Origin of the sequence: Anaerofustis stercorihominis (genome assembly GCF_024623185.1) — a bacterium.
GTDB lineage: Bacteria > Bacillota > Clostridia > Eubacteriales > Anaerofustaceae > Anaerofustis.
In genome coordinates, this window is record NZ_JANJZK010000008.1 from 57,672 (window position 1) to 105,053 (window position 47,382).

At 33.8% G+C, this 47,382-nt stretch carries 48 protein-coding genes (1 of these 48 cut by a window edge); 33 read left to right on the forward strand and 15 right to left on the reverse strand.

The genetic code is table 11. From position 1 onward, the window contains the following. From NSA01_RS06145 to NSA01_RS06160, 4 genes are all read left to right on the forward strand, one after another. Positions 1–779 carry the 3' portion of an Mrp/NBP35 family ATP-binding protein gene (locus NSA01_RS06145; protein WP_257480618.1) on the forward strand. The gene continues 49 nt to the left of window position 1, outside the view, so only the last 779 of its 828 coding nucleotides appear in the window; its start codon lies off the left edge, out of view; it ends in the stop codon at positions 777–779. Positions 780–789: 10 nt separating this feature from the next. Next, entirely contained in the window at positions 790–1,083 is a 294-nt protein-coding gene (locus NSA01_RS06150; RefSeq protein ID WP_257480619.1) for a Dabb family protein, read from the forward strand. A 95-nt stretch (positions 1,084–1,178) separates the two neighbouring features. Further along, positions 1,179–1,880, forward strand: a complete 702-nt coding sequence (locus NSA01_RS06155) for a CBS domain-containing protein (RefSeq protein ID WP_257480620.1) — start codon at positions 1,179–1,181, stop codon at positions 1,878–1,880. An 8-nt stretch (positions 1,881–1,888) separates the two neighbouring features. After that, positions 1,889–2,542 (forward strand): trimeric intracellular cation channel family protein, encoded by a 654-nt coding sequence (locus NSA01_RS06160; protein WP_257480621.1) that lies wholly within the window; start codon positions 1,889–1,891, stop codon positions 2,540–2,542. Between the two features lie 55 nt (positions 2,543–2,597). Here NSA01_RS06160 and NSA01_RS06165 read toward each other — a convergent pair whose 3' ends face one another. After that, a complete protein-coding gene (locus tag NSA01_RS06165; RefSeq protein WP_257480622.1) occupies positions 2,598–3,053 on the reverse strand; it encodes a DUF1307 domain-containing protein in 456 nt (151 codons plus the stop codon). An 859-nt stretch (positions 3,054–3,912) separates the two neighbouring features. Here NSA01_RS06165 and NSA01_RS06170 point away from each other — a divergent pair. The 9 genes from NSA01_RS06170 (at position 3,913) to NSA01_RS06210 (ending at position 10,072) form a co-directional block, all read left to right on the forward strand. Beyond that, the gene (locus NSA01_RS06170; protein ID WP_257480623.1) at positions 3,913–5,028 is read left to right on the forward strand and encodes a helix-turn-helix domain-containing protein; all 1,116 of its coding nucleotides are present in this window, start codon (positions 3,913–3,915) and stop codon (positions 5,026–5,028) included. A 1-nt stretch (position 5,029) separates the two neighbouring features. Continuing rightward, positions 5,030–5,239 (forward strand): PLD nuclease N-terminal domain-containing protein, encoded by a 210-nt coding sequence (locus NSA01_RS06175; RefSeq protein ID WP_257480624.1) that lies wholly within the window; start codon positions 5,030–5,032, stop codon positions 5,237–5,239. Continuing rightward, positions 5,240–6,157, forward strand: a complete 918-nt coding sequence (locus tag NSA01_RS06180; protein ID WP_257480625.1) for an ABC transporter ATP-binding protein — start codon at positions 5,240–5,242, stop codon at positions 6,155–6,157. It begins immediately after the preceding gene. Continuing rightward, positions 6,154–6,912, forward strand: coding sequence for an ABC transporter permease (locus NSA01_RS06185; RefSeq protein WP_257480626.1), 759 nt, complete (start codon positions 6,154–6,156; stop codon positions 6,910–6,912). Before NSA01_RS06180 ends, NSA01_RS06185 begins: the two co-directional genes overlap by 4 nt. A gap of 96 nt (positions 6,913–7,008) precedes the next feature. Further along, positions 7,009–7,380, forward strand: coding sequence for a GntR family transcriptional regulator (locus NSA01_RS06190; RefSeq protein ID WP_257480627.1), 372 nt, complete (start codon positions 7,009–7,011; stop codon positions 7,378–7,380). 2 nt (positions 7,381–7,382) lie between these two features. Next, a complete protein-coding gene (locus NSA01_RS06195) occupies positions 7,383–8,225 on the forward strand; it encodes an ABC transporter ATP-binding protein (RefSeq protein WP_257480628.1) in 843 nt (280 codons plus the stop codon). Continuing rightward, positions 8,226–8,864 carry an ABC-2 transporter permease gene (locus NSA01_RS06200; protein ID WP_257480629.1) on the forward strand — a complete coding sequence of 213 codons (639 nt, stop codon included), beginning with the start codon at positions 8,226–8,228 and terminating at the stop codon, positions 8,862–8,864. A 154-nt stretch (positions 8,865–9,018) separates the two neighbouring features. Further along, positions 9,019–9,387 (forward strand): DUF4180 domain-containing protein, encoded by a 369-nt coding sequence (locus tag NSA01_RS06205; RefSeq protein WP_257480630.1) that lies wholly within the window; start codon positions 9,019–9,021, stop codon positions 9,385–9,387. Positions 9,388–9,622: 235 nt separating this feature from the next. After that, positions 9,623–10,072, forward strand: coding sequence for an Hsp20/alpha crystallin family protein (locus tag NSA01_RS06210; protein WP_257480631.1), 450 nt, complete (start codon positions 9,623–9,625; stop codon positions 10,070–10,072). A 39-nt stretch (positions 10,073–10,111) separates the two neighbouring features. Here NSA01_RS06210 and NSA01_RS06215 read toward each other — a convergent pair whose 3' ends face one another. Continuing rightward, positions 10,112–10,513: a helix-turn-helix domain-containing protein gene (locus NSA01_RS06215; protein ID WP_257480632.1), complete on the reverse strand. Its 402-nt coding sequence runs from the start codon at positions 10,511–10,513 to the stop codon at positions 10,112–10,114. 146 nt (positions 10,514–10,659) lie between these two features. Beyond that, entirely contained in the window at positions 10,660–11,952 is a 1,293-nt protein-coding gene (locus NSA01_RS06220; RefSeq protein ID WP_257480633.1) for an NAD(P)H-dependent oxidoreductase, read from the reverse strand. Between the two features lie 262 nt (positions 11,953–12,214). Here NSA01_RS06220 and NSA01_RS06225 point away from each other — a divergent pair, with 262 nt between their 5' ends. Genes NSA01_RS06225 through NSA01_RS06235 form a run of 3 tightly spaced genes read left to right on the forward strand, consistent with a single transcriptional unit; the run spans position 12,215 to position 14,750 of the window. Continuing rightward, positions 12,215–13,432, forward strand: coding sequence for a S41 family peptidase (locus NSA01_RS06225; protein WP_257480634.1), 1,218 nt, complete (start codon positions 12,215–12,217; stop codon positions 13,430–13,432). A gap of 16 nt (positions 13,433–13,448) precedes the next feature. Continuing rightward, complete coding sequence (locus tag NSA01_RS06230) at positions 13,449–14,096, forward strand: HAD-IA family hydrolase (RefSeq protein ID WP_257480635.1); 648 nt, start codon at positions 13,449–13,451, stop codon at positions 14,094–14,096. A gap of 9 nt (positions 14,097–14,105) precedes the next feature. Continuing rightward, on the forward strand, positions 14,106–14,750 hold the full coding sequence (locus NSA01_RS06235; protein WP_257480636.1) for an HAD hydrolase-like protein: 645 nt from the start codon (positions 14,106–14,108) through the stop codon (positions 14,748–14,750). Between the two features lie 40 nt (positions 14,751–14,790). On the opposite strand, the gene NSA01_RS06240 is transcribed toward NSA01_RS06235, so the two are convergent. Next, positions 14,791–15,150, reverse strand: coding sequence for a Fur family transcriptional regulator (locus NSA01_RS06240; protein WP_257480637.1), 360 nt, complete (start codon positions 15,148–15,150; stop codon positions 14,791–14,793). Positions 15,151–15,367: 217 nt separating this feature from the next. Here NSA01_RS06240 and spoIIP point away from each other — a divergent pair, with 217 nt between their 5' ends. From spoIIP to rpoN, 10 genes are all read left to right on the forward strand, one after another. After that, positions 15,368–16,366 carry a stage II sporulation protein P gene (gene spoIIP, locus NSA01_RS06245; RefSeq protein WP_257480638.1) on the forward strand — a complete coding sequence of 333 codons (999 nt, stop codon included), beginning with the start codon at positions 15,368–15,370 and terminating at the stop codon, positions 16,364–16,366. After that, entirely contained in the window at positions 16,366–16,590 is a 225-nt protein-coding gene (locus NSA01_RS06250) for a hypothetical protein (protein WP_007049994.1), read from the forward strand. Before spoIIP ends, NSA01_RS06250 begins: the two co-directional genes overlap by 1 nt. A gap of 148 nt (positions 16,591–16,738) precedes the next feature. Further along, positions 16,739–17,386, forward strand: coding sequence for a redox-sensing transcriptional repressor Rex (locus NSA01_RS06255; protein ID WP_257480639.1), 648 nt, complete (start codon positions 16,739–16,741; stop codon positions 17,384–17,386). Between the two features lie 224 nt (positions 17,387–17,610). Then, positions 17,611–18,795, forward strand: a complete 1,185-nt coding sequence (locus NSA01_RS06260) for an acetyl-CoA C-acetyltransferase (RefSeq protein ID WP_257480640.1) — start codon at positions 17,611–17,613, stop codon at positions 18,793–18,795. Between the two features lie 37 nt (positions 18,796–18,832). Then, complete coding sequence (locus NSA01_RS06265) at positions 18,833–19,603, forward strand: enoyl-CoA hydratase-related protein (RefSeq protein ID WP_007049991.1); 771 nt, start codon at positions 18,833–18,835, stop codon at positions 19,601–19,603. Positions 19,604–19,673: 70 nt separating this feature from the next. Then, positions 19,674–20,510 carry a 3-hydroxyacyl-CoA dehydrogenase NAD-binding domain-containing protein gene (locus NSA01_RS06270; protein ID WP_257480641.1) on the forward strand — a complete coding sequence of 279 codons (837 nt, stop codon included), beginning with the start codon at positions 19,674–19,676 and terminating at the stop codon, positions 20,508–20,510. A 15-nt stretch (positions 20,511–20,525) separates the two neighbouring features. Continuing rightward, the gene (locus tag NSA01_RS06275; RefSeq protein WP_257480642.1) at positions 20,526–21,662 is read left to right on the forward strand and encodes an acyl-CoA dehydrogenase; all 1,137 of its coding nucleotides are present in this window, start codon (positions 20,526–20,528) and stop codon (positions 21,660–21,662) included. 24 nt (positions 21,663–21,686) lie between these two features. After that, a complete protein-coding gene (locus tag NSA01_RS06280; protein ID WP_007049988.1) occupies positions 21,687–22,469 on the forward strand; it encodes an electron transfer flavoprotein subunit beta/FixA family protein in 783 nt (260 codons plus the stop codon). 25 nt (positions 22,470–22,494) lie between these two features. Then, a complete protein-coding gene (locus NSA01_RS06285) occupies positions 22,495–23,529 on the forward strand; it encodes an electron transfer flavoprotein subunit alpha/FixB family protein (protein WP_257480643.1) in 1,035 nt (344 codons plus the stop codon). Positions 23,530–23,620: 91 nt separating this feature from the next. Beyond that, complete coding sequence (rpoN, locus tag NSA01_RS06290) at positions 23,621–24,937, forward strand: RNA polymerase factor sigma-54 (RefSeq protein WP_257480644.1); 1,317 nt, start codon at positions 23,621–23,623, stop codon at positions 24,935–24,937. A 39-nt stretch (positions 24,938–24,976) separates the two neighbouring features. Here rpoN and NSA01_RS06295 read toward each other — a convergent pair whose 3' ends face one another. From NSA01_RS06295 to NSA01_RS06305, 3 genes are all read right to left on the reverse strand, one after another. Beyond that, on the reverse strand, positions 24,977–25,336 hold the full coding sequence (locus NSA01_RS06295; RefSeq protein ID WP_257480645.1) for a hypothetical protein: 360 nt from the start codon (positions 25,334–25,336) through the stop codon (positions 24,977–24,979). 200 nt (positions 25,337–25,536) lie between these two features. Then, the gene (locus NSA01_RS06300) at positions 25,537–26,835 is read right to left on the reverse strand and encodes an acetyl-CoA hydrolase/transferase family protein (RefSeq protein ID WP_257480646.1); all 1,299 of its coding nucleotides are present in this window, start codon (positions 26,833–26,835) and stop codon (positions 25,537–25,539) included. A 93-nt stretch (positions 26,836–26,928) separates the two neighbouring features. After that, positions 26,929–28,377 (reverse strand): 4-hydroxyphenylacetate 3-hydroxylase family protein, encoded by a 1,449-nt coding sequence (locus tag NSA01_RS06305; protein ID WP_257480647.1) that lies wholly within the window; start codon positions 28,375–28,377, stop codon positions 26,929–26,931. A gap of 261 nt (positions 28,378–28,638) precedes the next feature. Here NSA01_RS06305 and NSA01_RS06310 point away from each other — a divergent pair, with 261 nt between their 5' ends. Next, positions 28,639–28,938 carry a hypothetical protein gene (locus tag NSA01_RS06310; RefSeq protein ID WP_257480664.1) on the forward strand — a complete coding sequence of 100 codons (300 nt, stop codon included), beginning with the start codon at positions 28,639–28,641 and terminating at the stop codon, positions 28,936–28,938. A gap of 113 nt (positions 28,939–29,051) precedes the next feature. Further along, a complete protein-coding gene (locus NSA01_RS06315) occupies positions 29,052–32,201 on the forward strand; it encodes a leucine-rich repeat protein (protein WP_257480648.1) in 3,150 nt (1,049 codons plus the stop codon). A gap of 139 nt (positions 32,202–32,340) precedes the next feature. Here the strand turns inward: NSA01_RS06315 and NSA01_RS06320 are convergent, their stop codons facing one another. Both NSA01_RS06320 and mtaB read right to left on the reverse strand, forming a co-directional pair. Continuing rightward, a complete protein-coding gene (locus tag NSA01_RS06320; protein ID WP_257480649.1) occupies positions 32,341–33,213 on the reverse strand; it encodes a PHP domain-containing protein in 873 nt (290 codons plus the stop codon). Further along, positions 33,210–34,493: a tRNA (N(6)-L-threonylcarbamoyladenosine(37)-C(2))-methylthiotransferase MtaB gene (gene mtaB, locus NSA01_RS06325; RefSeq protein WP_257480650.1), complete on the reverse strand. Its 1,284-nt coding sequence runs from the start codon at positions 34,491–34,493 to the stop codon at positions 33,210–33,212. The genes NSA01_RS06320 and mtaB overlap by 4 nt, the downstream gene beginning before the upstream one ends. A gap of 206 nt (positions 34,494–34,699) precedes the next feature. On the opposite strand from mtaB, the gene NSA01_RS06330 reads away from it, so the two are divergent. Continuing rightward, positions 34,700–35,734, forward strand: coding sequence for an alcohol dehydrogenase catalytic domain-containing protein (locus tag NSA01_RS06330; protein WP_257480665.1), 1,035 nt, complete (start codon positions 34,700–34,702; stop codon positions 35,732–35,734). Between the two features lie 51 nt (positions 35,735–35,785). Here NSA01_RS06330 and NSA01_RS06335 read toward each other — a convergent pair whose 3' ends face one another. Continuing rightward, the gene (locus NSA01_RS06335) at positions 35,786–36,211 is read right to left on the reverse strand and encodes a DUF1492 domain-containing protein (protein WP_257480651.1); all 426 of its coding nucleotides are present in this window, start codon (positions 36,209–36,211) and stop codon (positions 35,786–35,788) included. 485 nt (positions 36,212–36,696) lie between these two features. Between NSA01_RS06335 and NSA01_RS06340 the strand changes: the two genes are divergently transcribed. The 3 genes from NSA01_RS06340 to NSA01_RS06350 are packed head-to-tail and all read left to right on the forward strand — an operon-like array spanning position 36,697 to position 37,553. Then, positions 36,697–36,825 (forward strand): hypothetical protein, encoded by a 129-nt coding sequence (locus tag NSA01_RS06340; protein WP_257480652.1) that lies wholly within the window; start codon positions 36,697–36,699, stop codon positions 36,823–36,825. A gap of 2 nt (positions 36,826–36,827) precedes the next feature. Further along, positions 36,828–37,202: a hypothetical protein gene (locus NSA01_RS06345; RefSeq protein WP_257480653.1), complete on the forward strand. Its 375-nt coding sequence runs from the start codon at positions 36,828–36,830 to the stop codon at positions 37,200–37,202. Next, positions 37,203–37,553: a hypothetical protein gene (locus tag NSA01_RS06350; protein WP_257480654.1), complete on the forward strand. Its 351-nt coding sequence runs from the start codon at positions 37,203–37,205 to the stop codon at positions 37,551–37,553. Between the two features lie 291 nt (positions 37,554–37,844). On the opposite strand, the gene NSA01_RS06355 is transcribed toward NSA01_RS06350, so the two are convergent. The 4 genes from NSA01_RS06355 to NSA01_RS06370 all read right to left on the reverse strand — a co-directional run bounded on the left by NSA01_RS06355 (position 37,845) and on the right by NSA01_RS06370 (position 40,209). Beyond that, entirely contained in the window at positions 37,845–38,417 is a 573-nt protein-coding gene (locus tag NSA01_RS06355) for a manganese catalase family protein (protein ID WP_007049778.1), read from the reverse strand. Continuing rightward, entirely contained in the window at positions 38,417–38,758 is a 342-nt protein-coding gene (locus NSA01_RS06360) for a spore coat protein CotJB (protein ID WP_257480655.1), read from the reverse strand. The genes NSA01_RS06355 and NSA01_RS06360 overlap by 1 nt, the downstream gene beginning before the upstream one ends. Then, positions 38,749–38,943, reverse strand: a complete 195-nt coding sequence (locus tag NSA01_RS06365; RefSeq protein ID WP_039945047.1) for a spore coat associated protein CotJA — start codon at positions 38,941–38,943, stop codon at positions 38,749–38,751. Before NSA01_RS06365 ends, NSA01_RS06360 begins: the two co-directional genes overlap by 10 nt. A 705-nt stretch (positions 38,944–39,648) precedes the next feature. Then, positions 39,649–40,209: a YdeI/OmpD-associated family protein gene (locus NSA01_RS06370; protein ID WP_257480656.1), complete on the reverse strand. Its 561-nt coding sequence runs from the start codon at positions 40,207–40,209 to the stop codon at positions 39,649–39,651. A gap of 736 nt (positions 40,210–40,945) precedes the next feature. Between NSA01_RS06370 and NSA01_RS06375 the strand changes: the two genes are divergently transcribed. Beyond that, positions 40,946–46,570, forward strand: a complete 5,625-nt coding sequence (locus NSA01_RS06375; RefSeq protein WP_257480658.1) for an Ig-like domain-containing protein — start codon at positions 40,946–40,948, stop codon at positions 46,568–46,570. Positions 46,571–46,599: 29 nt separating this feature from the next. Here NSA01_RS06375 and NSA01_RS06380 read toward each other — a convergent pair whose 3' ends face one another. Further along, a complete protein-coding gene (locus NSA01_RS06380; protein ID WP_257480659.1) occupies positions 46,600–47,052 on the reverse strand; it encodes a hypothetical protein in 453 nt (150 codons plus the stop codon). Positions 47,053–47,382: the final 330 nt, after the last annotated feature.

Consider the following 47,382-nt stretch of genomic DNA (forward strand, 5'->3'; position numbering starts at 1 on the left):
CAAGAGAACAAACGAAAGAAGACTTTTTAGTAAAACCACATAAAAAAAGTAATATAAAAAAAGTAATAGGAGTCGTAAGCGGTAAAGGGGGAGTAGGTAAATCTCTCGTTACTTCGCTTTTGGCTTCCAAGATGAAAAAGGAAGGTTATAATGTCGGTATTTTAGATGCCGATATAACCGGACCTTCCATACCAAAGATATTTGGAGTGAGCGGAAATGTATATGCGACTGAAGAGGGCGCTTATCCAAAAAGCAGTAAAGGCGGAGTAGATATAATGTCTATAAACCTTCTCTTGGATGATGATACAAAGCCTGTCGTATGGCGTGGTCCCGTTATTGCAGGAGCTGTAGGTCAGTTTTGGACAGATATTATTTGGGAAGATATAGATTATATGTTTGTGGATATGCCTCCCGGAACAGGTGATGTTCCTCTTACCGTTTTTCAAACGCTTCCTGTTGACGGGATAGTAATAGTTGCATCTCCTCAGGAGCTTGTTTCCATGATAGTGGAAAAGGCTGTTCATATGGCAAATATGATGAATGTAAAAGTTTTGGGTTTGGTTGAGAATATGAGCTATATTGAATGTCCGGACTGCGGTAAAAAGATAAATGTTTTCGGTGAGAGTCATGTAGATGAAATAGCTGAAAAGTATAATTTAGATGTTCTTGCAAATATTCCTATAGACCCGGAAATAGCTGAAAAATGCGACAAGGGCGAAATCGAAGATTTGAATAAAAATTATGTAGATAAAGCTGTAGAAAAGTTAAAGGAACTGTAGGAGGATATATATGATAAAACATATCGTTTGTTTTAAATTAAAAGACAATAGCGAGAAATCATGTAAGATGGCTAAGGAAACGCTGATGTCTATGAAAGGTCATGTGGATATGATCAAGGATATCAATGTGGGCATAGATTTCCTTCATTCCGACAGGTCTTATGATATTATTTTGGAAGTTGTTTTGGATAATGAAGAAGCTCTTGATGCTTATCAAAATGACCCATATCATGTTGATGTAGTAAAGACTTATATGCATAAAGTAAGAGAAACCAGTGTTTCGGTGGATTATGTAATAGATTAATATTAAAGGGACCTATAAAGGTTCCTTTTTTTATAATATAAATTTATATATTATTTTATAGATAAGTATGTGTATAATATAGAAAGGAGGAGCTTATGAACAAAACAGAAGAATTCCTGCAGCTTTATAAACGATTGGAGCAGACTGCTGTGGTTGAATATAATTTTCCTAAAGACGGGAAGAGTATAAGCAGGCTTATCAATTTAAAATGTTATAAACATATCAGAAGGGAGCTTGAATACTGTAAGGAAATAAGAAATATACTTCAGCATAATCCCAAAGTAAATGATGAATATGCAATTGAGCCCAGTAATTCCATGATAGAGCTTTTAATGAATGTCTTAAAGCAAATAGAAACTCCAAAGAAAGCTATAGAGTTTGCTGTTGGTTATAATGATATTATAAAAGCTTATATAGGAGATAATGTACTTGATTTTATGAATAAAATGGATAGTAAAAAAATCAGCCATATCCCTATAATGAATGAGAATGGGATAGTTAGAGGAGTATTTGGGGAAAACACGGTTTTTCAGTGTGTACTTGATGAGGGTATAGATGAAATAAATGATAAAACCAGATTTTTTCATATAAAAAGATATTTATCACTTGATAATCCAATACTCGAAAAGTTTCTTTTTGTACATAAAAATACTTTAATGATAGAAATAGAAGATATGCTATATAATGCATATAAGAGAAATGACAAAATAGGGGTAATTTTTATTACGGAAAATGGTAAAGAAAATGAAAGATTAATTGGTCTTATTACTCCGTATGATGTAATAGGATATAAATAAGGAGAATTATGAATTTTATTTTTACAGAACAGTTTATAAATATATGTGAAATTATTGGAATAATAGCTTTTGCAATATCGGGAGCAATGGTTGCTATAGAAAAGGATCTGGACGTATTCGGTGTTGTCGTTTTAGGTGTTACGACCGCACTTGGCGGAGGGATAATAAGGGACATAATACTCGGTATGTTGCCTCCTAATATGTTTACAAATGGGACATATGCGGCTCTTGCTGCCGTCTCGGCATTAGTTGTATTTATATTTTCTTATTATAATTATAAATTTATTGAAGATCATATAAGTTTATTTAATAATGCTCTTAATGTGTTTGATGCCATCGGGCTTGGTGTATTTGTGATACTGGGTATGAACTCGGCTATATTTGCCGGATTTACCTATAATAATTTTCTTCTTGTTTTTGTAGGTGTAATTACGGGGATCGGGGGAGGAATGCTTAGGGATATAATGGTTTCGGATATACCCTTTGTTCTCAGAAAAAGGATTTATGCTCTTGCCTGCATAGTAGGCGGAGGACTTTATTTGGTAATGCTTAAAAATAATGTGAATTCTGATATATCTGTTCTTATAGGTATTTTCTCTATTATATTTATAAGGCTTCTTTCAAGAAAATATAAATGGTCTCTTCCAAAGGTAAAAAAATAATGTGTATTAATTTTCATAAAAAAATGCAGTTAATTTAACTGCATTTTTTAATATATTATTTTTCTAATGTCCAGCCTGCTTTTTGTAAACTTTCTTTGGTTTTATCCAATGATAATTTCTTTACATCACCGCTTGAACCTGTTACAGGCAGTAATCCCTTTGATATTACTGTTTTTAATGTTTCTTCATCTGTTGGTATAATAATCGTTTCTACAATCTTATCTCCGTTTTCTTCTGCCTTATATGTAATACCCTTAATATTTTTATAAGTCTCTTTTGATTCTTCGACTACTTTTTTTAACTGTTTGATTTGGCTGCTACTGAAATTTTTTGTATTTATTGTAGATGTTTGAGTTAATTTTGTGATTGTATCACCTTCTGCATCTGCAACCATTTTTACTTCTACACCATTTGAATTTAAATTAAATGTTGCTGATTGTGGTTCTGCACCGCATCCGGTCATCATAAATACAAGACCTAATGCCAGTACTACTTTTAGAAATTTTTTCATTTTTTCGTTCTCCCTATTTTATTATTTCTTATTAATTAAATCGTAATATATAGTATGAAATTTGTCAATTTATTTTTTAATATGTTATTTTAAATTTCTATATATCTTTATGTAAACTTTATTTTGTTTGATTAAATAATCATTTTGTTATATTAACACTTGTGCCGGTAATTGGCAGTAATTTCGTCGATATTGCTTGCCTTATATTTCTTGATTAGTTAGGCTAGTAATTTTTTAACGTATTTAATTTACTTTTTTCTAATTTTTATTTTACACTTTTAATATTTTTATAAGTTTTTTTGATTACTTTATTTAGTTGATTAAGCTGATATGTAATATATTGCTTAGTGTTTACCTTAAAAGTATGAACGATTTTTGTTATTTAATCCTCTTCTGTTTCGATAAACAATTTTACATCCGCACCGTTTGAATTTAAAGTAAATGTTATAGATTGTAATTCTCCACCGCATCGAGTCGTAATAAATACAAGACCTGATACTTACATAATAATTTTATAAGTTTTTTATGATTTATTTCCTTATTTAATAATTTAATTGTAAGAATAATATATCAAATATTTTATACTTATTTATTTTGCTGTTATAAAAGATAAAAATAGTGTCATAAAATGTAATACATATTGAAATATTTATGTAAATACTTCTTAAAATAAGATAGTGATTTAAGATATTTATTTTAAAATAAGGTATGGAATTTGTTGATTTATACGGAAATTTATTAATAAAATAAAAATAAATCATTAAAGTAAACTATTAGTTGATTTTATTAACTGAAATTAACTTTAAATCCATTGTTTATATTTTCTTTACAAATATAATAATATTAAGAGGTGAATAAAATGAAAGAAATAAATATTTCAAATATATTGATTAGAAAACGGAGAGAAAAGAAGCTAACGCAGGAAGATGTTGCAAATTATATGGGAGTTTCCAAGGCTTCGGTTTCTAAATGGGAAACCGGAGGAAGCTATCCGGATATAGAATTCCTTCCCAAACTTGCTACATTTTATAACATTTCTTTGGATGAATTACTTGGCTATAATCCTAATCTCACAAAAGAAGAGATAAGAAAGATTTACCATAGTTTAGCTGAGGACTTTGCAAAAAATGATTTTAATACTGTCTTTAATAAATGTGATGAAATAATAAAAGAATACTATTCATGTTTTCCTTTACTGCTTCAAATGGTACTTTTATTAATAAATCATTATACATTAGCCGGCAGTGAAGAAAAATCTCAAAAAGTAATCAATACTATTTTAGATTTATTGAAAAGAATAAAAAGTGAATGTGAAGATATTTCTATAGTAAAACAAAGTGTTATTTTGGAAGCGAATATATATTTAATGACCGGAAAACCCGAACAAGTTATAGAACTTTTAGGAGAAGATATTGTTCCCACAGCTAACAGTGATTCCCTTATATCAAGAGCTTATGAGCTTATGGGAAATTATGATAAGGCAAAAGAAATCACACAAATAACAGTATTTCAAAATTTGATGGACTTGGTTGGGAATATGCTGGTATACCTTTCTTTAAATAATGATAATAAAGAAGTTTTCGAAGAAACATTAGAAAGGCTTGAAAAATTAAACGAGGCATATCATATAAATCGCTTAAATCCAAATTCTATGATACAAGTTTACTATGCTGCTGCAAAATTATATATGGGTTTTGATGACCCTGACAAAGCAATTAAAATAATCAGAAAATATAAAGATGTAGCTGTAAAAGATTTCTTCCCTTGTACGTTACATGGAGATGATTATTTTAACATGATTGACGCTTGGTTTAAAGATTTCGATTTGGGGGAAAATGCTCCGAGAAGTGAAAAAGCTATTAAAGACGATTTAGTAAATGTAATTGACATGGATTCTGATTTTGAAAGGCTAAAAGAAAAAAAAGAATTTCAAAATATAGTTAATGAACTAAAAATAAATTTAGGAGATAATTAAAATGAATACAATCAGTAATATAGGCGAATATTTACCATTTTTGATCCCGATTATAATTATAGAATTGGTTCTTATGATAACGGCATTGGTGCATGTACTTAGACATGATAACTATAAAATTTTAAACAGACCTGTTTGGGTTATTATAGTATTATTTATTCAAATAATAGGTCCTGTGGTTTACTTTGTTTTTGGAAGAAGTGACGAATAGATGAATAGTTTAATAATAGAAAATTTATCAAAGAGTTTTGGTTCCAATAAAATAATAGACAATATATCTTTTTCTGTGCAGGAAGGATCAATCTTTGGCTTTTTGGGGGAAAATGGAGCCGGAAAGACAACTACAATGAAGATGATTTTGGGTTTACTTAAAAAAGATGACGGGATAATCAAAGTTTGCGGAGAAGAAGTTTATTACGGAGAAACCAAAACGAATAAATACATCGGTTATTTGCCCGATGTCCCCGCTTTTTACGGATATATGAGACCTACGGAATACCTTAAATTATGCGGCGAAATAACGGGGATGGATAGTAAAATATTAAAGAATAGAATTGAGGAAATATTAAATCTCGTAGGACTGGAAAATAATAATAAAAAAATAGGTGGTTTTTCGAGGGGAATGAAACAGCGCCTCGGTATAGCTCAGGCACTATTAAATGAACCAAAGCTATTGATTTGCGATGAACCTACATCTGCACTTGATCCCGTGGGAAGAAAAGAGATATTAGATATTCTCTTAAAGATAAAAGGAAAAAGCACCGTTATCTTTTCAACACATATTTTATCCGATGTTGAAAAGATATGTGACAGTATAGCAATCCTTCATAAAGGCAATATCGCTCTTAGCGGTGAAGTTGAGAAATTAAAGCAAGGTAAACGAAAAGATGTTTTGTCCATAGAATTTATAGAAGAAACTGATTTAGATAAATTTATGATGTTTGAAAAGATACTTAATTATAAAGAGCATATCAATGTGGAAGGAAAAAATGTTTTAATTTCATCAAATAATATAAATAAAGTACAAAGGTATGTGCTTTATGAACTGGGGAAAGAAAATATACTTCCAGCTAAAATCGAAATATTAGAGCCTACTTTAGAAAATCTATTTATGGAGGTGGTAAAATGAAAAGTTTTATGGCCTTTACTAAAAAAGAATTTTTGGAGCTTTTTAGGACATATAAAATACTTATAATTGCGGCAGTATTCTTGGTATTTTCCATGATGAACCCTGTAATTGCTAAACTGACTCCGCTGCTTGTTGAAAATTTTATGCCTGAAGGAATGAATATGACGATACCGGAGCCGGGTGCGATTGATTCATGGATGCAGTTTTATAAAAATCTGCCTTTGTGTCTTATAGTTTTTGTAATTGTATTTTCCGGGATTTTGACTGTCGAGATAAGTAACGGTACTCTCATAAATATGCTGACTAAAGGTTTAAGCAGAACAAATGTTATAATTTCTAAATTATTAACTATGATAATAATGTGGACTTTTTCATATATACTATATTTTGTGGTTACTTATATTTATACGATTTATCTTTTTCCTGAAAGTATAAATAATATTATATATGCTGCTTTGATGTACTATATATTTGGAATATTTATAATATCTGTTATGATATTTGCAAGCAGTATGTTTAATGGCAATTATGGTGTATTGTTGTTTACCGGGGGAGTAACTGTGGTATTATTCCTTATTAATATAATTCCTAAGATACAAAGATATAATCCCTTGAAACTAATCAATGATAATATGTCACTACTGCAAAACAAATTATCGGTTGGAGATTTTAAATTTGCTTTAATAACATTAACTGTTATGTGCATTGTATTTATTATTTCGGCAGTACCTATATTTAATAAAAAACAAATATAAAAATAAGCCTTAAAAAGGCTTATTTTTTAATATTTTACTTGACATATCTGTTATAACTGTATATACTGTATATATACAGAAAACGAGGTGAGGATATTGGATATAATTATAAGTAATGTCGACGATAAACCAATATATGAACAAATTTATACACAAATCAAGAATTTGATTGTCTCGGGTAAAGTAAAGGAAGGAGATCCTCTTCCTTCTATCAGAAGTCTTGCTAAAGATTTAAGGATAAGTGTAATAACCACAAAAAGGGCTTATGATGAACTTGAAAAAGACGGATATATTTATACTTTAAAGGCCAAGGGCTCTTTTGTTAATAAGAAGAACACTAAACTTATCAAAGAAGAAAACCTTAAGAAAATAGAAGAATATATAAAAGAGATAATCATACTTTCAAAGGTGTGTGATCTTGATACTGAAGAATTATTTGAAATGTTTAAGCTTATGGCGGAGGAATAGAAATGAATGCTATTGAAATAAATAAATTGACTAAAGAATATAAAGATTTTAAATTGGATGATATAAGTCTTGCTTTACCAAGCGGATATATAATGGGGCTTATTGGTGAGAATGGTGCAGGGAAGAGTACGACGATAAAACTATTATTAAATGCTATAAATGCTGATAAAGGACAAATCAACATTTTAGGAAAAAGCAATAAGGATAACTTTAAAGCTACCAAAGAAGATATCGGTGTCGTTTTGGATGAAGCTCATTTTCCGGAAGGCGTCAATGCGAAGCAAGTCAATGTGATAATGCGAAATACTTATAAAAACTGGGACGAAAAAGTATTCTTTGAATATATAAATAAATTTTCATTACCTCTTAAAAAAAGTTTTAAGGATTTTTCCAGAGGTATGAAAATGAAACTTATGATCGCTGTTGCACTTTCCCATGACGCAAAGTTACTAATTTTAGATGAAGCTACGAGCGGACTTGACCCTATAGTAAGAGATGAAATACTGGATTTGTTTTACGATTTTACAAGAGACGAAAGTCACTCGATCTTAATTTCATCACATATCGTTTCCGACCTTGAAAAGTTATGTGATTACATAGCATTTCTTCATAAAGGAAAATTATTATTTGTGGAAGAAAAGGATATTCTTCTTGAAAATTATAGGATACTGAAATGCAGTAATGCAGAATTCGACGATGTTGATAGAGATGCAATAAAAGGTTTGAGAAGAACAGATTACGGAGTAGAGGCTTTGGTTATAAAGGATATGGTAAACCCTGCTTTTAAACTCGAAAAGCCGAATATTGAAGATATTATTGTATTTATGGCTAAGGAGGTTAAATAAATGAAAGGTCTGATTATTAAAGATTTATATGAGCTTATAAAACAATGCAGGTTTGTACTTTTATTGTGTTTGATTTATATGATAATATCCATAATGGGTGAAAGCTCGACATTTTTCTTGGCTTTTGCAATAGTATTTATCTCAATGCTTCCTATTACCGTTATGGCTTATGATGAAAAAAGCAAGTGGGATAGTTATGCTATCACGATGCCTTATACGAGAAAAGAAATGGTTTTAAGCAAGTATATATTATCTCTAATTGGTATATTTTCTATGAGTATATTATATTTAATACTCAGGGGAGGAACATTTTTGATTATTGACGGCAACTTATCTATGTTACCGGAAATGGTTACTTCTATGCTTCCTATGATATTGGTCGCGATACTATTCAATTCCGTAAATTTTCCGATTATATTCAAATTCGGAGCTGAAAAAGGAAGACTTGCAATGATAATCCTTTGTGCTTTGGTAGGAGGGATATTCGGAGCTACGGCTGCCGGTGCAGAAGAGAGCGGAGATATCTTTGTTAGGATATTTTCCAGTATACCAAATATAGTATATCCTATTGCAGCAGTGGTTTTACTTATGGTTTCATTTTTAATATCAGTAAAAGTATATGAAAAAAGAGAATTATAAAACTTTAAAGACATCTTTATAAGGTGTCTTTTTTATGGGGCACTACGCCTCACTGCGTGAGATTTCGCGCCCCGTAGTTATACTTATAATAAACATATGGATTTTAAAATAAAGTCGTGTTAGAATTTAAATATTATAAAAAAGGAGATATGATATGAAAATATATAATATAAACAAAAACAATAAAGATATTTCTGTTATCGAAAGTGAAGATATATTGATAAATGATGTAAATTCAGGGTTGGATTTTGCTATGGAAGTTTCAAATATGACGGGAATAAATAATATAATAGTAAATAAAGAAGCTGTAGATGATGTCCTTTTTGATTTGAAGAATAAAATACTTGGGGAATTACTTCAAAAATATATCAATTATAATATAAAGTTTGCTGTAATAGGAGATTTTTCAAAGTTCAAAAGTAAGGCTTTGAATGATTTTATATATGAAATCAACAATGGCAGAGATTTCTTTTTCGTAGAAGATATTGATACTGCCGTTGAAAAAATGACTAGTAATCTTTAATAGAAAAATATAGGTTATAAGAGATATATTGGTATAATTGTAACATAATATTTAAAAATCAAATATAATATTACAAAATAGTAAAAATATTAAATAAAATTAGCACTCTCCTCTTGACAGTGCTAAAGAAAAGTGGTATATTATATTTGAACAAAGAGGAGGACCTTTCAACAGAGATTCAAATCCAAGTAGTTCAAGATTTGGGAAACATTTAATATGATAGGAGGAATGACTTATGATGTTACCTAGAATTTTGTCAGAAAGCTTATTCGATGATTTAATGGACTTTCCTTTAGAAAAAGATTTCTTTGACGGTAAAAATCTATTGTACGGAAAACATGAAAAAAAACTTATGAAGACCGATGTCAGAGAAAAAGACAATAACTATGAAGTAGATATTGATTTACCGGGTTTTAAAAAAGACCAAATTTTAGCTGAATTAAAAGACGGATATCTAACAATCAGTGCCAGTAAAGACCTTGACAAGGAAGAAAAAGACAAAGAAGGAAAGTACATCAGAAGAGAACGATACAGCGGTTCCTGTGCCAGAAGCTTTTATGTGGGAAGTGATGTCAAGGAAGATGAAATCAGTGCTAAATTTGAAGACGGAATATTAAAAATAGTTATCCCTAAGAAAGATGTAAAAGAAATAGAAGGAAAACGAATGATTTCGATCGAGGGATAATATGCAAATAGAAAGGACTGTCCTTTGACAGTCCTTTTATTATTCTTTATTTATAAGAGTGATACCAATACATATCAGAGATAAACTTAGAAGTTTAATACTGTCTCCGGTATTCATTTTACCCATTACATTTAGTACAAATGTACCTACGGAGAGTGCAAATCCGACACATTTAAAAATAAGCATTATAGTATCTTTTATATTTGATTTTTTTATTTCATTTTGAGTATCGTTTCCTGAGTTACTTCCAAGCAATTTATTGGGGTCGATATCCAATATTTCCGATAATTTCGGTATCAATGATATATCGGGATAAGAAAGCCCTCTTTCCCATTTTGATACTGCTTTATCCGTTATATTTAATTTATTCGCAAGTTCCTGTTGAGTCATGTTTTTTTCTTTTCTCAGACTGCTTATAAGCCTGCCCATTTCGTTGTCCATTTTAATGCTCCTTTATCTTTGTTTAATTATATTATAAATTATCATTAAAATAAAGGATATCCATACAAAGTAGAAATTGGTAAACCTATGGTTTAGTTCCTATTTATAAAAAAGAAATCCTTATTTGTAAGGATTTCTTAAGGTCATTATTCAAAAATCTTATCTTGTTCTTGTCTTAATTTTACGACAAGAGAATCTTCATCGAGTATAACATCATCGTATGTTACTACTTCGCCTTTTTTAACATCTTTTGCCATAACCGTATTTGAATTTATAAGTCCAATGGGAAGAGCATTTAATTCTTTTGCGGTTTCTCTTTTATCGATTGTACCATAAGTAGAAAATCCGCCGATACCGTCGATTTTTTCACCTTTCTTAAGGTCTTTTTTAGCAACAGTTATCGTTTCGCATACCAAGCCTTTCATAGGAACTATTGTATTAGCTTTGTCCAGCACTGCTCTTGCTATTGTAAGAGGTGTTTCCATTCCGCATAAATGATAAGGTCTGTATAATACATAGTTCGGACCGTCACCTATTCTTAGATATTGAAGTTCGTGATGAACGAATTCAAGGTCTGTTGAGATTATGCAGAATACTCCGGGAGCGATTCCGTTTACCCATTCCACAACTCCGTAATTATTTAAAATACCACCTTCTTCTTTTAAAGATAATATTTTAACCAATTCTTTTATATCGCTCTTTGGTCCGTGACCTCCTCTTACATCCGGAACGAGCCCTGTAGAGTTTGCCATACAGCAAAGTTCAACCATATTTTTTGTGCCGTCCGAGAATGAACACTGCATTTTTGGACTAACGCCTCTGCTTATTGCGTAATCTCTTATACTGTCAGGTGTACATGAGTGATCTACTTCATTGTTTTTACCCTTTCCAATGACTTTGATATCGAATGCCAAAGCTTCGCAGAAATCAAACATTTCCTTTACCGCCCCCGGTTCGTCTCCGGCACTTCCTGTATAGATAACACCTGCTTTATCCGCTTTTTGTTTTAGTATAGGTCCCACTACCACGTCTGATTCAACGTCAAGCATTACGATATGCTTTCCGTTATTTATCGTATCTATAGCTATTTCTGCCCCGATATCCGTAAAACCCGTAGCGTCAACTACTGCGTCTGTGCCTTCTACGAATGAAGCTATGCTTTTATCCTCGCTGACAACGATTTTACCTTTATTGATAGCGTCGTTTGCTTGTGATAATTTGTTTGTTATTATGTAGTCATCTTTTGTGATATTTGATTTTGTGAATGCGTATAAAACTTTATCTACATCTATATCACAAATAACGGAAGGTGTCATTCCCTTCATTTTATAAAGCTGACTTATCAATCCTCTTCCCATTTGTCCTGCACCTACAATACCTACTCTTATAGGTTTATTATTTTCTTGCAGTTCTTTTAATCTGTAATTCATACCTAGCATAAATTTGTTTCCTCTTTCCTCTTAAACTTTTTACAAATCCCCTCAAATTTGTACATATTTAAGCAGGATAATTATAACACCATATTTTATAATTATACAAATTTTAATTAAATTCTAATTAATATGATATATGATAATGCTTTTAAAATAAGCAAAATTTCACTATCTATAAAAAATAAACTTTTGTAATAAATATTGATATTAAAGGGACATTGACATATAATATAATAGTTAAAAAATAGCATTTAAAGGAAACTTATTTATGGAAAATAATAAAAAGAATAAAAGTAAGATTATCGTCATTTCGATTGTAGCTGCTATCGTGATTGTAACAAATCTGCTTACTTTTTTAATAACATCTTCATGTAATCTTGCAATAGGGAATAAAGTTTTAATAAATACGCCTAGCATTACTAGTGCTAAGAATATCACAAAGTTGGTTTCTCTTGAAAAATTACTAAAGGAAGATTACTATACAAATTTAGACGAACAAAAATTATGGGATTATGCGTTTAAGGGGTTATATGCAGGGACGGGAGATCCGTACTCCACTTATTATACCGAAGAAGAATTTACTTCTTATACCGAAGGATTTGACAGTGATTATTCCGGTGTCGGTATACAAATAATGAATAATGAAAACAGTCAAGTAGTAGTCGATTCTGTATTTCAAGGCTCCCCCGCGGAAAAATCGGGTATGAAAGCAGGGGATATAATAATAAAAGTGGATGATATGGATACCACAAAAGCTTCAACTTCGGATGTTTCTAAAAAATTAAGAGGTAAAACACATACAAAGGTAACGGTTACCGTTCTTAGAGATAAAAAAGAAATAACTATGGAAATCACCAGAGACAATATTGATATGAAGAGGGTCTCAGGTAAAATGATAGGTGATTTGGGTTATATAAAAATAACTGAATTTACCGATAAAGTCGGAAAACAATTTACCAATTATTATAATGATTATACCAATAAGAATATGAAAGGTCTTATTATCGACTTGAGAGATAATCCCGGCGGACTTGTAAACGAAGCTACCGAAATAGCTAATTTATTATTAAAAGAAAACAGTACTATTATTTCTACGACGAACAAATCCGGAAAGACTCAGACTGTAAAAGATACGACGAGTGAATATGCTGAAGTTCCAATTGTTGTATTAATAAATGAAAATTCTGCCTCATCTTCGGAAATTTTATCTTGTGCATTACAGGATAATAAAATGGCTACGATAATGGGCGTTAAATCATACGGAAAAGGAATAATCCAAGAAGTGAAATCTCTTCTTGACGGTTCGGGCGTTACCATAACTTCCGATGAGTACGTTAGTCCTTCCGGACATAAAATTCATAAAAAAGGTATTACGCCTGATGAAACAGTAAAACTTGATAGTAAGAAATCATTAAATCAATTATCTGAAAAAGAAGATAATCAACTACAAAGCGCTATTAAATATTTAAAACAAAATATAAAATAATAAAAGGAGAAAGAATATGGGATACAAATATGTAATATTCGATCTGGACGGAACAATCGTTGATTCACAGCTTGGAAGCTGCAAGGGATTTCAAGGGGCACTTAAAGCGTACGGCGTGGAAGAAAGCTTGGAAAACATTAAAAAGTTGCTGGGACCTCCTCTTTCAAAGACTATCATCACAAAATACGGTTTTAGTGAAGAAGACGGAAAGGCAGCTATGAAACTTCATTTTGATTATTTGAAAACCAAAGGTATATTCGACGCTGAGTATTACGACGGAATGTTTGAAATGCTGGATAAGTTAAAGGAAAATGGTATAAAGATTGCGATAGCAACCAATAAACCCGAAGAAATATCCATCAAGCAATTAGAACATTTAAAACTAAAAGACTATTTTGATTTTATTGTCGGAAATAATGAAGCACAAAATAGAGGAACAAAAGCAGAATTTATTAAAATGGCAATGGACGCTATAGGTGTAGAGGATAAAAAAGAAGCAGTAATGGTAGGGGACAGATATAATGACCTTGAAGGCGGAGTTGAAAATGGGCTTGATACCATAGGTGTTACTTACGGATATGGATCAGTAGAGGAAATCGAAGGATGTAACCCTACTCATATCGCTAAAACTCCTTTGGATATTGCCGATATTGTATTAGGATAGGTAGATATTATGGGATATAAATATATAGTATTTGATTTAGACGGAACAATATTAGACTCACATGAAGGAATATGTATATGCTTTCAGCAAGCACTTAAATCAGCCGGTATTGATGAAAGTATTGATAATATAAGAAAACTTTTAGGACCTCCCCTTTCAAGAACCATTATTACAAAATATGGTTTAAGTGAAGAAGAAGGGGCTGCTGCAATGAAAATACATATGAAGAGACTCAAAGAAAAGGGAATATATGAATGTAAGATTTACGAAGGTATTCCAAAGCTTTTAAAGACTCTTAAAGAGAATGGTATCAAAATGGCGATAGCTACTAATAAGCCCGAAGAACCTTCTATTTTACAGCTTGAACATTTTGATTTAGCTCAGTATTTTGAAATCATTATCGGTAATGATTATACTCAAACGAGAGGTACAAAAGGCGACTTTATAAGAATGACACTTGAACATATGGGTGTAGAAGATAAAAAAGAAGCAGTAATGGTAGGGGACAGATATAATGACCTTGAAGGCGGAGTAGAAAACGGACTCGATACTATAGGTGTTACTTACGGATACGGCTCCAAAGATGAAATTGATAAGTGTAACCCTACTCATATTACGGATACGCCGCTTGGTATACTCGATATAGTTTTGTAAAAAAATAAAAAGACCGATTATCGGTCTTTTTTTATGCTTGTTATTTGCTGCATTGAGGGCAGACATAATGAATGTTTAAGTCATATGATGTTATGTTATCTACCGAGTGCTCTTCTATTATTTTATCAAAATCTTTTATAACGATATCTTTTAATTTACCGCATTCATCACAAATAAGATGGTCGTGATTATTTATATTTTTATCAAATCTGTCCGGAGCGTTATGTATTTCAACTTTTCTTATTTCGCCGTCTCTGACCATTAAATTTAAATTTCTATATATCGTTCCAATAGCGATATTGGGCATTTCTCTTTTTGCCGATTCATATATTTCTTCTGCTGATAAATGTTCTTTGGAATTTGTAATGATACTATAAATAAGCCTTCTTTGTTTAGTCATATTTATATACCTCACTATTTTTGTTTATATTATTATAACATATACAAACCTCTTCATACAATATATTTCTTAGCATTATTATAGGGAATAGATATAAAAATTATTTTTTATGTATTAATTATATTAAAATTTTATTAAAAAAAATAACATGACACAGATAAACAAAGTTTTTTATGGAAAAGCTTTATTATTCTATAAAAGGAAATAAGGTGACGAAGTGTTAAGTGGAATTTTTAAAAATAAAGCGTTTATTTTAGCGTGTTTACTTATATTTAATTTTTCTATTCCAATAAGTATAAAAAACCATATAGATGAAAAAACTAAAAATGCAGCTATATATAAAGATATTTTAAAACAAAGTGTTGCGGTGATGAATGATAATGCGGCAAAAAAAGAAAAAAAAGGAAGTTCTTATGGCTTTACAAAAAACATACTTGTATCTGCACTCCCTTTTTTACATTTAAATGAGACAGGCTATGAAGAAGTTAAAATAAAAAAGGATACGACAAACGATACAAAGGATGATACATCTAAATTGGTAGCAGCCAAGAAGAAGATGAATGACAGCACAGCTACCGACAATAAAGCGACAAATAAGCCGCTTGTTTTGATATATCACACCCATGCCACTGAATCTTTTAAAGATAAAACGAATAAAGGGACGTATCGTTCAAGGAATAATAATGAAAATATGGTTGCGGTCGGTAAGGAAATGGTTGACGTACTTAAAAATGAATATGGTATAGAAAGTATTCACGATACATCTCAGCATGATTACCCGAGTTATAACGCAGCTTATGATAATTCTTTGAAGAGTGCGGAGAAAATATTAAAAGATAATCCGAGTATAAAATACGTCTTTGATATACATAGAGATGGTCTTCCATCTTCAAATAATAATATGAAATATAAAGCAAAAGTAGGAAGCACAAATGTTGCTAAGGTGATGATAGTGTTAGGTATGGATCATAAAAATTCCGGCAAGAATTTAAAATTTGCCGATAAAGTAAATAATCAGTTTGACAAAATGTACCCTTCGATTTGTCTTGGGGTTACCAAAAGAGAACCTTATAGGTACAACCAGTGGTTAAGCAGCAATAGTATACTTTTTGAAGTAGGCAGTAATCTTAATAATCTGCAGGATTCGAAAAATACTGCTAAACTTATGGGACGAGTTATCGGTGAAGTAATAAAAAAAGATATGAAAGGTAAATAATGCATAGAAGAAGAAATATATCTTTACCTATTATGATTTGTTTACTGATTATGATAATCACTTTTGCCGGATATTTGGTGTATGATTTAACCGATATGTACTATGATACTTATGAAAATACAAATTCCAATTTGCTTGTAGAAAATAATAATGAAACGGATAAAGTTTTAAATGTTTTCGGATATGAATTTAAAGTTCCCGATTTAGAGGTTTTCACTAAATAATAACCTGTGAAAGCCTCTATTTTATTTCATTTTTTTACCATTTTTATTTTTAAAATAAAGTTTATTTTTGTTGACATAGTTTGAATAAATCAGTATAATTATACTGATAAAAAAATACTGATATATAAGAAGGGAGCCTATACATAAAATGAAAAAATACTCTATATCAAAACAGGCATTACAGAGATTACCTTCTTATTTAAACTATCTGAACTGGGCAAAAAGAGAAAATGTTAAAAATATATCTTCTCCGACTATTGCAAGCGATTTAAAGCTCAATGAAGTTCAGGTAAGAAAAGATTTGGCTGCAATAAGTTCGACCGGCGGTAAACCAAGACTTGGATATAATGTCGATACGCTTATTTCAGATATCAAAGTATTTCTCGGTTATGATGAAACCGATAAGGCAGTGTTGATCGGTGCGGGACAGCTGGGAAGAGCGCTTCTATCTTATAACGGTTATGAAGATTATGGGCTTGAAATCGTCGCGGCATTCGATGTTGATGATGCAGTGGTCGGTAAAAAATTTAAAGGGAAGCCTATATATCATATCGATATGCTTGATAGAGTATGTAAGAAAAATAATATACATATAGGGATTATAACCGTTTCGGCAGAAAACGCACAGGAGGCTTGTGATAAGCTCGTAGAATGCGGGATACTGGCTATTTGGAATTTTGCACCTTGTCATTTGGTGGCTCCTGATAATATCCTCGTCCAGCATGAGAATACTGCGGCTTCACTTGCATTTTTATCGATGCATCTTAGAGAAAAGATGAAAAATGAAAAAGAATAATAATCAATATTATTTTTAAATTGATTAATTATTAAATATTCATTGTAATGTTTTAGGTATTATTATATAATTATTATATATAATACCAAATAAAATCCTTTATTTATAAAGGGTTTGGTAATTTATTGTTTATAAAAGTTTGGTAATACACCGGCTTATATATATAAGTTCATAGCCTTGCCTTTGCTATGATAAAAAAAGGTTTTATTTTAGGAGGAAAAAATATGGCAAAAAAAGTAGTTTTAGCAGGCGCTTGCCGTACTGCAATTGGTACAATGGGTGGGACTTTAAGTACGACTCCTGCCAGAAAATTAGGTTCAATCGTAATCAAAGAAGCTCTAAAAAGAGCGAATGTACCGGCTGACCAAGTTGATCAAGTATATATGGGTTGCGTAATCCAAGCTGGTTTAGGTCAAAACGTAGCAAGACAAGCGTCTATTGATGCAGGTTTACCTATCGAAGTACCTGCTGTTACAATCAATGTAGTTTGCGGTTCAGGTCTTAACTGTGTAAACATGGCTGCTCAAATGATTAATGCAGGTGATGCTGATATCGTAGTAGCAGGTGGTATGGAAAACATGTCAATGGCTCCATATGCTGATATGAACGGTCGTTACGGACATAGAATGAATAATGCAACATTAGTTGATACAATGGTTAATGATGCGTTATGGGATGCATTCAACGGATATCACATGATTCAAACAGCAGATAATATTTGTGTTGATGAAAGATGGAATCTTTCAAGAGAAGAATTAGATGAATTTGCAGCAGCTAGTCAACAAAAAGCCGTTGCAGCACAAGAAGCGGGAAAATTCGATGATGAAATCGTTCCTGTAGAAGTTAAAAAGAGAAAAGAAACAATCATATTTAATAAAGATGAAGGACCTCGTCCTGGAACAACTCCTGAAACATTAGCTAAACTTAGACCAATCAATAAAGACGGAAAAGTTACAGCAGGTAACGCTTCAGGTATCAATGACGGAGCAGCTGCAATAGTTGTTATGAGCGAAGAAAAAGCTAAAGAATTAGGTGTAAAACCTATGGCTACATGGACTGCAGGTGCACTTGCAGGTGTTGACCCAACAATCATGGGTATCGGACCTGTTGCTGCAACAAAGAAAGTTTTAGCTAAAACCGGCATGAAAGTTGAAGACTTCGATTTAATCGAAGCTAACGAAGCTTTTGCTGCTCAATCAGTTGCTGTTGGTAAAGATTTAGGATTTGATTTATCTAAATTAAATGTTAACGGCGGAGCTATAGCTCTCGGTCATCCTGTTGGTGCTTCAGGTTGTCGTATCCTTGTAACATTATTACATGAAATGCAAAAACAAGATGCTAAAAAAGGTTTAGCTACACTTTGTATCGGTGGTGGTATGGGTTGTGCTACTATCGTTGAAAGAGACTAATTTAAATTAGTAATTAATTTTAAGGAGATATTAAATAATGGGTTTTGTTAAGTATGAACAAGAAGGTTTTGTAGGTATCGTTACTATTGATCGTCCAAAAGCTTTAAATGCTTTAAATGAAGAAGTATTAAAAGATTTGGAAGCTGCATTTGACGCTATTGATTTAGATACTACAAGAGCAGTAGTTGTAACAGGTGCAGGTAAATCATTTGTTGCAGGCGCTGATATTGGAGCTATGAGCACAATGACAGCGGAAGAAGGCGAAGCTTTCGGTAAATTCGGTAATGATATTTTTAGAAAGATTGAAACATTCCCACTTCCGGTTATTGCAGCAATCAACGGTTTTGCACTTGGCGGCGGAAATGAATTGGCAATGAGCTGCGATATAAGAATTTGCTCTGATAAAGCTGTATTCGGTCAGCCTGAAGTAGGTCTTGGTATCACACCGGGATTTGGCGGAACACAAAGACTCGGCAGAATAATCGGTATCGGTATGGCTAAAGAATTAGTATATGCGGGATATAACATCAAAGCTGATAAAGCTTTAGAAGTAGGTTTAGTAAACGCTGTTTACTCACCTGAAGAATTGATGCCTGCAGCTATGAAATTAGCAGGAAAGATCGCAAAACAAGCTCCTATTGCAGTAAGAAACTGTAAAAAGGCTATGAACGACGGTCTGCAAGTAGATATGGATCAAGCTATAGTAGTTGAAGAAAAATTATTCGGCGATTGCTTCAACAGTGAAGATCAAAAAGCCGGTATGAAAGCATTCCTTGAAAAAGGTAAAGCAGAATTCCAAAACAAATAGTTTATAAATAAGTAAAAATAGTCTAGGATCATTCCTAGACTATAAATAATAATTAATACGGAGGATAAGAATGAAAGTAGGTATTATTGGTGCTGGCGCAATGGGTTCAGGTATTGCTCAAGCATTCGCACAAACAGAAGGTTATGAAGTTTGCTTATGTGATATTAACGAAGAATTTGCAGCAAACGGTAAAAAAAGAATCGAAACAGGTTTAAACAAAAGAGTAGCAAGAGGCAAGATGGAACAAGCCAAAGCTGACGAAATCTTAGGAAAAATCACAACAGGTGTTAAAGATATTTGCGGTGACTGCGATTTGATCGTAGAAGCTGTACTTGAAGTTATGTCTATCAAACAAGACACATTCAAAGAATTAGATAAAATTTGTAAAGAAGATTGTATCTTCGCTACAAACACTTCATCACTTTCTGTTACAGAAATTGGAGCAGGTGTAAACAGACCAATCATCGGTATGCACTTCTTCAATCCAGCTCCTGTAATGAAATTGGTAGAAGTTATCGCAGGTTTAAATACTCCGGCTGAAACAGTGGATAAAATTAAGAAAATTTCTGAAGAAATCGGTAAAACTCCGGTAGAAGTTGCTGAAGCTCCTGGCTTTGTAGTAAACAGAATCTTAATTCCTATGATTAATGAAGCTATCGGTATTTACGCTGAAGGCGTTGCCAGTGTAGAAGGTATTGACGCGGCTATGAAACTTGGTGCTAACCATCCAATGGGACCTTTAGCATTAGGTGATATGATTGGTCTTGATATTTGCTTAGCAATTATGAATGTACTTTTCACTGAAACTGGTGACCCTAAATATCGTCCACACACATTACTTAAGAAAATGGTACGTGGCGGTCAATTAGGTCAAAAATCTGGCAAAGGATTTTATGATTATAAATAGGAGGATTCAAAACAAATGGATTTTACATTAAGTAAAGAGCATGAAATGGCGAGAACTCTTTTCAGAGAATTCGCTGAAACAGAAGTAAAACCTCTAGCTCAAGAGGTAGATGAAACAGAAGTTTTCCCTAGTGAAACTGTTGCAAAAATGCAAAAATTAGGATTCCTTGGAATTCCTATGCCTAAAGAATACGGCGGACAAGGCTGTGACTCTCTAACATATGCTATATGTGTTGAAGAATTATCAAGAGTATGCGGTACTACAGGTGTTATCGTTTCAGCACATACATCATTAGGTGCTGGTCCGATTGAAAAATTTGGTACACCGGAACAAAAAGAAAAATATTTAAGACCACTTATCAGTGGCGAAAAACTTGGTGCATTCGGTTTAACTGAACCAAACGCAGGTACAGACGCATCAGGGCAACAAACAAAAGCCGTTTTAGACGGAGATGAATATGTACTTAACGGATCAAAAATCTTTATCACAAACGGTAAAGAAGCTGATACATATGTAATATTTGCAATGACTGATAAGTCTAAAGGTACAAAAGGTATCTCTGCATTTATCGTAGAAAAGGGAACACCTGGTTTCACTTTTGGTACAAAAGAAAAGAAAATGGGTATCAGAGGTTCTTCTACATATGAATTAATCTTTACAGATTGCAGAATTCCTAAAGAAAACCTTCTTGGTCAAGAAGGTAGAGGATTTGGTATTGCTATGCAAACTCTTGATGGCGGTAGAATCGGTATTGCATGTCAGGCTCTTGGTTTAGCTCAAGGTGCTTTAGATGCTACAATCGAATTCGTTAAAGAAAGAAAACAATTCGGAAGACCTATCGCTAAATTCCAAAATACACAATTCCAAATTGCTGATATGGCAACACAAGTAGAAGCTGCTAGAATGTTAGTATACAAAGCTGCTATTGCTAAGGATACTCAAAAGAGATTCTCTGTTGAAGCTGCTATGGCTAAATTATATGCTGCTGAAGTTGCTATGGATGTTACTACTAAAGCTGTTCAACTTCACGGTGGATATGGTTACACAAGAGAATATGACGTTGAACGTATGATGAGAGACGCTAAGATTACTGAAATCTATGAAGGTACTTCAGAAGTACAAAGAATGGTAATCTCAGGAAGCTTATTATAATAAGAGGAAAAGGAGAGAAGTATAGTGAAAATTGTAGTTTGCGCTAAGCAAGTTCCAGATACAAATGAAGTTAGAATTGATCAAAAAACAGGTACTCTAATCAGAGAAGGCGTTCCTGCTATCATGAACCCAGACGATAAAGCCGGTCTTGAAGCTGCACTTCAAATCAAAGATAAAACTGGCGCAGAAGTAACTGTTATTACAATGGGTCTTCCTGCTGCAGAAGAAATCTTAAGAGAAGCTTTTGCTATGGGAGCTGATAAAGGTGTATTAGTAACAGACAGACCATTCGGTGGCGCTGATACTCTTGCAACATCAAATACATTAGCTGCTGCTATCAAAACATTGGATTACGATTTAATCATTGCCGGTAGACAAGCTATCGACGGTGATACAGCTCAGGTTGGACCACAAATTGCAGAACATTTAGATATCCCTAATATTTCTTATGTTCAAAAAGTTGTTGAAGTAACAGATGACAGCATCACAGTCGAAAGACAATACGATGACGGTTATCATGTAGAAAAAGCTCAAATGCCTTGCCTAATCACAGCTCTTGGCGATTTAAACAAAGCAAGATATATGACACCGGGCGGAATTTTTGATGCATTCAAGAAAGACATCCAAATCATTACAAGAAAAGATGTTGATATTGAAGATGAAAAAATCGGTAAAGCCGGTTCTCCTACAAACGTTGCTAAATCATTCCCTAAAGCTGTTAAAGCTGCAGGTGAAAAGGTTGAATTAGATGCTGATGCAGCTTCTGAATACCTTGTAGGAAAATTAAAGGAAAAACATATTATCTAATTAATTAGGAAAGGAAATTGAAATAATGAGTTTTGAAGAATATAAAGGCGTATTTGTCTTCGCGCAACAAGTTGATGGTGTAATCAACAATGTTGCTTTAGAATTAACAAGTGAAGCTACAAAGCTTGCTGCTGCTTTAAAAACAGACGTTACAGCTGTTCTTTTAGGTAAAGACGTAAAAGGATTAGCTGACGAATTAGCTAAATATGGTGCAGATAAAGTATTAGTAGTAGATGATCCTGCTTTAGAAACATATACAACTGAACCATATGCACACGCTATGGATGAAATAATTAAAAATTACAAACCTGACATCGTACTTTACGGTGCTACAGCAATCGGTAGAGATTTAGCTCCTAGAGTATCTGCAAGAGTTGCTACAGGCTTAACAGCTGACTGTACAGTTCTTGAAATCGATGAATTTAAAAATGCACTAGGTAACGTAAACAAAGGTTACGAAGGTAAACTTTTCTTAAACGCTACAAGACCTGCATTCGGCGGTAACTTAATGGCAACAATCGTTTGTCCTGATAACAAACCACAAATGGCTACAGTAAGACCCGGCGTTATGCAAAAAATCGAACCAAAAGATGTAAAAGCTAACGTAGAAGAAGTAAAAGTTGACTTTGCTAAAAACAACAAATGCGTAGAAGTATTAGAAGTTGTTAAAGCTGTAAAAGATAAAGTTGATATTTCTGAAGCTAAGATCTTAGTATCAGGCGGACGTGGTGTTGGCAGTGCTGAAAACTTCAAGTTATTGGAAGATTTAGCTGAAGCTATCGGCGGTGAAGTTTCTGCTTCAAGAGCTTGTGTTGACGCCGGTTGGGTAGCTAAAGATATCCAAGTAGGTCAAACAGGTAAAACAGTTAGACCTAACGTTTACTTTGCTATCGGTATTTCAGGTGCTATTCAACATGCTGCAGGTATGGAAGAATCTGATCTTATCATTGCGATAAATAAAGATGAATCTGCTCCTATTTTTAGCTTTGCTGATTATGGTGTAGTTGGCGATTTAAATAAAATAGTTCCATTATTAACAGAAGCTATTAAAAACGCTTAATATAATCATAAAATCACATAATGAAAAGTAGAAATACTTTTCAGGAAAAGAGGAGTATCTTAGGATGCTCCTTTTTCATAATGGAGGATATATGGATATAAAACAAGAACATAATATATCTCAGGTACAGGTATTATCTCAGGCTCAGGTAATGTCACTAAGTCTTTTAAGTATGGATAATTTGGAGTTGAGTGAATTTTTATATAAGGAATATCTTGAAAATCCTCTTCTTGAGACTAAAAGTGAGAATAATGATGATATCACTTTTGATATAAAAAATATGGATATCCCCAGTACCAGGCAGCATTCCAAAGAAAATATAAATTATCTGGAAACTGAAAACACTGATGAAATTGATATTAAACATTTGATATTATATCAATTGAACTTTAATGATTATTCTAAAAGAGAATTAAAAATTATGGAATTTTTAATCGATTGTCTTGATGATAACGGATATTTTAATTACGATTTAAAAGAGATAGCTGTAATTTCCGGATATAAAGTTGATGAAATAAATAAATGTTTTAATATTTTAAAAGAATTAGAGCCTTATGGAATATTTTCCAGGGATTTAAAAGAATGTTTACTTGTTCAGGTAAAGAAAAATAATATATATGACAAAAATATAGAAACAATTATTAGTAATTATTTGAATGAAGTGTCTGTGGATAATGTAAGTAAAATTTCCAAAGAACTAAAACTTAGCAGATTGGAAGTCAGAAAATATATTTATGCGATAAAGTGTTTAAATCCAAAACCGCTTATGAATATAAAACTTTCAAAACCTATTTATATAAATCCTGATATTATAATAACTTATGAAAATAATAATTGGAATATAGAATTAAACGATAACTGGATAAATAATTATTATATCAGTGATTATTATTTAAAGCTTATTGATATCAGTGAAGATAAAGAATTAAAAGAGTATTTTAAAGAAAAATTATCTAAATGCAGATTTATTTTAAATTGTATAGAGCAGAGAAGGAATACGATTTTAAATATTACAAAAGTCGTAATAAGCAGACAAGAAAAATATTTCCGAGGAAATGGGAAAATCATGTCGATGACTTTAAGTGAAATTGCGGATGAAATTGATATGAATGTTTCAACTGTGAGCAGAGCTGTGAAAAATAAGTATATAAGTACTCCTATTGGGATTGTAAACATGAGAAATTTGTTTTCTTCTTATAATTCTTATGGTGGGAATATTGACCTAACTTCAGAGGATGTAAAACAGAAGATAAAAGAGATAATAGAAGAAGAAAATAAAAAGAAACCTTATAGTGATGATGAGATCGTTAATATATTAAATAACAAAAATATAACTATTTCCAGAAGGACTGTAAGCAAATATAGGAAAGAATTAAATATCCCAACTTCATATAATAGGAGAGAATAAAAGGAAGTAAATTAATAAAATATTACTTCCTTTTTATATTTATATAATTTTTGTTACTATGTATCCTTCATCGGTTATAATTTTTTTTATAATTGGTTCGTCAATCTCTTCTTTCATTAAGATATCTATTGAATTATTATAAAGATTCGCCTTAGCCCATATACCATCCATTTCATTAAATTTATTTTCGAGTCTAATTGCATCATTTCTGCAAGATATACTTTTAATTTTAATAAGCCTTTCGTATTTATAATTATTTTTATTTTTATCTTTTACTTCTACTTTTTCTATCATCTCATACTTGTTATCAGTACATTCTGATGTAAGTTTTATTGCGTAATTTTTTATAAATACTATACCTGATAGTATTAAAATAACGAATATAATAAATCGTATCATTGATAATTACCTTACCTTTTTATCCATTTATTAATATAATATGGATAAATTATAATTTTTGTTATAGTTTTATATATACTTAAATATTATTATAGAAGTAAATAATATTTGGTATTATTAATGTAATTGAATTCCTTCCAATGTAATTTGTCAATAAAATAAAGCACCTACTTTACGTCGGTACTTTATTTTATATAATATTAGAAGTTTTCTTTAAATCTTTTTGCAAATTCAATTATTAATTCATCCCTAAAATTAGGGTCTGCGATATTTATAAGTCTTCTTGCTCTTTCTTTTAATGTTTGTCCTTTTAAATGTGCTATACCATGTTCTGTAACGATATAATCGACATCTGTTCTTGAGGTCGTTACCGCACTTCCTTCTGTAAGGAATGGAACTATTTTGGATATAGTCCCTTTTTTGGCAGTAGAAGGGAATGCCAGTATTGATTTCCCGCCTTTTGAAAAAGCTGCACCTCTTATGAAGTCTACTTGTCCGCCTATACCGCTGAATTGTTTAAGTCCCATTGCTTCCGCACAGACTTGTCCCATTAAATCTACTTGAAGAGCAGAGTTAACAGAAACCATATTATCATTTTGACCTATTACTATAGGATTATTTACATATTCGATATCCATCATGCTTATGGCCGGATTGTCATGGACAAATTCGTATAGTTTTTGTGTTCCCATTAAAAATGCAACGACCATTTTTCCTTTATGTAAATTTTTCTTTTTACAGTTTATTACTCCCATTTCATATAGTTCCATGACTCCGTCAGAAATCATTTCCGAATGAATTCCGAGGTCTTTTTTATGAGTAAGAAATTTTAGTACCGCATCCGGTATTGCCCCTATACCGAGCTGAAGTGTATCACCGTCATTTATAAGTTTCGCACAGTTCTCACCGATTTTCATTTCCACATCCGTAATTTTAGGATTTGGAAGTTCGGGAACTTGTTCATCGTGTTCGACTATTACATCAATGTCATTTATATGTATAAACCCGTCTCCAAGGGTTCTCGGCATTTTTTTATTTACTTGTGCAATTACAAGTTTAGCGGCTTCTGCTGCCGGTTTTGTATAGTCACATGAAGTTCCAAGACTGCAAAATCCGTTTTCATCGGGAGGGGATACCGTAACCAAGGCTACATCAATAGGTAAGCTTGTTCTAAATAACTGAGGTATTTGATAAAAGAAACATGGAGTAAAATCTCCTCTTCCTTCATATACTGCATCTCTTGTATTCCCCCCTAGAAAAAAAGCATTTAGTCTGAAGTGTTCTTTCATTTCTTCCTTTGCATATAGAGAATGTCCCATAGGAACCAGCTGAACGATCTCTACGTCTTTATAATCTTTGTGATGTTCAACCATTTTATCCACTACGTAAACAGGCTCTCCGACTGCATGGGCAATCACTACTCTATTTCCGGATTTTATAAATTTAACAGCTTCATCTCCGCTTTTGATTTTAGAGTTATATATTTGTTTTAAATCCATTTTTCTCTCCTTAATAAAAATATTGCACTGCTTTGATATAAGATATCGAGGTTAAATAAATCAAAGCAGTGCCCATTTAAAGAAAAGTTAGCTTTATTCCTTAATTCCTGCTATATCTTTTGCAAGTTCTTTTTTCATATTCATATTGCCCTGTCTTGCAATCATTATTCTCTGAGCTTGTGGTGAACCTGCACCATGAAGCGATTCTGTTCTGTATCCGACTGCTGCTGTACCTAATGTTAAGTTTTCGATTAATCTTAATATTCTTAGTCTGTTTTCTGTAGATACACTTGATACTCCCTTGAAATACTTTTCAACATATTTTCCTACTTCAGGAGATTTTAAATCTTTTTCTGAAGGCGCTGTAACCATGATACCTCCGGCAATATCTTCTGCAAGTCTTGCGATTTCGTAAGGAAATCTTGTTACATTTTGTTTACATACATTTGCAAGAAGTAAATCTATGATGTAATTCCCCGATTTAGTTTCCTGTCCTTCGGATGAGCAAGCAATACCGCAGCAATAAAGAGTTTCATTAAGATGAGTCATTTCTATTAATTTATCTTTGATGTGTGATGCTCTTGCGGCTCCGTTATAATCTGCTACAAGTGCAGATGCACCGATCAATACATCGCCAACACCAACTTTACATCCGCCGTAAGATTGTCTGTGATATCCTGCAAATCTTTCTACAAGCATTCCTGAAAAGTCATATTCACCGTTCATGAATATCCTGTCATTTGGAACAAATACATCATCAAATATTACAAGCGCTTCCATTCCGCCGTATTCTACATTACCGACATCTATATCTGAATCTTCCAATTTTCTTGTATCACAAGATTGTCTTCCTATTACCATTAAAATACCTTTTGTATCTGTAGGTACTGCGAAAGAAACCGCATAATCTTTATCATTTTCTCCCATACTGACTGTTGGCATTACAAGTACTTCATGCGAATTTATAATCCCTGTTTGATGTGCTTTTGCTCCTCTTACAACAATACCGTCTTCTCTTCTTTCTACTACTCTTAAATATAAATCAGGATCTTCCTGTGCTGAAGGTGCCAATCCTCTGTCTCCTTTAGGGTCTGTCATAGCTCCGTCAATTACGAGGTCTTCATCCTGACAATATTTCATAAACTTTTTAAAGTTTTCATGATAATGTGTTCCGTATGCTTCATCTGTTTCATAAGTCGTACTGTAGACAGCATTAAAAGCGTCCATTCCTACACATCTTTGAAAACAAGATGCAGTCTTTTGTCCGCATAGGCGCTGCATTTTAACCTTTTTAACTAGGTCATCGGCACTTCTATGTATATTTGTAAATCTGTTTATCTTTCTTCCGTCATCTAAAGTAACTGTCATTAAGTCTTCATATTCAGGCATTAATGCTAAATCATATGTAGCTCTTACAGAGTTAAGTGATGGTCTGAGTATTGGATTGTCTACCGGGTTTTCAACTTTTTTACCGAACATATAAACTTGTAAATTTAATTTCCTTATACTTTCTATATATTCTTTTCCTGTCATTAGTGGCATAATATTTACCTTCTTTCTTTTTTATTTGGGGTAGGTTGGTTTTATTTTTCTATAAATATATACAGCAAAACTCGTGCCAAGTAAACATTTAAGGTAAATAAAAGGTTTTGAAAAGTTTTAGTGTGGAAATATCTTGTTTTGTTGTCATATTTCATTGCAATAATGCAACAATCTGTTAAGGCTGTTTATAATTAATTTAAGTTATTGATTGTATTTTAAAAATATTTATGTTCAATTATATTAAATTCTGATTAATAACATATAGTCGCAGATGTAGAGGTGAATAAGGGAAATAAAGACAAGGTAAGCGTTGTAGCAAAAGACAGCATATCTACCCTGATGAATAAGAACGAAAATAAGGAATATAAATCCGATGTAAAGCTTGACAGTAAAAAGATAAACGCTCCCGTTAAAAAGGGAGATAAGCTAGGGACGGTCACTGTAAGCGACGGCGATAAAGTCATAGGCACTTCGGATTTGATTGCGAGCGAAGATATCCAAAGAGTCGGGGCATTTGACTTTATAGGAAATACTTTCAAGCAGTTTGTTATGATGAGATAAAGATATCAAAAGGTATCCTTTTTTATTATCTAATCCTACTTAATCTTGTATAATATTACTTTTGGATGTGTAATAAATATAAAGACAAAACTTATATTAAAGGGGAAATCAAGATGAAGAAGAAGTTGATTTTGTTGCTATTGATGATTTTTTCAATTTTATCAATAAGTACATTTGCCTTTGCGGCAGAGAGTGGAGAGGATGTAAGCAGTCCGGAGGACTTTACATACGTTGAAAATGATGATGGTACCGTAGGAATAAACGAGTATCATGGGACGTCATTGAATGTCGTTATACCCGATACTTATCACGGGAAAAATGTAACTATTGTTGCACAGGATACATTTTTAAATAAAAAGGATATAGAAAGCGTAGTATGGTCGAATAATGTTGACTGTGTCGATGGGTATATATTTAAGGATTGTAAAAAGTTAACAAAAGTCGTTTTGACTTCAAGTGTTAAGACTATTAATGTAGGAGCATTTCAAAATTGTACGAGCCTTACGGATATAACTATTCCGGAAGGGCTTACAGATATTGGGCAAAGAGCTTTTTATATGTGTAATAATCTTGATAATGTCATACTTCCAAATACTGTATCATCAATAGGGGACGAAGCTTTCACTGCATGCTGGGAACTCAAAAATATAACGCTGAGTTATAATTTGAAATTTATCGGTGAGAGTGCTTTTTCAAATTGCCGATCTATAAATAGTTTAACATTGCCTGATGGATTAGAAGAGCTTGGAAAGAAGGCTTTTTATAATAGTTCAAATTTAAGGGAAATAAATATACCGGTTCATCTGATAACTTTGGGTGAAAACGCATTTATGTATACCGATTTACAAAATTTAATTGTTCCCTCTGATTGTGCTAATTTCTCAAAAGACAATTCGATTTTATTCAGTAAGGATAAAACTAATCTTATTTTAGTTTTAAATGATGCACAATTAGGTGATTATCAAGTTCCGGAAAGTGTTAGGGTAATATCTCCGAGAGCATTTGCGGGAAATACTTCTCTTACGAGTATTAAAATCCCTCAAACCGTTACATCAATAGGTTTTTATTGCTTTACGGACTGTACAAATTTAGTAAGTGCGGATTTTCTTGGGGCATCTGTAGAAATACCTCAGGGAGCTTTTGATGGTTGTTCAAAGTTAACAGATATAAAATCATCTGAGGGGATTAGTTCGATCGGGATGAATGCTTTTACTGACTGTATCAGTTTGAAAGGTATTGATTTAGGGGATAATTTGAAAAAAATAGGTTTGAAAGCTTTTGAGAATTGTATCGGTATGGATGAATTTATAATTCCAAAAAATGTTACTTCTATTGAGCATAATATTTTTACAACTGTAAAAGAAGGCTTTAAATTATATAATAATTCATCAGAAAGTATGGTTCTTAATAATCCTATAGAATTATATTCATTATTTGATTTGACCGTTGATAATCCCGAAAATGGAGATTATGAAGTCAAAGGAAATATAATTGAGCATAATGGGAATAAGTATATTAAAAGTGCGGATGAAGTCACAGTTTCCGTAACTCCCAAAGCTTCTTTCATTCCGGTGATGAAATATAACAATACAAGAGTTGATTCTCCGTATACATTTGTTATGCCGAATAATGCCGTTTCATTATCTATAGCATTTAATGAATGCAGCGAACATGATTTTAATGATTTGGAAATCGTAAGGGAAGCGACATGTACCGAAGAGGGGGAGAAAAGAGTAATATGTAAAATTTGTGAAGGAACATTTAATATTGCTATTCCTGCACTTGGTCACGATTATTCCACCGAGTTTACAATAGATAAAGATCCTACTTGTACTGTTCCCGGTGAGAAATCAAAGCATTGTAAGAGATGTGACGCGAAGAGTGAAATTACAGAAGTATCTGTGATTGCCCATGATTATTCCTCAGAATTTATAGTAGATAAAGAACCTACATGCACAGACGAAGGAGAAAAATCAAAATACTGTACAAGATGTGATGAAAGAGGTGAAATAACTTCCGTCCCTGCACTTGGTCACGATTATTCCGCTGACTTCAAAATAGATAAAGAACCGACATGTACGTTAAAGGGAGAAAAATCGAAGTACTGTATAAGATGTGATGAAAGAAGTAAAATAACTCCCGTACCGGCTTTGGGACATGAATACTCCAAGGAATATACAACGGATAAAGAAGCTACATGTGTCGAAGAGGGGCTTAAATCGAGACACTGCATAAGATGTGATGCATTTACGGATCAAGTCAAGATAACCGCTACGGGAAATCATAAATATGACAGCGGAGTCATAACTACGCCTGCGACTTGTACGAAAAAAGGAGAAAAGACTTATACGTGTTCGGTATGCAAAAGGACGAAGACCGAAGAAATCGGTAAGACGCCTCATGATTATGCTAAATATAAAGTCATAAAACCAACCTGTACAAGCGAGGGATATACTCAGTATAAGTGTAAAGACTGCGGGGATATCAATTATGATGATTATACCGACATGATAGACCATGATTATATCTATCAAGGTATTTACGATTATCCGACTTGTACTATGGAAGGCAGCAATTTATTTGAATGTTCACAGTGCGGGAAATTAGGCTACACCGTTATAAAACCTCTGGGACATAAATACGTATTGTTTACCACAATCAAACCTACAATATATCAGGAAGGCTTCGGGACTTATATATGTGCCAACGATGCAAGACATAGATATGATTACGTGATACCTAAGTTAAAAGGGGTTTCCCTAGTGAGGCTGAATTCATCGGGTAAGACTATGGTAATGGGCGGAAGTTATTACCTTAAAGCAAGCGTTTATCCCGCAAATGCATCAAACAGAAGTGTAAGCTGGAAGAGTTCAAATACGAAGGTGGCGACTGTAAATGCTTCGGGAAAGGTGTACTTTAAATCTCCGGGCAAGGCTTATATTTATGCCACCGCAAAGGACGGCAGCAGGAAGTCTGCAAAAGCTACCGTAAAGGTTCTACCTAAGAAAGTTTCAAAAATAAAACTTAAAGCAGGTAAAAAGAAAGTCACGATATCCATTGCTAAAACGGGAGGAGCCAAACATTATGAAATCTACCGTTCCACGAAGAAGAACAAAGGATTTAAGAAAATTAAAAAGACCGCTTCCAGAAAATATGTAAATAAAAAGCTCAAGTCAAAGAAAGTTTATTATTATAAAGTAAGAGCAGTGTACGGAAGTTATAAAGGAAGCTACAGTAAAGTATATAAGGTAAAAGTAAAATAATAAAAAACACCCTTTGGGGTGTTTTTTATTTGTATGTTGTTTGAAAGTTTCATGGAGACTATCATGCTGTGGTGAGGTGGTTTTGGGGCGCGGAATCTCGCGAAGCGAGGCGTAGTGCCCCGAGGCGGGGAGTATCAAATTACAAATTCCTTGAATATTTATATATCCCTTCTATTGCCTGTTCATTATTATCCGTCTGCACACAGCCCAGCTTGTTTTTAGGCTTGAAACTTCCGTGGAAGTCGCTTCCGCAGGTATAGAATAGTCCGTTATCAACGGCGTATTTTCTGTACATTTCGCTTTGTTCTTCTGTGTGGGATGTATAGTAGGCTTCCACTCCTTTTATCCCATACTCTTTGAGTTCATCTAAGATATGTATTTCGTCTTTTATATCCACTCCCGGGTGAGCTATGACCGGAACTCCTCCCGCATTTATTATCACTTTTATAAGGTGTTCGCTTGAGGGCATATAGGTCGGAGCGTATAATTCTTTTCCCACTCCGAAGGCTTCTCTTGAAAGGGTGATGATACTGTCGATATCGTCTGTAAGACCGTGTACCAGTCTATGATTTCTGTTTTCTTCTTCAATGAGTATTGCATGTATATAAGCCGAAAGCAGAGGTATATCTCCCGTAGCGTAGTCGAATACTTCTTTTTCTTCTATTTTAAGTCCTTTGCTTCTTATTAGGTCTATTTGTTTTTTTACGCCTTCTTTTCTGCCTTTCCAAATCTTTGCTATTTCTTCATTCAGTGCTTCGTCTTTTATATCTATACCATACCCCAGCATATGAAGGAGTTTGCCCTTATGAGAGACGAATATTTCCGCTGCGGGTATGACCGTGATGTCTTTGTATTTTGCGTAGTCGAGAGCATTTTGTACGTTATCTATGCTTTCGTGGTCCGCAATGGCTATGTATTTAAGATCTTCTTTTATTGACATATCTATTATGTCACTTACACTTACTTCCCCGTCGGAGCTGGCATTTGAATGAATGTGCAAATCTACTTTCATATTATTTCACCCCTTAAATGTGTCGGTGTTTTTTCTGTTATTCTGACATCGACTATTTTATTGAATATATCTTTATCGCTTTTTACTTCCACATATATGTAGTTTTCGCTGTAGCCCTCGTACATATCATCATTGAGCTTCTTTTCTATAAGTACTTTTTCTCTTTTTCCTATCATATCATCAAGGAAGTCTTCTCTTTTGTTTTCCATTACTTCTTTAAGTTCTTTTGCCCTTTTGGACTTGACTTCTTTTGTGATTTGATTGTTCATTTCGCTTGCGGGCGTACCGTGCTTTGGAGAATAAGGGAAAATATGTACATACGAAAAGCCGACCTTATCGGTAAACTCTTTTGTTATTTCAAAATCTTCGTCTGTTTCGTTCGGGAAGCCCACTATTATATCCGTGGTTATCCCCGGATCATCGAAGTATTTTCTTACTCTCTGTACTATTTCCATATACTCTTCTGTTGTATATTTTCTGTTCATTTCCTTTAAAGTCTTATCACAGCCGCTTTGGAGGGATATATGAAAATGAGGGCAGAATGATTTAAGCTTACTGAGCCTATTTAGGAATGTATCCGTTAGCAGTTTAGGCTCCAAGGACCCCAGCCTTATTCTGTCTATTTTATTTTCTTTATCTATAAGTTCCAACAGGTCTATCAGGTTCTCTCCCGTATCCGCTTTATACGAAGCTACGTGTATTCCCGTTATCACTACTTCTCTGTACCCCTTTTTGCTTAAAGCGTCGATTTGCGACAGTACCTTTTCCACACTTGCATTTTTAAGGACACCTCTGGCATAGGGGATGATACAGTATGTGCAAAACATGTTGCAGCCGTCCTGTACCTTTATGAATGCTCTGCTTTTACCGTCGTATGTGGTGATACCGACTTTATCGAATTCTCTGCTGTCTTCTTCCAGATTATATACTTTACTTTGTTTTTCTTTGAACTGATTTATGTAGTCGATTATTTTTTCTCTTTTATGCGTACCGCAGACTATATCCGCACTGTCTACCTTCTTTGCTTCTTCGAAGTTACTCTCGGCGAAGCAGCCTGTCAGTACCGTTATGGCATTTTCGTTTTGTTTTTTAAGTCTTCTTACTATCTGCTTGCTTTTTCTTTCGCTTTCGTTTGTTACCGCACAGGTATTTATAATATAAACATCAGCCTTTTCATGGGCATCTACTATTTCGTATCCGTTTGTCTTAAATAATTCGATCATCGTTTGAGTGTCGTAGCTGTTTACTCTGCACCCAAGTGTATAAAACGCTGCTTTCAATTATTTTCTCCTTTAAAGTGATTTTATTTATTATATCATAAAATGACCTTGATTGTAATATATATTAATTGTCCATGTGTGACATTTGTAATATTTTTAAGTAAAATATTATTACAAAAGAGTAGAAATTTGTTGATTATTTTGATATTAGTGATATAATGAAATTAATCAATAAACGTATATGAAGGAGAAAAATGATGAGCAAAATGAAAAGAGCGGTTTTATACGACCCTGAAGACTTAAGAATCGAAGAAGCCGAAATCCCCGTACCGGGACCGGGTGATGTAGTTATCAAGAACGAAGTATCACTTACATGCGGAACTGACGTTAAGAGTTATAAGAGGGGTTATCCTCTAATGACACCTCCGTTCCCTTTGGGGCACGAAGCCAGCGGTACCGTTTATGCGGTAGGCGAAGGTGTGACCAAATTCAAAGTGGGAGACAGAGTAGTATCTCACAACTCTGCACCTTGTCATGAATGTTATTACTGTAAAAAAGGACTTCATTCAATGTGTGAAGATCTCATAATCAACAACAGTAAAAACGGTGCATATGCACAGTATCAGCTTATTCCATCAAGGATAGTAAAACAAAACATGTTCCATATCCCCGAAGATATGAGCTACAAACAAGCGGCACTCTTAGAACCATTCTCATGTGCGGTTTACGGTACTGCAAATGTTCCCGTGGAACAAGGGGATTATGTAGTAGTAAACGGCTGCGGTCCTATCGGACTTATGTTCATAAGACTTCTTTATTTAAAGGGAGCCAGAGTAATCGCATGTGATATGAGCGAAAAGAGACTTGAGACAGCTAAGAAGCTCGGTGCGTATGATTTGGTAGATATAAGCAAAGTAGATGACCAAATAGAAGCGGTAAAGGCTCTTACTCCCGAAGGAAGAGGCGTTGACGTTGCTGTGGAAGCTACGGGGCTTGCAAAAGTTTGGGAACTTACTACGCAAATGGCAAGACCGGGCGGATTTGTTCTTTGCTTCGGCGGAACAAAAGCAGGAGATACCGTTACTATAGATACAAAATTACTTCACTACAGTCAAATCACGATAAAAGGTGTTTTCCATACTACACCTCTATACGTAAACCAAGCATTTGAACTATTAAAAATGCATGCTATAGATGAAAAAGATTTTATTCAAAACGAATATAAACTTGATGATGTTGAAAAGGCTCTTATAGAGCATTCAAAAGGCGGAGTTATCAAAAACTTCATTACATATAATTAAAGCCTATTTGTTTCTTTTAAAAGACCTCGGTTATTTCCGAGGTCTTTTTTATTATATTTGTTTTTTATATGAGAACATCTTCTCCAGTTCCTTGAGTGATTTTTTATGATGAGTATAAACTGTTTGGTAAGTCATGGATAAATCCTCTGAAATTTTTGTCCATGACTCGTAGCTCAGATAATGTTTCTTCATTATCAGCTTATCGAGCTCGTTTTCGAGGCTGTCTATCAAATCGCAGACGTCCAGTTTATGTTTATACAATGTGTTTACTTCGTTTATAAGTCTGTCACGATATATAAATAGATTTATAAGCTGGTCCTTTTGTGTAAATCCTCTTAGGTTTTTATTTGTATTTTCGCTAAATAAAAGTGGGGAAAGCCTATCAATATACATCTCGCATTCTTCTAGTTGATTTCTGGTAAAACTGATTTTTTCATTCATTAGATAAGGTTTTGATAGTTCTTTCTTTATATTCATGGTTTTCCTCCTTAATTTGGTATGGGTATGTATAACTACAAATCAAATAAAAGGAACTTAGATTAAATCCTATTTAAACTTAAATAAGTCCCGGAAAATTTATGTAAAATTTTCTAGATTATGGTAGCATATTTGTAACCTAAAAATATATAAAGTTTAGAAAAAAAATGAATTTTGTCAATTTTTGTTTAATCTTATATTAAAAAAAGATTTGTTATTGTGAAATTATTTTTAAATAATTTATTCATTTTAAGTTTTTATTATGTTTGTGTGAGTTTTGAATTGAAAAGTTAAAAGGTTTTAATCTGTGCCGTAATAGAGAAAAGGATTTTTATTTGAATATTTGAACGAGTTAATCTTGAGAGTATTATAGGGCAGTGTCCGATATTTGACTTACTTAGCAAATGATGATAAGTACTATAGAGGAGTAGACAGCAGATATGGGAATACTTGGCACTTAAAAAAAATTAAAAGACGGAAGGCAGATGTGGACAGAAAGTAGAAGCGGAAAATTAAATGATGGTGGGATTAATAAATCTCCTCGAAATTGGGATCCTGAAACAGGTTATAAGAAAAATTTACCATTAAGAAAAAATAGAAAAAGAGGTAAGTAATAATGAATACTTTTGAAATATATACTCAGATGTTTTATGCACTAAATGATGAATGGCATCATAACCATAATGAAGCGTTGGAAAATTATTTGGGTTTATTAAATCCAGTTACAAGAGATGGAAATGACTCTTCCGATCCGTCACTATATTTTACATTTAAAATGGCATATAGGGATTATGGAAGCGATAAGGATTACGGATATTATTTTGTTAAGGAATTTTTAAAGAGATTAGGAAAATCATTTTTAATAAATGCGTTTAATAATATGGAAAAGGAAGATTGGATAGGGTTTTTCGAAGATTATTTGAATGAAGAACATAAAGGCAGTGATATCCCCGAGCATAGCATAAACAATATGCTAAAAAAAGAAAGTTAGATGAACAGTTTTGAAATGTTTGTTTTGATGTACTATTTTGTAGATTATATGACTATGGGAAGATACGACGATATCATTCTCGACTATTTGGGAGACTGTAATCCTTATTTGTTTTTGGATAACGGTTCTGCAGACCCTGCAGTCTACAGCGATTTTAAAAAAGCATATGAAGGATGTGAAGATAAGGGAAAGTTTGGGTATAATGTAATAATGTCATATGACGAGGATATAGAAGAATATTATCAAAATGATATAAAGCCTATAATAAAGAGTATAAAAAAAGAAGACTGGATATACTGGGCTATAGATTATCTTTCTTATCCGCATAAGGGGATGGATATTGAGAAGTAAGATATATATGACTAGGTTTTATAAAGAAGATTATCATGATTTAAATTCAAAGGAGATGTTTTTTGTCTCCTTTTTATGTAAAAATTTTAAAGAATGTTTTTTGTTACTTAACAGTTTTTGTATAAGATATGAGTTTTTTATGGTAGTGTTAATATTATCAGTATATTGGGTAAAAAAAGAAAAGTTTCTAAAGTTATTCATTTTGTTAAAATGAAAAATATAAAATGTTAAATGATTTTCAATAAAAAAGACCCGCCTAAAGGCGAGCCTTTTTATTTAGTTTACTAATAACTAAAATACTTTCTTTCTTGCTTTGTCTTCCTGAACAAGTCTTAGGACTTCGCCGAAACGCTGAAAATGAACTACTTCTCTTTCTCTTAAAAATCTTAGAGTATTTTTAAGAAGAGGATCGTCTGTCATTTTGATTAGGTTTTCGTAAGTTATCCTTGCTTTTTGTTCCGCGTCCATATCTTCGTACATATCGACTTCTGCGTCTCCCTTTGAGCCGATATATGCAGCCGTCCAAGGAACACCGTCCACATTTAAATAGAATGGGTTGCAGCCGTGTTCTATATTGTAACCTGCAAGACCGCTTTCGATAAGTTCGTCTTTTGTTGCACCTTCTACAAGCTTAGAGAATATGGTACCTATCATTTCAAGATGTCCCAGTTCTTCGCTTCCGATATCGGTTAGTATAGCCGTACCTTCTTTTAAAGGCATGTTAAATCTTTGAGTAAGATATCTCAGAGATGCACCTAGTTCTCCGTCCGGTCCGCCGTATTGAGTTAGGACGTTTTTAGCCATTTTTAAGTCTTTTCCCGATACTTCAACGGGATGCTGTAACATTTTTTTATAAACCCACATTATTTATCTTCCTCCCAATCCATATTTTGAGCGGCCCAAGGACCTTCTATATAGTGCCAAAATCCTGTTGATATACCTGTGTTATCGATAGGATTGTTGAATTTTTCATAAGCTTCGTTAGCTTCTTTTAGTTTCTTTGAATATTCGTTGTGTCTGTCTAAAACCACAGTATCGTTTGGATGAGTATCCAAGTATAATGCGGTATCCTGTGCTGCGAAAGTATACATCTTTATATCGTGATAAATTTCCTGCATTGTTTTATTGTTTACAGAGTTGTTGTTATCTTCAATAATGTCGTTGTCAGTTGGACCTGAACAACCGCATCCTAAATCTATTTGCATATTACGTCACTCCCTTTTACATTTCCTTCAAATGGTGAATATAAAGCTTCAAACATTGTTCCGTGTCTCATTAGTCCTTCATGTGCAGAGTACATATCCGTATTCATTTGAAACGGTACATATGCATTCGCTACCTTTGGAACTAAAGGCATGTATGGAACTAATGGTTTATAATTATTTGCCAATTAAATAAGCCTCCCTTGTTAGATTCTTTTCACTATTAATATATTCCAAAATCTAAAAAGGGTTACAAATAGGTGAAAAAGTATTAAAAAGGTAAAAATTAAAATTAAAGGCAGGATACTGTAGAATGATGATTTTTGATGTAAGTAAAAGAATAAAATATAGTTATTTATAGAGTTATTAAAGTGTTTATATCAAAGGTAAATTTTATTGATTATATTATAAATGTTTTGTTTGTTAGGTCTTTTAAAAGGCGCCGGTAAAAAAAGGTTTCGGTAAAAAAAGATAACAAACTTTTTCTTGTGGAAATCTTGTTTAAAAAGGGTATTTTCTTCTTGTTATTTAGGTCGGGAGAAGAAGGCTTCGGTAATATACCAAGACAAGGTTAGCGGTTTTATAGATATCTTATATCAAGTCAGAGGCTAACATACGAAAGGATTTTTGCCATGGAGGGTATCGGTAATTATAATTTTAAGTCTCTCTTTATCCTCGGCGTTTCGTTTATTATAATAAATGAAAAATAAAATAAGCTTTGCGGTAATCATATACTTATGAAATCATCATAAATAATAATGATTTAAAATAAATATATCCGATACATATTGTTTACTTATATAAGTAAAGGGGACATATGTACTTATAAATCCCTTTGTATAGATATATACTTCGTAATATACAGCATTGGTCGGGGCGTAGAAAAAAGAAAATCACATGGGTTTTAAATTTTTATCAAGTCTTTCTATCATCCATGATAATCTCTTCTCTTTTCCTTTAGCTGTTTTTGTATCGAGATATGCACGGGTGTAAGTTTTCTTTACCGATTCGGACATGTTCATAAAATTTGAATAAGCGGTTTCGTGGTCTTTCAAGAGATAAGAAAGGCAGTCTACCTGCTCCTTTGTAATTGGAGGTGCTTTTGGCACGTCCCACTGTCCGTTTTGCTTTGCTTCTTCTATTTTCTTTCTTCCGTATTCGGTCATAAGCCCCTTTTGTTCAAGCTTTGCGGTAAGTTTTTTGTTCTTTTCGGACCACTTGCTTTTATTTCTTCTTAAAGAAAAATATTTTTTATAAGTTTTATCGTCAATGCTTTTCATTTGTCCGTCTATCCACCCGAAGCAAAGAGCTTCTTCCAGTGCCTCAGAGGCTTTTATGGTCTGGGGACCGCCCGATTTACCAAATAACAGCCAAACTCCCATATCCGACATATGGTTTTCACTCAGCCATTTTCTAAATTCCTCTCTGTTTGCAAATGTAAGTATTTCGCTCATTGAAGTTTTCCTTTCTTTGATGTTATTAAAATAAATAGGGGATATGTGTTTTCTTTTATCTTAAAGGGCAGAGGATAAAATGTCAAATAGATATGGATTTTTAGGGGCTTTTTTAGATAACACAGTGCTGAATAAAGGGATATATTCCTTTATTTTTTAGTATATCCCAAAGCAGATATCCGTTTTGTTATATATACACTGATATGGGTGATTTTGTATTTATAATGCAATTTAAATCACAGAAGAAAAATTGAAATAAACTTCTTATTGTTTGGAGGTTTCAGTTTGCTTGGTGATTTCGTTTGGGCTGAATTCAGATAAAGGATATGATTTGAATAAGAAGAAAATAAACCCTGTTTCTCTGATTTCTGTTCGGGGTTTTGTATACTTGGGTATAAAAGATAATTTTATTTGATTTATCGTCTTATTTTTATCATGTTCTTTTAATGTGATTTAAGTATATTTATTCGATTTAATTACCGCTCAAAGGGATAAAAAAGGATATATGATAAATTAAATGTCGTCTGTTTGTATTTTGATTATTTATTTATAAAAAGTAAACATATGTAAAAAGAAAGGAAAGGACAAAGAATACATAAAAAAGGAAGATAAAGTCATAAAAGGTAATATATGGGGACATATAATATTTGCAAAAAATGTATAATGGTTATATAATTATGTATATAACAGCGTTTTAAAAAGAAAATGTAACTTTATTGTTAAGGGGGGCTAATCTATGAAAGGTATGAAGAAATCAATATCGTTATTTTTGTGTTTTTTTCTTGTGGTAGGATATACGACGCCTATTTTTGCGGGGGAAAACAGAGGTGAGGATATAAGCGATTTTAAAAATGATACCGAGGCGGTACAACAAGAAGATGTGACTTTGAAGAATGAGGAGCAGAAAGAAGAAAACAACGCCGATATCAAGGGCGAAGAAGAAAACAAAGAGGTCACAAATGAAAAGAGCGGTGAAGAAGAAAAAAACGTTACAAAAGAGAAGAGCGTAAAGAGTACGGCGGATGTATCACAGAGTGCGGAAGTCATAATAAAATACTGGTATGACGATGATAAAGCCGGTGCTTCTTCCATAAATATGCCGGGGGAACAGGGCTATTTCGACAAGGGACATTTAAATCTCGATACTTCAAAAAAAATTATAAACTTTGAAATAGAAAAATTTGCGGGGCTTAATTACAGCAATGAGATATGTGAAGTAAGTGATTTCTCTAATGTGGAAATAAGCTTTCAGAATGCCATGGGAGTATTCGTTGTTGAACATACAGGGGCTGTATTTTCCATACCTGTAGAGTATCTTAATCAAAACAGAGACTCTTACGATAATCTAAGGCTCGTTGATACAAAAAGTTTCAGCGGTTATACCATGACAGCGTCTATTGATTTGGGGGAAGAAACTTCCAAGCCTATGGATTATTCAAAATACGCGGGTACGTATAAGGACGATAAAGGCAACAAGATAGTTATAAATAATGACGGAAAAGCGGTTATTGACGGTACTCAGGCAAGCGATAGTCATATCGAGCTGGAATATCTCATAAAGGACAATACTCTAAGTATCACGAGCCTTAAAGTATATACATATACGGACAATATATTATTCGATTATGATGATACGAACAATACACTTAGCTACATAAAAGTGACGAGCAACAACGGAGTGGGGAAAAACGTTCCTCAGTTTGTTTACGACAGTGAAAACAAACCTCTTAAAAAAGCTCAGAGCATAAGGGTATCTTCACTAAGCAGAGATTTTTATACCATATCCGAAGCGGTAAGTGCGGCGAATAACGGTGACACCGTGAGCGTTCCTTCAGAAACTTACAGCGAGACGATCAGCATAGATAAAAGCATAACCATAAAAGGAAGCGGAGAAGAGCCTTCAAAAGTTATGGGGAGAGTGCTTATAAGCGAAAGTGTCACTTTGGATAATGTTGACTTTGAATATGCAAGTGCGGATAAGACGGACAGAAGCGTCATAGTTATTTCGGGTAATGACGACATTACGGTGAATATAAAAAACTGCGGTCTTACACAAAAGGCAGGGGATAAAGGAGTAGATACTATACTTGTGGGTGAAGCCAAAGGTATCACTTTAAATATGGAAAATTCCAAAGTACAAGGTATCGGAAACGGTTCTCAGGCAATCACTTTTAAGGCGGACCATTCGGCTTTGAATTTGAATAAGTGCAGTGTGACCGCCGATGATACTTCTTCCTACGGAATAGCGGTGGCAAAGGGATATAATACTATAAATATAAAGAATTCCGATATATCTTCAGAAAAATACCACGCCGTGAGGCTTTCGGATACGAACAATACACTTACCGTGGATAATTCAAATATCAAAGGCTACGGGGCTATTTCTCTCTCCGCTTCAAGCAGCGGGGGAAAAGTGGCGGCAAAGAACGCGGTGATAACCATAAAGAACGGCAGCGTCCTAACGGGTATAGAAAATCCAGACGGATATGATTTTGCTGTCATAAGTTCCGAGTACACTTTGGAAGCGGGAGACAGCGAAGCCGCCGACAACGTTAAATTAACGATAACCGACAGCACGGTAAAAGCGGTTGATTCAAAAACTCAGGACGCGGGAAAAGAACACCTTATAATGCTTAAAGGGAAGAATAACGAAGTATATATTTCAAATTCTTCCATGCTTGCGGGCGAGGGAAAATATATCATTGTAAGCGGGAGCATAAGAGATATGAACTCTCTTAAGTTAAGCGGTAATTACTGGGGAAGCGAAAGCCCCGACTTTGCGGATAAGATAGAAATAGCGAATGCAGAAAATATAGATGTGGGCGGATATTACACAGATGAAAATCTGAAGATAAGCTCAGCGGATATAAATTCTATAAAACTAAATAAGAATAAACTTAACCTAAAAGAAGGAAAAAGCGAAAAGCTTGAATACACAGTGGACGCAAATCAGGATGCGGATTATCAGGTCACCTTTGAAAGCTCCGACGAAAGCGTAGCTGCGGTGGACGGTACGGGAAATGTAACCGCCGTTAAAGAGGGCAGTGCAAAGATAACCGCATGTGCGGTAAATAATCTTGACAGTACAAACAACAAATACGCTTCATGCGAAGTGAGCGTGATAAAAGACGACGGGAAGCTCGTTCCCCAAATATCCGGAAGCGTCCTATACGCCAACGGCAGCGACATAGAAATAAGAAAAAAAGCCGGAAGCGACAGCGGGGTAAGCGTATATTACAGTAACGGAAGCGAAAGCATTACATACGACAGGGACAACCTTACCGTTTACGGAGACGATAAAAATCACAGCGTGAAGAAAGCGTCCGTAACCATGTACAGCGGTACGGTAAGCAAGATTGTGGGGCTTAACGCTACGGGCAATGAGGCAGATGTGAATATAAATATCTTGGGAGGTAAAGTATCTTCCGAGCTTAGAGGAGCATGGCTTCAGTACGGGGATAAAGACAGAGGACCTTTAAGCGTAGGGAATATAAATATAAAGGTAAGCGGAGGTCAGATAGGCTCCGTATACGGTATTCAGGGACAGGGAGAAAACAAAGAGATAACAGCCAAGAGCGTGAATGTGGACGTCAGGTATGCAGAGGTGCTTACCAACGGACAGTACGGTATATATAACGGCGGTATCGTCAAAGGAAATCTCGTTATGAATTACCTCAACTGTGCAATGAAACCTACCAATACGACGAAGATATATGGTATTTACAATGTCACAAATCACAATAATGCATCCCAATCCGTTGGAGGGAATTTATCCGTAACTGTAAACAACTGCTCGGGAATGGAAAACGGAGAAATTTACGGAGCAAGCGATTATGCGGATATAAACGATATGACAGTTAATGTTACAAATACCGATGTAAATAAGATCTACGGAGGGGTCAGATACGTAAACGTAAAAAACAACTCGGTGATAAACGTCACAAATACAAAGTCCTCTATGATGAACGTACAGGGAGAATGTATACTGGCAAACGGAGAGTACAACTTCTTTAATAACGGAAGCCTTAACTTAAAGGGAGATATAACCTTCGGAGGATATGTCTACGGAGGAGGACAGGGCGGAAGCTTAGACTATTATAACGGAATGAAAGAAGAAGGCGGAAAAGTATACTTCACTTCATCTTCCGGAAGTAAAGACGAAATATCCAAGATAGGTAATTTCGATAATATTAATATAGATATAGACGGACCGACCTTTAAAAACTTGGTGGTATTCGGAAGCGGAGGATACACCAGTGTGGGAAATATCAAGGGTACGGTAAGGAATGCAAACTTCGATACGGGAGTGAACATTGGCTCTCAAAACGGATATACGAAGAAAGTGGACGTGGACTTTACGGATAATGTTTACTGCGCTGAAGAAATAGCTTTCCTTTGGAGAGGTTTTTACGACGATGTAGATTTTGATATGTCAAAGACTTGTAACGCAAAGATATTATACGTAGGTTCAGACCCTTCTCCAAGCGGAGAGGCTGTTATAAGGAACAGCGTAAATGTAAATATCGAAGCGGGGGCAAATGTTTATGAGCCAATCCTCGGACCTAGTATTGACAGGACGAAGAACGTAAATATAAATGCTGAGGGGATTGTATTTTCTCTAAAAGATATGCCTTTGAACGCAAGCGAGAACAAGACCGTTTATGAAATAAATAAGGAAAATGTTTGGAAGTTATATACGGGGCTTAAGATAGATGAAGGAGTAAGTCTAAACAGTAAGGGAAAAGTTTATATAGATGAAGAAGTAGACCTTGACGGTATATTGACAGCTTCAAAAGATGTGGTAAGCATAGAAGAAAGCGACGCAAATCTAAAGACCATATTCGATATTTCAGGTGACGGGATAGTCATGATAAAGAAGGCTGATTTAACGGGAATAAATAAAGACGGACTTGAACTAAACGATATGGGTACACTTCCTAACATGAGCGTTTCGACTGCCACTTATAACGGAAGCGTGTTCGGGTTAAATGAAAGAGAACTTCCGAAGGGTTACAGCGTCAAGTATTCCAACAAATCAAGCGTAAATCCTAAGGATTACTCTTTGGATATAATGAAGTTTCGAGATGTAGGGAAGCATAACGTTTATTATATGCTTATAAACGAAAACGGAGTGAGGGCTTTCAAAGTTTCGAGAGTTGATATCTTATCCGACATCGAAGAAGTTTCTCTAAGCGGAGGAAAAGTCACTTATCAGTATGACATATACACAGGGGACGTTACCGTAAAAGGAGTTAAGGGAAGTTTTACTTCAAAGGTGGAATTGCCTGAGAGCGTAAAAGTGGAATCCGTGGGAAGTAAGAAGATAACGAAGATAGGCAGAGAGGCATTTTATAAATGTCCGACCCTCAGCGGTGTTGTACTTCCGTCTACGGTCAGAGAAATAGAAGATTATGCATTCTTCGACTGCACGAAGCTCAGCGGTATATATATCCCTTCAAGCGTGAAAGAAGTCATAGGGGAAAATGTTTTCGGAACAAAATCTTCCGGCTTTACCATATATTCCACCAAAGGGTCTTATGCCGAAAGCTATGCAAAGGATAATGGATACAAATTCATAGAATGTACCAAACCTGTTATCACGACCAATGTAGTATCCAGCACTTATTACAAAAATCAGGCTGTTAAAGCTTTAAGCGTAAAGGCGAGCGGGGGAGATATAAAATATCAATGGTACAGCAATACCAAGAATTCCGTGAGCGGGGCAAAAGCCATAAAAGGAGCCATGACCGCTTCTTACAAGCCTTCCGCGAAAAAAGAAGGAACGACATATTACTTTGTAAAAGTACAAAATTACCTGGGAAATATTAACAGTAAAATAGCAAAAATAAGTGTAAAACCAAATATTGCGTCGGCAAAAATAAGCGGGATAAAGACAGCAGTGTATACCGGCAAGAAGATAGGTCAGAAACCCGTAATTAAAATAGGCAAGAAGACACTTAAGGTGAATAAAGACTATAAGCTTAGTTATCAGAATAACATCAAAGCGGGAAAAGCTTATGTCACGATTAGCGGGATAAACACTTACGCGGGAAGCGTAAAGAAAGGGTTTATAATTAAACCTAAAAAGGGAGCCATTTCAAAGGCTTCTTCCAAATCCAAATCCGTGACTCTTACTATAAAATCGCAGAAGAGTTCGGGAGTTACGAAATATCACGTGGCTTATAAGATAAAAGACAGCAATAAATACTACAAATATGTAACGACCAAGAATTTGAAATATACTATCAAAAAGCTTAAAAAGAATAAGATCTATTCATTAAGAGTAAGAGGAAGGATAGATGTGGGAAGCAAGGTTTATTACGGAGAGTGGAGCAAGATTAAGAATGTAAAGGTAAAATAAATAAAAGGACGCTTATGCGTCCTTTTTAGTTACATTTTTACAGCTGTTTCATACGATTTATCCTGTGTTACTTTATGGTCGGTTATCATCCATTTACCTTCTTTGAAACTGTATTTCATCTTTGCGATTTCCTTTGTTTTGAAAGTATCGTATACCAATTTCTTTCCTCCGATGCTTACATAATCTGTGAATTCTCTCTCGAAATAGCAATTTGCACCGATAAAGCTATGGATGACTTTAACATCGGATAATTTGAATTTTCTTTCTATATCCTTTGTTTTATTTTCTTTATTTCCCGCTGTTATCGGATTTGAAGAGTATTCTTCATTTGTTAACGATATATCGTAAGGATTTGTTTTGTCTTTGTTTATCTGTGAGGAATGTATAATGTCGGTAAGGGCAAGGGAGGGTATCATTGAGAAAAGAAAGTAAACAGCAATCATCAGACAAATCCCGCCTATCAAAATATTTTTTCTTTTCATTTTTCTATCTCCTTATTTATACTTCCTTTCTTACTATCATTATATTTTTTTACATTTTTTATACAATATACTTTGGTTAGTATTTACTAAAGTTTTACATCTTTTTTACAAAAGTGAGTTTAAGGGCTGTCCGCCCTTAAAAACCCGACGTTCTGCAAGGCTCCGCCTTACGATCCTAATAAGGGGCTCTGCCCCTTACACCCCGGCACCCTGCAAGGCTCCGCCTTACGATCCGCCCTTTTTTGTCCGAAGAAACAAAAAAGGGGTAAAAATTCTTTCACTCAAACGCCGTGATGGCTCTTAACGCGGTCGGATTTTGGGAAATTGTTA

What these genes read in the sequence shown, in the direction of transcription:
- NSA01_RS06150 (WP_257480619.1), top strand. Translation starts at nt 790, where the DNA reads ATGATAAAACATATCGTTTGTTTTAAATTAAAAGACAATAGCGAGAAA.
- NSA01_RS06155 (WP_257480620.1), top strand. Translation starts at nt 1,179, where the DNA reads ATGAACAAAACAGAAGAATTCCTGCAGCTTTATAAACGATTGGAGCAG.
- NSA01_RS06160 (WP_257480621.1), top strand. Translation starts at nt 1,889, where the DNA reads ATGAATTTTATTTTTACAGAACAGTTTATAAATATATGTGAAATTATT.
- NSA01_RS06165 (WP_257480622.1), bottom strand. Translation starts at nt 3,053, where the DNA reads ATGAAAAAATTTCTAAAAGTAGTACTGGCATTAGGTCTTGTATTTATG.
- NSA01_RS06170 (WP_257480623.1), top strand. Translation starts at nt 3,913, where the DNA reads ATGAAAGAAATAAATATTTCAAATATATTGATTAGAAAACGGAGAGAA.
- NSA01_RS06175 (WP_257480624.1), top strand. Translation starts at nt 5,030, where the DNA reads ATGAATACAATCAGTAATATAGGCGAATATTTACCATTTTTGATCCCG.
- NSA01_RS06180 (WP_257480625.1), top strand. Translation starts at nt 5,240, where the DNA reads ATGAATAGTTTAATAATAGAAAATTTATCAAAGAGTTTTGGTTCCAAT.
- NSA01_RS06185 (WP_257480626.1), top strand. Translation starts at nt 6,154, where the DNA reads ATGAAAAGTTTTATGGCCTTTACTAAAAAAGAATTTTTGGAGCTTTTT.
- NSA01_RS06195 (WP_257480628.1), top strand. Translation starts at nt 7,383, where the DNA reads ATGAATGCTATTGAAATAAATAAATTGACTAAAGAATATAAAGATTTT.
- NSA01_RS06200 (WP_257480629.1), top strand. Translation starts at nt 8,226, where the DNA reads ATGAAAGGTCTGATTATTAAAGATTTATATGAGCTTATAAAACAATGC.
- NSA01_RS06205 (WP_257480630.1), top strand. Translation starts at nt 9,019, where the DNA reads ATGAAAATATATAATATAAACAAAAACAATAAAGATATTTCTGTTATC.
- NSA01_RS06210 (WP_257480631.1), top strand. Translation starts at nt 9,623, where the DNA reads ATGATGTTACCTAGAATTTTGTCAGAAAGCTTATTCGATGATTTAATG.
- NSA01_RS06215 (WP_257480632.1), bottom strand. Translation starts at nt 10,513, where the DNA reads ATGGACAACGAAATGGGCAGGCTTATAAGCAGTCTGAGAAAAGAAAAA.
- NSA01_RS06220 (WP_257480633.1), bottom strand. Translation starts at nt 11,952, where the DNA reads ATGCTAGGTATGAATTACAGATTAAAAGAACTGCAAGAAAATAATAAA.
- NSA01_RS06225 (WP_257480634.1), top strand. Translation starts at nt 12,215, where the DNA reads ATGGAAAATAATAAAAAGAATAAAAGTAAGATTATCGTCATTTCGATT.
- NSA01_RS06230 (WP_257480635.1), top strand. Translation starts at nt 13,449, where the DNA reads ATGGGATACAAATATGTAATATTCGATCTGGACGGAACAATCGTTGAT.
- NSA01_RS06235 (WP_257480636.1), top strand. Translation starts at nt 14,106, where the DNA reads ATGGGATATAAATATATAGTATTTGATTTAGACGGAACAATATTAGAC.
- NSA01_RS06240 (WP_257480637.1), bottom strand. Translation starts at nt 15,150, where the DNA reads ATGACTAAACAAAGAAGGCTTATTTATAGTATCATTACAAATTCCAAA.
- NSA01_RS06250 (WP_007049994.1), top strand. Translation starts at nt 16,366, where the DNA reads ATGCATAGAAGAAGAAATATATCTTTACCTATTATGATTTGTTTACTG.
- NSA01_RS06255 (WP_257480639.1), top strand. Translation starts at nt 16,739, where the DNA reads ATGAAAAAATACTCTATATCAAAACAGGCATTACAGAGATTACCTTCT.
- NSA01_RS06260 (WP_257480640.1), top strand. Translation starts at nt 17,611, where the DNA reads ATGGCAAAAAAAGTAGTTTTAGCAGGCGCTTGCCGTACTGCAATTGGT.
- NSA01_RS06265 (WP_007049991.1), top strand. Translation starts at nt 18,833, where the DNA reads ATGGGTTTTGTTAAGTATGAACAAGAAGGTTTTGTAGGTATCGTTACT.
- NSA01_RS06270 (WP_257480641.1), top strand. Translation starts at nt 19,674, where the DNA reads ATGAAAGTAGGTATTATTGGTGCTGGCGCAATGGGTTCAGGTATTGCT.
- NSA01_RS06275 (WP_257480642.1), top strand. Translation starts at nt 20,526, where the DNA reads ATGGATTTTACATTAAGTAAAGAGCATGAAATGGCGAGAACTCTTTTC.
- NSA01_RS06285 (WP_257480643.1), top strand. Translation starts at nt 22,495, where the DNA reads ATGAGTTTTGAAGAATATAAAGGCGTATTTGTCTTCGCGCAACAAGTT.
- rpoN (WP_257480644.1), top strand. Translation starts at nt 23,621, where the DNA reads ATGGATATAAAACAAGAACATAATATATCTCAGGTACAGGTATTATCT.
- NSA01_RS06295 (WP_257480645.1), bottom strand. Translation starts at nt 25,336, where the DNA reads ATGATACGATTTATTATATTCGTTATTTTAATACTATCAGGTATAGTA.
- NSA01_RS06300 (WP_257480646.1), bottom strand. Translation starts at nt 26,835, where the DNA reads ATGGATTTAAAACAAATATATAACTCTAAAATCAAAAGCGGAGATGAA.
- NSA01_RS06305 (WP_257480647.1), bottom strand. Translation starts at nt 28,377, where the DNA reads ATGCCACTAATGACAGGAAAAGAATATATAGAAAGTATAAGGAAATTA.
- NSA01_RS06315 (WP_257480648.1), top strand. Translation starts at nt 29,052, where the DNA reads ATGAAGAAGAAGTTGATTTTGTTGCTATTGATGATTTTTTCAATTTTA.
- NSA01_RS06320 (WP_257480649.1), bottom strand. Translation starts at nt 33,213, where the DNA reads ATGAAAGTAGATTTGCACATTCATTCAAATGCCAGCTCCGACGGGGAA.
- NSA01_RS06330 (WP_257480665.1), top strand. Translation starts at nt 34,700, where the DNA reads ATGAAAAGAGCGGTTTTATACGACCCTGAAGACTTAAGAATCGAAGAA.
- NSA01_RS06335 (WP_257480651.1), bottom strand. Translation starts at nt 36,211, where the DNA reads ATGAATATAAAGAAAGAACTATCAAAACCTTATCTAATGAATGAAAAA.
- NSA01_RS06340 (WP_257480652.1), top strand. Translation starts at nt 36,697, where the DNA reads ATGTGGACAGAAAGTAGAAGCGGAAAATTAAATGATGGTGGGATTAAT.
- NSA01_RS06345 (WP_257480653.1), top strand. Translation starts at nt 36,828, where the DNA reads ATGAATACTTTTGAAATATATACTCAGATGTTTTATGCACTAAATGAT.
- NSA01_RS06350 (WP_257480654.1), top strand. Translation starts at nt 37,203, where the DNA reads ATGAACAGTTTTGAAATGTTTGTTTTGATGTACTATTTTGTAGATTAT.
- NSA01_RS06355 (WP_007049778.1), bottom strand. Translation starts at nt 38,417, where the DNA reads ATGTGGGTTTATAAAAAAATGTTACAGCATCCCGTTGAAGTATCGGGA.
- NSA01_RS06360 (WP_257480655.1), bottom strand. Translation starts at nt 38,758, where the DNA reads ATGCAAATAGATTTAGGATGCGGTTGTTCAGGTCCAACTGACAACGAC.
- NSA01_RS06370 (WP_257480656.1), bottom strand. Translation starts at nt 40,209, where the DNA reads ATGAGCGAAATACTTACATTTGCAAACAGAGAGGAATTTAGAAAATGG.
- NSA01_RS06375 (WP_257480658.1), top strand. Translation starts at nt 40,946, where the DNA reads ATGAAAGGTATGAAGAAATCAATATCGTTATTTTTGTGTTTTTTTCTT.
- NSA01_RS06380 (WP_257480659.1), bottom strand. Translation starts at nt 47,052, where the DNA reads ATGAAAAGAAAAAATATTTTGATAGGCGGGATTTGTCTGATGATTGCT.